The 53,209-nt window shown below is 73.9% G+C and carries 47 protein-coding genes and 1 pseudogene; 14 read left to right on the forward strand and 34 right to left on the reverse strand.

Annotated features, from left to right (window positions below):
* The 4 genes and pseudogenes from ACVUH9_RS20705 to ACVUH9_RS20720 all read right to left on the reverse strand — a co-directional run.
* Positions 1–1,703 (reverse strand): annotated as a pseudogene (locus tag ACVUH9_RS20705) (hypothetical protein); the annotation flags it as partial.
* Between the two features lie 497 nt (positions 1,704–2,200).
* Positions 2,201–3,352, reverse strand: a complete 1,152-nt coding sequence (locus ACVUH9_RS20710) for an Mrp/NBP35 family ATP-binding protein (RefSeq protein WP_475760446.1) — start codon at positions 3,350–3,352, stop codon at positions 2,201–2,203.
* A gap of 149 nt (positions 3,353–3,501) precedes the next feature.
* Entirely contained in the window at positions 3,502–4,521 is a 1,020-nt protein-coding gene (locus tag ACVUH9_RS20715; protein WP_475760448.1) for a hypothetical protein, read from the reverse strand.
* 501 nt (positions 4,522–5,022) lie between these two features.
* Complete coding sequence (locus ACVUH9_RS20720) at positions 5,023–5,889, reverse strand: inositol monophosphatase family protein (RefSeq protein WP_475760450.1); 867 nt, start codon at positions 5,887–5,889, stop codon at positions 5,023–5,025.
* Between the two features lie 22 nt (positions 5,890–5,911).
* Between ACVUH9_RS20720 and ACVUH9_RS20725 the strand changes: the two genes are divergently transcribed.
* Positions 5,912–9,328 carry an ATP-dependent helicase gene (locus ACVUH9_RS20725; protein ID WP_475760452.1) on the forward strand — a complete coding sequence of 1,139 codons (3,417 nt, stop codon included), beginning with the start codon at positions 5,912–5,914 and terminating at the stop codon, positions 9,326–9,328.
* A 176-nt stretch (positions 9,329–9,504) separates the two neighbouring features.
* On the opposite strand, the gene ACVUH9_RS20730 is transcribed toward ACVUH9_RS20725, so the two are convergent.
* Positions 9,505–10,677 (reverse strand): thiolase family protein, encoded by a 1,173-nt coding sequence (locus ACVUH9_RS20730; RefSeq protein WP_475760454.1) that lies wholly within the window; start codon positions 10,675–10,677, stop codon positions 9,505–9,507.
* A 67-nt stretch (positions 10,678–10,744) separates the two neighbouring features.
* Between ACVUH9_RS20730 and ACVUH9_RS20735 the strand changes: the two genes are divergently transcribed.
* Positions 10,745–11,212 (forward strand): winged helix-turn-helix transcriptional regulator, encoded by a 468-nt coding sequence (locus tag ACVUH9_RS20735; RefSeq protein WP_475760456.1) that lies wholly within the window; start codon positions 10,745–10,747, stop codon positions 11,210–11,212.
* A 13-nt stretch (positions 11,213–11,225) separates the two neighbouring features.
* Here ACVUH9_RS20735 and ACVUH9_RS20740 read toward each other — a convergent pair whose 3' ends face one another.
* Entirely contained in the window at positions 11,226–12,167 is a 942-nt protein-coding gene (locus ACVUH9_RS20740) for a PAC2 family protein (RefSeq protein ID WP_475760458.1), read from the reverse strand.
* A gap of 26 nt (positions 12,168–12,193) precedes the next feature.
* On the opposite strand from ACVUH9_RS20740, the gene ACVUH9_RS20745 reads away from it, so the two are divergent.
* The gene (locus ACVUH9_RS20745) at positions 12,194–13,075 is read left to right on the forward strand and encodes an HD domain-containing protein (RefSeq protein WP_475760460.1); all 882 of its coding nucleotides are present in this window, start codon (positions 12,194–12,196) and stop codon (positions 13,073–13,075) included.
* 546 nt (positions 13,076–13,621) lie between these two features.
* Here the strand turns inward: ACVUH9_RS20745 and ACVUH9_RS20750 are convergent.
* A complete protein-coding gene (locus ACVUH9_RS20750; RefSeq protein WP_475760462.1) occupies positions 13,622–14,494 on the reverse strand; it encodes an AraC family transcriptional regulator in 873 nt (290 codons plus the stop codon).
* A 34-nt stretch (positions 14,495–14,528) separates the two neighbouring features.
* Between ACVUH9_RS20750 and ACVUH9_RS20755 the strand changes: the two genes are divergently transcribed.
* Together ACVUH9_RS20755 and ACVUH9_RS20760 are read left to right on the forward strand one after the other, a co-directional pair.
* The gene (locus ACVUH9_RS20755; RefSeq protein ID WP_475760464.1) at positions 14,529–15,233 is read left to right on the forward strand and encodes an antibiotic biosynthesis monooxygenase; all 705 of its coding nucleotides are present in this window, start codon (positions 14,529–14,531) and stop codon (positions 15,231–15,233) included.
* Positions 15,234–15,243: 10 nt separating this feature from the next.
* Positions 15,244–16,407 (forward strand): winged helix DNA-binding domain-containing protein, encoded by a 1,164-nt coding sequence (locus ACVUH9_RS20760; RefSeq protein WP_475760466.1) that lies wholly within the window; start codon positions 15,244–15,246, stop codon positions 16,405–16,407.
* A gap of 9 nt (positions 16,408–16,416) precedes the next feature.
* Here the strand turns inward: ACVUH9_RS20760 and ACVUH9_RS20765 are convergent, their stop codons facing one another.
* The 3 genes from ACVUH9_RS20765 to ACVUH9_RS20775 all read right to left on the reverse strand — a co-directional run bounded on the left by ACVUH9_RS20765 (position 16,417) and on the right by ACVUH9_RS20775 (position 17,935).
* Positions 16,417–16,797 carry a HepT-like ribonuclease domain-containing protein gene (locus ACVUH9_RS20765; RefSeq protein WP_475760467.1) on the reverse strand — a complete coding sequence of 127 codons (381 nt, stop codon included), beginning with the start codon at positions 16,795–16,797 and terminating at the stop codon, positions 16,417–16,419.
* Positions 16,742–17,053, reverse strand: coding sequence for a nucleotidyltransferase family protein (locus tag ACVUH9_RS20770; RefSeq protein ID WP_475760469.1), 312 nt, complete (start codon positions 17,051–17,053; stop codon positions 16,742–16,744). The genes ACVUH9_RS20765 and ACVUH9_RS20770 overlap by 56 nt, the downstream gene beginning before the upstream one ends.
* 96 nt (positions 17,054–17,149) lie before the next feature.
* Positions 17,150–17,935 (reverse strand): sulfite exporter TauE/SafE family protein, encoded by a 786-nt coding sequence (locus tag ACVUH9_RS20775; RefSeq protein ID WP_475760471.1) that lies wholly within the window; start codon positions 17,933–17,935, stop codon positions 17,150–17,152.
* Positions 17,936–17,945: 10 nt separating this feature from the next.
* On the opposite strand from ACVUH9_RS20775, the gene otsB reads away from it, so the two are divergent.
* The 5 genes from otsB to trxA all read left to right on the forward strand — a co-directional run bounded on the left by otsB (position 17,946) and on the right by trxA (position 21,799).
* A complete protein-coding gene (gene otsB / locus ACVUH9_RS20780; protein WP_475760473.1) occupies positions 17,946–18,755 on the forward strand; it encodes a trehalose-phosphatase in 810 nt (269 codons plus the stop codon).
* Positions 18,752–19,282 carry a hypothetical protein gene (locus tag ACVUH9_RS20785; protein ID WP_475760475.1) on the forward strand — a complete coding sequence of 177 codons (531 nt, stop codon included), beginning with the start codon at positions 18,752–18,754 and terminating at the stop codon, positions 19,280–19,282. The genes otsB and ACVUH9_RS20785 overlap by 4 nt, the downstream gene beginning before the upstream one ends.
* 5 nt (positions 19,283–19,287) lie before the next feature.
* Positions 19,288–20,328 (forward strand): glycosyltransferase, encoded by a 1,041-nt coding sequence (locus ACVUH9_RS20790; RefSeq protein ID WP_475760477.1) that lies wholly within the window; start codon positions 19,288–19,290, stop codon positions 20,326–20,328.
* Positions 20,329–20,438: 110 nt separating this feature from the next.
* Positions 20,439–21,248 (forward strand): polyprenol monophosphomannose synthase, encoded by an 810-nt coding sequence (locus ACVUH9_RS20795; protein ID WP_475760479.1) that lies wholly within the window; start codon positions 20,439–20,441, stop codon positions 21,246–21,248.
* Between the two features lie 227 nt (positions 21,249–21,475).
* On the forward strand, positions 21,476–21,799 hold the full coding sequence (gene trxA / locus ACVUH9_RS20800; RefSeq protein WP_475760482.1) for a thioredoxin: 324 nt from the start codon (positions 21,476–21,478) through the stop codon (positions 21,797–21,799).
* A gap of 125 nt (positions 21,800–21,924) precedes the next feature.
* Here the strand turns inward: trxA and hypF are convergent, their stop codons facing one another.
* Genes hypF through ACVUH9_RS20870 form a run of 14 tightly spaced genes read right to left on the reverse strand, consistent with a single transcriptional unit; the run spans position 21,925 to position 35,920 of the window.
* A complete protein-coding gene (hypF, locus tag ACVUH9_RS20805) occupies positions 21,925–24,372 on the reverse strand; it encodes a carbamoyltransferase HypF (RefSeq protein ID WP_475760484.1) in 2,448 nt (815 codons plus the stop codon).
* Complete coding sequence (locus tag ACVUH9_RS20810) at positions 24,369–25,553, reverse strand: SIS domain-containing protein (protein WP_475760486.1); 1,185 nt, start codon at positions 25,551–25,553, stop codon at positions 24,369–24,371. Before ACVUH9_RS20810 ends, hypF begins: the two co-directional genes overlap by 4 nt.
* Positions 25,550–26,227: a hydrogenase nickel incorporation protein HypB gene (hypB, locus tag ACVUH9_RS20815; RefSeq protein WP_475760541.1), complete on the reverse strand. Its 678-nt coding sequence runs from the start codon at positions 26,225–26,227 to the stop codon at positions 25,550–25,552. Before hypB ends, ACVUH9_RS20810 begins: the two co-directional genes overlap by 4 nt.
* Positions 26,224–26,574 carry a hydrogenase maturation nickel metallochaperone HypA gene (gene hypA / locus ACVUH9_RS20820; RefSeq protein ID WP_475760488.1) on the reverse strand — a complete coding sequence of 117 codons (351 nt, stop codon included), beginning with the start codon at positions 26,572–26,574 and terminating at the stop codon, positions 26,224–26,226. The genes hypB and hypA overlap by 4 nt, the downstream gene beginning before the upstream one ends.
* Positions 26,574–27,104 carry a hydrogenase maturation protease gene (locus ACVUH9_RS20825; protein WP_475760490.1) on the reverse strand — a complete coding sequence of 177 codons (531 nt, stop codon included), beginning with the start codon at positions 27,102–27,104 and terminating at the stop codon, positions 26,574–26,576. Before ACVUH9_RS20825 ends, hypA begins: the two co-directional genes overlap by 1 nt.
* The gene (locus ACVUH9_RS20830; RefSeq protein WP_475760492.1) at positions 27,101–28,306 is read right to left on the reverse strand and encodes a hypothetical protein; all 1,206 of its coding nucleotides are present in this window, start codon (positions 28,304–28,306) and stop codon (positions 27,101–27,103) included. The genes ACVUH9_RS20825 and ACVUH9_RS20830 overlap by 4 nt, the downstream gene beginning before the upstream one ends.
* Positions 28,303–28,965, reverse strand: coding sequence for a DUF6084 family protein (locus tag ACVUH9_RS20835; protein ID WP_475760494.1), 663 nt, complete (start codon positions 28,963–28,965; stop codon positions 28,303–28,305). Before ACVUH9_RS20835 ends, ACVUH9_RS20830 begins: the two co-directional genes overlap by 4 nt.
* Positions 28,962–30,332, reverse strand: coding sequence for a DUF5947 family protein (locus ACVUH9_RS20840; protein WP_475760496.1), 1,371 nt, complete (start codon positions 30,330–30,332; stop codon positions 28,962–28,964). The genes ACVUH9_RS20835 and ACVUH9_RS20840 overlap by 4 nt, the downstream gene beginning before the upstream one ends.
* A complete protein-coding gene (locus ACVUH9_RS20845; protein WP_475760498.1) occupies positions 30,332–32,113 on the reverse strand; it encodes a nickel-dependent hydrogenase large subunit in 1,782 nt (593 codons plus the stop codon). Before ACVUH9_RS20845 ends, ACVUH9_RS20840 begins: the two co-directional genes overlap by 1 nt.
* A gap of 9 nt (positions 32,114–32,122) precedes the next feature.
* Positions 32,123–33,184, reverse strand: coding sequence for an NADH-quinone oxidoreductase subunit B family protein (locus tag ACVUH9_RS20850; protein WP_475760500.1), 1,062 nt, complete (start codon positions 33,182–33,184; stop codon positions 32,123–32,125).
* 12 nt (positions 33,185–33,196) lie between these two features.
* Positions 33,197–34,288: a hydrogenase expression/formation protein HypE gene (gene hypE, locus ACVUH9_RS20855; RefSeq protein WP_475760502.1), complete on the reverse strand. Its 1,092-nt coding sequence runs from the start codon at positions 34,286–34,288 to the stop codon at positions 33,197–33,199.
* The gene (hypD, locus tag ACVUH9_RS20860; RefSeq protein ID WP_475760504.1) at positions 34,285–35,400 is read right to left on the reverse strand and encodes a hydrogenase formation protein HypD; all 1,116 of its coding nucleotides are present in this window, start codon (positions 35,398–35,400) and stop codon (positions 34,285–34,287) included. The genes hypE and hypD overlap by 4 nt, the downstream gene beginning before the upstream one ends.
* Positions 35,397–35,645 carry a HypC/HybG/HupF family hydrogenase formation chaperone gene (locus ACVUH9_RS20865; protein WP_475760506.1) on the reverse strand — a complete coding sequence of 83 codons (249 nt, stop codon included), beginning with the start codon at positions 35,643–35,645 and terminating at the stop codon, positions 35,397–35,399. The genes hypD and ACVUH9_RS20865 overlap by 4 nt, the downstream gene beginning before the upstream one ends.
* Positions 35,642–35,920, reverse strand: a complete 279-nt coding sequence (locus ACVUH9_RS20870; protein ID WP_475760508.1) for a HypC/HybG/HupF family hydrogenase formation chaperone — start codon at positions 35,918–35,920, stop codon at positions 35,642–35,644. The genes ACVUH9_RS20865 and ACVUH9_RS20870 overlap by 4 nt, the downstream gene beginning before the upstream one ends.
* Positions 35,921–36,019: 99 nt before the next feature.
* Here ACVUH9_RS20870 and ACVUH9_RS20875 point away from each other — a divergent pair, with 99 nt between their 5' ends.
* Positions 36,020–36,745 carry a GntR family transcriptional regulator gene (locus ACVUH9_RS20875; protein WP_475760510.1) on the forward strand — a complete coding sequence of 242 codons (726 nt, stop codon included), beginning with the start codon at positions 36,020–36,022 and terminating at the stop codon, positions 36,743–36,745.
* Here ACVUH9_RS20875 and ACVUH9_RS20880 read toward each other — a convergent pair.
* From ACVUH9_RS20880 to ileS, 7 genes are all read right to left on the reverse strand, one after another.
* Positions 36,742–38,682: a YhgE/Pip family protein gene (locus ACVUH9_RS20880; protein ID WP_475760512.1), complete on the reverse strand. Its 1,941-nt coding sequence runs from the start codon at positions 38,680–38,682 to the stop codon at positions 36,742–36,744. The two genes, ACVUH9_RS20875 and ACVUH9_RS20880, sit on opposite strands and share 4 nt — an antisense overlap.
* On the reverse strand, positions 38,679–39,650 hold the full coding sequence (locus ACVUH9_RS20885; RefSeq protein WP_475760514.1) for a hypothetical protein: 972 nt from the start codon (positions 39,648–39,650) through the stop codon (positions 38,679–38,681). Before ACVUH9_RS20885 ends, ACVUH9_RS20880 begins: the two co-directional genes overlap by 4 nt.
* A gap of 100 nt (positions 39,651–39,750) precedes the next feature.
* Positions 39,751–41,034 carry a hypothetical protein gene (locus tag ACVUH9_RS20890; protein WP_475760516.1) on the reverse strand — a complete coding sequence of 428 codons (1,284 nt, stop codon included), beginning with the start codon at positions 41,032–41,034 and terminating at the stop codon, positions 39,751–39,753.
* Positions 41,031–41,879, reverse strand: coding sequence for a hypothetical protein (locus ACVUH9_RS20895; protein ID WP_475760518.1), 849 nt, complete (start codon positions 41,877–41,879; stop codon positions 41,031–41,033). Before ACVUH9_RS20895 ends, ACVUH9_RS20890 begins: the two co-directional genes overlap by 4 nt.
* Positions 41,876–42,478: a signal peptidase I gene (locus ACVUH9_RS20900; RefSeq protein WP_475760520.1), complete on the reverse strand. Its 603-nt coding sequence runs from the start codon at positions 42,476–42,478 to the stop codon at positions 41,876–41,878. Before ACVUH9_RS20900 ends, ACVUH9_RS20895 begins: the two co-directional genes overlap by 4 nt.
* Positions 42,479–42,523: 45 nt before the next feature.
* The gene (locus ACVUH9_RS20905; RefSeq protein WP_475760522.1) at positions 42,524–43,165 is read right to left on the reverse strand and encodes a hypothetical protein; all 642 of its coding nucleotides are present in this window, start codon (positions 43,163–43,165) and stop codon (positions 42,524–42,526) included.
* Positions 43,166–43,430: 265 nt separating this feature from the next.
* Positions 43,431–46,775: an isoleucine--tRNA ligase gene (gene ileS, locus ACVUH9_RS20910; protein WP_475760524.1), complete on the reverse strand. Its 3,345-nt coding sequence runs from the start codon at positions 46,773–46,775 to the stop codon at positions 43,431–43,433.
* Positions 46,776–46,990: 215 nt separating this feature from the next.
* On the opposite strand from ileS, the gene ACVUH9_RS20915 reads away from it, so the two are divergent.
* Entirely contained in the window at positions 46,991–47,584 is a 594-nt protein-coding gene (locus tag ACVUH9_RS20915; RefSeq protein ID WP_475760526.1) for a hypothetical protein, read from the forward strand.
* 27 nt (positions 47,585–47,611) lie between these two features.
* Here the strand turns inward: ACVUH9_RS20915 and ACVUH9_RS20920 are convergent, their stop codons facing one another.
* Positions 47,612–48,535, reverse strand: a complete 924-nt coding sequence (locus tag ACVUH9_RS20920; protein WP_475760528.1) for a MerR family DNA-binding transcriptional regulator — start codon at positions 48,533–48,535, stop codon at positions 47,612–47,614.
* Positions 48,536–48,651: 116 nt separating this feature from the next.
* Positions 48,652–49,323: a metal-dependent transcriptional regulator gene (locus tag ACVUH9_RS20925; protein ID WP_475760530.1), complete on the reverse strand. Its 672-nt coding sequence runs from the start codon at positions 49,321–49,323 to the stop codon at positions 48,652–48,654.
* A 185-nt stretch (positions 49,324–49,508) separates the two neighbouring features.
* Here ACVUH9_RS20925 and ACVUH9_RS20930 point away from each other — a divergent pair, with 185 nt between their 5' ends.
* Positions 49,509–50,306, forward strand: coding sequence for a polyphosphate kinase 2 family protein (locus tag ACVUH9_RS20930; protein ID WP_475760532.1), 798 nt, complete (start codon positions 49,509–49,511; stop codon positions 50,304–50,306).
* Positions 50,307–50,401: 95 nt separating this feature from the next.
* Here the strand turns inward: ACVUH9_RS20930 and ACVUH9_RS20935 are convergent, their stop codons facing one another.
* The gene (locus tag ACVUH9_RS20935) at positions 50,402–51,736 is read right to left on the reverse strand and encodes an MATE family efflux transporter (protein ID WP_475760535.1); all 1,335 of its coding nucleotides are present in this window, start codon (positions 51,734–51,736) and stop codon (positions 50,402–50,404) included.
* Positions 51,737–51,865: 129 nt separating this feature from the next.
* Here ACVUH9_RS20935 and ACVUH9_RS20940 point away from each other — a divergent pair, with 129 nt between their 5' ends.
* The gene (locus tag ACVUH9_RS20940) at positions 51,866–53,185 is read left to right on the forward strand and encodes a class II fumarate hydratase (RefSeq protein WP_475760538.1); all 1,320 of its coding nucleotides are present in this window, start codon (positions 51,866–51,868) and stop codon (positions 53,183–53,185) included.
* The last annotated feature ends 24 nt before the right edge of the window (positions 53,186–53,209 follow it).

Genomic DNA, 53,209 nt, shown 5'->3' on the forward strand with positions numbered 1-53,209 from the left:
AGCGGCGAGAACGCACCCGCCTGGAGCGACGCCGGAGCGACGCCGAAGCCGGGGGTGAAGCCGCCGTCACCGCAGCCGGCGGTCAGCAGCGCGCTGTTCACCGTCACCGGCGCGGTGCCGGAGAAGGGCGTGAACGTCGTCTGCCCGTTCGACGTGCCACAGATCGGCGACGAGGCGATGACGGACTTGGCGCCACCGTCGAAGTCGAGCTTCAGCTGCGAGAACGGCAGCTCGGGGTTGTCCTTGAAGGTGGTGGTCAGCTGGCCGGTGTTCGGGTCGGCGTCGACGTTGCCCTTCAGGCGGATCGAGATCCCACGGCCCTCGGCCGTGAGGAACAGGCGGTAGCGCTGACCGGGCAGCGGCTGGCCGACGTAGACCGAGCCCTCGAGCGGCTCGTCGAGCAGCGGCGAGGTGACGGTGACCTTGCCGACCTTCGAGGCCGACGGGCAGGCGACCGGTGCGTCGGTGCCCTGACCGAGCTGGTCGCTGGTGCAGCTGTCGAGGCCGGTGGCCGCCGACGGGCTGATCGACATGCCCGGGGGCAGCGTCAGCTTCACGTCCTTGACGTGGGCGGTGGCGAGCTCGTCGCCGTCCTCCGACTGCGGCACGTTCAGTGCGACCGACAGCGGGGCCGGAGCGTCACCCTGGAGCGAGCTGGGACCGAACGTCGTGGTCGGCGCGAACGGGACGTCCTCGCAGCCGTCGGCGCCGACCGGGGTCGTGTCGCTGGAGGTCGCGACCTTGCCCAGCGTCGACGTGACGCGGATCCTCGTCGTCTGCGGCCCGCTGCAGGAGGTCGGGTTGTTCAGGAACGCCGCGGTCTTGTTGGTCGCCTCCAGACCGCCTTCGGAGTCGAAGTCCGTCTGCAGACCCTCGACGCCCAGCGTCAGCAGGACCATGCCGGAGAGGCCGCGCTCGGCGTCGTGGAGCGGGTCGCCGGGAACGCCCCAGAGGCTCAACTTGGACTTGACCATGAGCGGGTTCGTCGGCAGGTTCTTGATCTCGATGAAGAGACCGTTGTCCGACGGACGGGTCCCGCCGACCATGTCGACCCGGTCGAGGTTGCCGTCCATCATGTTGGACAGGGTCACCTGGCGCGGATTGATCGCGAAACGCGCGACCTGGTCCTTGCCGCGGGCCATGTTGTAGACCGGCACGACCGCCTCGACCGTGTTGCGGCCGGTGAAGATCGTGCCGCGGACGATCATCCGCTGGATGCCGACCTGCGAGTCGATCGGGCAACCGCTGCCCGGCGGACCCTTGCGGATCACGTGCCAGGGATCGACCTCCTCCGCCCCGATGATCGAGAGGTTGTCGAGCTGCTCGTCGGTGCAGGTCGGGATCGCCGTCGGGTTGGCGACGAGTCCGGCGGGGACGTCGAGGCGGATGTCCTTGGCGTAGCCGTAGGTCTCGCCGTCGAACGACGTGAAGATGGGGTTCTGGATGCTCCCGGAGCGGACGACGTACGGCTCGTTGTTGAAGCCGAACTCGGCCGTGGCGAAGTCTGGGTGGCCGCCGGCCTGGGTGTAGAGCGAGGCCCGGTTGGCGTTGCTGCCGTCGGCGGTCTTGAAGACCCCGGCGTTGAACGACTGGAACCCGAACCTGGTGTCGGGCAGGGGCGGCGGCGCCGGCATCGAGTCGGCGGCCGAGGCGGGCCCGGCGGCGAGCAGGGACGGCAGGCCCAGGCCTAGCGTGATGAGCACGGCGCGCGAGGTGCGAGCCGACCTCGAGCGCCGATTGGTGGTGAAACCCACGGGGATCTTCCCTTCAGTGTTCGATGACACAGACGTCAGCGAGGCGCCAGGCTAGACGATCTACACTCGTCGTGTCTAACTGGCGTCCGACCATACGTCGGGTAGGTTCCGACCGTCGGTAGCAGTCTACGGCGCAGACCCCGGGTTCCCAGGGAGGATGCGGGTTTCCGCCGGGTGGATACCGTGCGCTGTTCGCCTCGGAGGGACGTTCGGGCACCGGGCGGTGGTCGCCAGCCCCGGTTCGTTCCTGAGTCCGCCGCGGGCGGTGTGCTCCGACGGGCCCGTGGTTGGGGGCGGAGGGGGCCGCGGTGGGTCGCCGTCCGTCGGGTGGTGTGGGAGGCCTGAGGCCCGACGGGAGACCCGCGCCGAGCGGCCCGAAGTCCCACGGGGCTCCGGGGGCCTGGCCTCGAAGGCGCGGCCGGCGGGGTCGCCGGCCGCGGGTGCCGCTAGGCCATCGGGAGTGAGGCGCCCTTGGGCTGGTGCTGCATCACGGGCAGCTCGGAGGAGAGCTCCTGGAGGACCGGCGGCAGGCCGGGGGTGGCGGCGATCAGGCCGCGGGCGATCTGGTAGACGGCCTGGGCCGCGGGATCGTCGGGATCGACACTGACCAGCGGCACGCCCGCGTCGGCCTGCTCGCGCAGCGGCATCGTCAGCGGGACCTTGCCGAAGAGGGGCACGTCGAGCTCGCTGGCCAGCTCCTGGCCGCCGCCCTCGCCGAAGATCGAGAACCGCTCGCCGCCGGGGGTCGTGAAGCCGGACATGTTCTCGACCACGCCGAGCACGTCGAGCGAGACCTTGGTCGCCATCTCGGCCGCGCGTCGGGCGACCTTCTGGGCCGCCGGCTGGGGCGTCGTGACGAGCAGGAACTGCGACTGCGGCAGCAGCTGGGCCAGCGTCATCGAGACGTCGCCGGTGCCCGGCGGCAGGTCGATCAGCAGGTAGTCGAGGTTGCCCCACTCGACGTCCTCGATGAACTGGTTGAGCGCCTTGTGGAGCATCGGTCCGCGCCAGACGACGGCGCTGTCCTCGGGCACGAAGAACCCGATCGACATGACCTTCACGCCCTGGGCCTCGAGCGGCAGGATCTTGCGCTCGGCCGAGACCGGCGGGCGCTCGGCGCCGAGGCCGAACATCCGCGGGATCGAGTAGCCCCAGACGTCCGCGTCGAGCACGCCGACCGACTTGCCCTCGGCGGCGAGGGCGGCGGCCAGGTTGACGGTCAGGCTCGACTTGCCGACCCCGCCCTTGCCGGAGCCGACGCAGATCACGTTGGCGATCGTCGACATCGTGCTGCCGGTTCCGTCGGGCAGGGCGCCCTTGATGCCGAGCTTCTTCTGGAGGGCGGTCTTCTCCTCCGGGGAGAGCACGTCGAACTCGACGCCGCACTCCTCGACGCCGAGGCCGCGGAGGGCCTTGCGGACGGCGACGACGAAGTGGTTGCGCAGCGGGCAGCCGTTCGTCGTCAGCGAGATCATCACGTCGACGCGGTCTTCGCCGATCGTGATCTCGCGGACCATGCCGAGCTCGACGACGTCCTTGCGGAGCTCAGGGTCGATCACCGACTCGAGGGCGTGGAGGATCTCCTCGCGGGTAGGCATCCACCAATTGTCGCACGCTGGCGTCCCCGGTCTCGCGCGGGTGCGGACCGCGGTCCGGAACGGGTTGGGAGGGGGTCTCCCGGGTTCCGGGTCCGGCGTCGATCGTGCTGGTGGTCCGTCCCGCCGGAGACCGGCGGGACGGACGGCTGCTAGACCAGCGAGAGGACGCGGGCGCGGGCCTGGTCCGCCGCGGCGGTGACGCGCGTCTGGGCCTGGCCCACGCGCGTCTCGACCTGGCCGCGGAGCCTCGGCAGCTCGCCGCGCAGATCGCTGACCTTCGGCAGGTCGGCGACGGTCGGCAGCGCGTTGATCCGCGCCTCGGCCTGGGCACGGCGCTCGCGCAGCTCGCGCTCGACCTGCGTGCGCGTGCGCTTGGCGTCGCGCTCCAGGCCCTTGCGTGCCTGGGCGCCGCGCTTCTCGAACGTCTTCAGCTGCGTGCCGATCTGCTTGCGCCGCTCCTGGGCCTGCTTGATCGCGGCGTCGCGGCGGGTCTGGATCTGGGTCGCGGCGGCGTCGCGGGCCTCGAGCACCGCGCCGACCTGGATCAGGACGGCCTTCTCGGTCAGGGCCTGAGCGCGGTCGCGGACCTGGGCGGCCTGCTTGGCCGCGGCGTCGACGTTGCGCGGAGCGCGGCTGGTGGCCTGGCTGACGGCGTCGCGGGCGGCGCGGGTGGCGGCGGCGACGGGCGACGTGGTCGCCTTGGCCGTCGTCTTCGGCGTCGTCTTCCTGGCGCCGGTCGACTTGGCGGCGGGCTTGCGCGTGGCCGCCTTCTTCGCGGCGGTCTTGGCCGTGGTCTTCTTCGCGCCGGCCTTGGCGGCGGCGGTCTTCGCGGCCGGGCGGGAGGCGGTGGCCTTGGCCGTGGTGGCCTTGGCGGCGGGCTTGCGCGCCGGGGCCTTGCGGGAGGCGGCGGGCTTGGCGGTGCCGGTCCCGGTGCGCTTGGCGGCGGGCTTCGCGGCCGTCTTCGGCGCGGCGGCCTTGGTGGCGGCCGGCTTCGCGGCGGCCGGCTTGGCCGGCTGGGCCGGGGCGGCCTTCGGCGCAGCGGCAGCGGGCTTCGCCGCAGCGGGCGTTGCGCCGGCGGCCGCCGGCGGGGCCGGGGTGGAGGGCTTGGCGGCGGCCGCAGCGGCGGCCGGGGTCGTCGTCGACTTCGGGGTGTTGGGCGTCTCGGCCATGCGCTTGTCCTTGGAGGTGCTTAGTTCTAAGTTCACCCGAAATGTAGCGGCGAACACCTGTTCTTACAACCCCCGGGCTCGGTGGTTACAGACGGCGTAGACGGCCGAGCCGCGCTACGGGACCGGCTGAGCGGCGGCTGCGCTCTGCTCCGAGTCGCTGGCTCCCGACCACAACGGCCCCGCGCAACCGGGCCCGCAACCGGGCCCGTGTCACGCGCCGGCGGCCCGAGATGTCGATCGTCCGCGGGCCGATATGTGCGGACCGCATCGACGATGGGGTCCGCTACATCAGCTCCAGGAAGAAGCCCGGCTCGATTCCGCGCGGCTGGAACGGGTGCGGCTCGTTTCCGCGCGGCTGGAAGCGTGCGGCTCGTTTCCACGCGGCTGGAACGCGTGCGACTTGTTTCCACGCGGCCGGAGGGTGTCCGGCCCGATCCCAGCCCGGCCGTGCGGCGCGTGCCCAACCCCCGCACCCCGCCGGGGTCGTGCGGCGGGTCCGGATCAGGTGTGCGGCAGCGTGGCGACGCGCGCCAGGCCGGCGGCGCTGCGGGCGGCGACGACCGGGGCGCGGGCGACCAGGTCGAGCGGCGCCTCGAGCGGAGTGGCGAGATCGCCGAAGGCGACGGTGCCGCCGGACTCGCGGACCACGAGCTGGCCGGCCGCGGCGTCGACCGCGCGACAGCGCCAGAGCGAGGCCATCGCGTCGACCCGTCCGCCGGCGACCTGGCAGAGCGCGATCGCGATCGCGCCGGTCGCCCGCAGGCGGTGGACGTGCTCGAGCAGGGCGTCGCCGGAAGCGAGCACGTGCGCCGGGTGAGCGGACTCGATCGCCACCAGCTCGAGCTTGCCCTCCGTCGTCAGCCGCTCGGTCGGGGCGGCCGCGATCGGGTGGCCGTCCAGCCACGCGCCGGTGCCGCGGATCGCCGTCCAGCGCTCGTCCGGGCCGAGATCGGCGACCAGGCCGCAGACGACGTCGGCCATCGTCCCCCGGTTCGCCACGTCGGGGCCGACCGCGAGCGCGATCGAGACGGCGTGGTTGGGCATCCCGCGCTTGGCGTTCATCGAGCCGTCGATCGGGTCGATCACCACCAGCGCGTCCGGTGAGCCATAGTCGACGATCCCGCGCTCCTCCGAGAGCGCGGTGAAGCGCGCGCCGTCGGCGTGCAGCCGGTCGAGCTCGGCGAAGACGATCGCCTCAGCCTCGGCGTCGATCACGAGCGTGCGGTCGCCGCCCTCGCCGCGGTCGCCCGTCTCCTTCAGGCGCTCGTCGTTCGAGGTCACGGTCGAGAGGTGGTCGCGGACCCCGTCGGCCGCCCGCTCGAACGCGGCCAGCCACGTCTCGGGGGCGGGAATCAGGGAGGCGGACATCGGGGACCTATCCTACGGAGAGGTGATCGAACCGCTCGACGGCCTCTCCGACGCACAGGTCCGAGCCGCCACCCACGGCGGCCGATCGGCCCTGCCCGCGTTCGCCGCCAGCCGCACGTCGGCACCCGCGACGGCGGGACCGAGCGGCGGAGGCGCGACGGGCGGCGGGGCGCCCGCGGGCGTGGTGACGGGCGGCGGCTCGCCGCTGCTGGTCGGCGGCGCCGCGGGAACCGGCAAGAGCGTCGCCCTGGCCGCCCGTGCCGCCTGGCTCGCCACCGCCGCCGGCCTCGACCCGACCCGGATCGTGCTGCTGGTCGCGACCCCCGCCGCCGCCTCGCGGACCCGCCGCCGGCTGGAGGAGCGGATGGGGCCGGTCGCGGCCGACGTCGCGGTCACGACCCTGCCCGACCTCTGCCACCGGCTGCTGCGCGACGTCGCGACCGAGGCCGGGATCGACCCGTTCGTCGTTCCGGCGACCCGCACCGAGCGAGTCGCGCTGCTGCTCGAGCACCGCGAGGAGCTGGGGCTCCGCCACCACGACGGCGGACCCGCACCGATCCCGCTGCTGGCCGGCGCGGTCGCCCGGATCGACCGGCTGAAGGAGTCGCTGGTCGACGTCGAGACCCTGACCGCCTGGGCCGCCGCGCTGCCCGACGCGGACCCGCGGGCGCTGCGGGAGCGGGAGTTCGGCTCGCTGCTGCGGCTCCACGACCGGGTCCTGCGTGAGCGCGGCCTGATCGACCACGGCGACCTGATGCTGCGGCTGGTCCGCCTGCTGGAGGGGCCGGAGCAGGTGCCGGAGGCCTCCGCCTCGAGCGTCGCCGAGGCGGTCGCCGGGGTCCGCAGCCGGGTCACCGCCCGGGTCAGCCACCTGCTGGTCGACGACGTCCAGGATCTGCCGACCGCCGGGATGCGGGTCCTGCGGGCGCTGGTCGCGGCCGGCACCGGGCTCAGCGTCGCCGGCGACGACGACCAGGCGACCCGCCGGTTGCGGGCCGCCGCGAGCAAGAACCTCCGCGACCTCGCCACCGCCCACCCGGACCTGGTGACGGTCACGCTCGAGCGCTCGTGGCGCTGCCCCGAGCAGATCCTGCGCGCGGCCGAGGCCGTCGTCGAGCCGGTCGCCGACCGCCTCACCCACCGCTGGCACGCTCCCTCCGGCGGGCAGGTGCGGTTCTGGCGGGCGACCTCGGAACGGGCCCAGGCCCAGGTCGCGGCGGGCGAGGTCGAGCGGCTGGTCCGCGACGGCGCGCGGCCGGAGCGGATCGCGGTCCTGGTGACGTCGGTCCGGCGCGAGGGCGGCCCCGTGATCGCCGCGCTCGAGGAGCGGGCGGTGCCCTGTCGGCTCGGCGGTGCCGGAGCCTTCCTGGAGCGGGTCGAGGTCCGTGACGTGCTGGCCTGGCTGCGGCTGCTGATCGACCCGTCCGACGCCCCCGCCGTCAGCCGGGCGCTGGCGCGGCCGCCGATCGGCCTCCGCCCCGCCGACCTCGCGCGCTGCCTGCAGCTCGCCCGGCGCCGGCGGATGGACCTGGTCGGCGCGCTCGGCTCCTCGATGGAGTCGCCGCAGATGGCGCCGGAGGCCCGCGACCGGGTCGCCTCGTTCCTGCGGCTCTACCGCTCCGCCAACCGCGCGCTCGACGTGACCCCGCCCGACCAGTTCGTCTACCGCCTGGTCGAGCACCTCGGCCTGCGGCGGCAGCAGCTGTTCGGGACCAGCGGCGACGTCGTCGAGCGGCTCCGCGACCTGGCTCGGGTCGGCCAGCTCGCCGAGCGCTACGTGCGGATCGCCCCGCAGGCGACGGCCCGCGACTTCGCGCGCTGGATGGTGACCCTGGCCGAGGCCGGTGGCGATCCCGACGGCAAGGTCGAGGCGGTCCCGTTCGCCGCCGGTGGCGCCGGGCCGGACGCGGAGGGGCCGGCCGAGGACACCGCCGGGACCGACGCCGACGTGGCGTTGCCGGCGGTCCGGGTGCTGCCGATCGAGGCCGCCGCCGAGCTCGAGCTGGATCACGTGCTCGTGCTCGGCCTCCAGTCCAGCCGGGTCGGGGGGACGGGCTCGTTCGCCGGCCGCCGGCTCGTCGACCCGCTCCCCGACGAGCTGCTGGCCGAGGACGGGATCGGCGACGACGACGGCCCCGCCGGTCCGGCCGAGACCGGTCTCGGCCCCTCGCGGCCGGAGGTCGACGAGGCCCGCCGGGCGTTGCACGTCGCGATGACCCGCGCCCGCGAGAGCGTCGTCCTCGCCTTCCCCGCCCGCGCGACCAGTGGCGCCGCCCGCGAGCCGTCGTCGCTGGTCGAGGACGCCCGCCGCGCCCTCGGCGGCGAGTGGGAGGAGTACGAGGAGCAGCTGTTCGGCCCCGACGACACCCTCCACGCGACGTTCCGGACGCTCCGCGACCAGCTGCTGCGCGATGTCGCCACGATCGGGGCGCGGCTCGGCGACCTGCGGATGGACACCGACCTCGACGTCGCCCACGGCGTCACCCGCTACCTCGAGCTGATGAAGGTCGCGGCGCTGATCAACCGCCCCGACGGCCAGGAGGTCTCGGCCGCGATGCCGGCGATCGACGCCGCGATCCGCCAGGCGGCGACCGCCCAGCAGAAGGAGATCCTGCTCTCGAGCCCGCTCGACGAGGAGGTCCTCGCGGCCGCCAACCAGACCGCCGAGCGGGCCGCGGCCGGCCGCGGCGAGCCGTCGCTGGAGCCGTTCCTCCCGCTCCGCGGCGACGGCGTGGTCCTGTCCGCCGGCGACCTCTTCGTCTACGGCTCGTGCCCGCTGCGCTACAAGTTCAACCGGGTCCTGCGGATCCCCCAGCAGCCGACGGTCGCGCAGCGGTTCGGGATCGTCGTCCACCAGGTGCTGGAGCGCTGGCACGCGCGCGGCGGCACCGAGCTGGCCGAGCTGCAGGAGCTGCTCCAGGCCGGCTGGCGGCGCTCGGGGCTGATCGGGGTGGCCGACGAGGCGCGGCTCTGGAACCGCGCCCAGGACGCGATGGCCCGCTACCACGCACGGACCCTCGCCGAGGACTCGCAGACGATCTGGCTCGAGCGCGGGTTCGAGTTCCGGCTCGGCGAGCACACCCTCCGCGGGCGGGTCGATCGCGTCGACCGGCACCCCGACGGGATGTACGAGCTGGTCGACTACAAGACCGGCCGGCCGCGGACGGCCGAGCAGCTGCGCGACGACGTCCAGCTCCAGCTCTACGCCGTCGCGGCCGTCGACGCCTGGGGGCTCGAGGCTCCGCGCCAGAGCTACCACTACGTGCTCGACGACGAGAAGGTGCCGCTCGAGGCGGAGGGCGAGGAGCGCGACAAGATCGCCGCCACCGTCGACCGCGTCGGCGCGGCGATCCTCGCCCAGGACTTCGAGCCGACCCCGTCGTACGAGGCCTGCTCGATGTGCGACTACCGGCTCACCTGTCCGGCCGCCGAAACCTAAGCGGGTCGTCTGAGGCGGCCGTGGACGCGGCGCATCTCGGCACGCGCGACGCTCGGCAGTGCGGGTGCACAGCTCTCGCATCGCGCGCGCCGACCTGCTTGGTCCACGACCACCTCAGACGGACCCGCGCGGCCTGGTTGTTCGCCCAGACCGACCCGCGCCGCCTTGTGGTTCGTCTAGATCCGTTGGATCAGGGTGCCGGTTCCGGTACCGCCTGCCGTGCACATGGTCACGAGGCCGAGCTCGCGGTCGGAGCGCTCGAGCTCGTGGACGAGGGTCGTGATCAGGCGGGCGCCGGACGAGCCGAGCGGGTGGCCGAGCGCGAGCGCGCCGCCGTTGACGTTGACGCGCTCGATGTCCGGCTGCAGCTCGCGCTGCCAGGCGAGCACCACCGGGGCGAACGCCTCGTTGACCTCGAACCGGTCGACGTCGGCGACGGTCAGGCCGTTGCGAGCCAGCAGCTTCTGGGTCGCGGGGATCGGGCCGGTCAGCATGATCACCGGGTCGACGCCGACCGAGACCTGGTCGGCGACCCGGGCGCGCGGGCGGAGCCCCAGCTCGTCGGCCTTCTCCCGGCTCATCAGCAGCACGGCGGCGGCACCGTCGGAGATCTGCGACGAGGTCGCGGCCGTCACGCGGCCGTCGGGCCGGAACGCCGGCTTGAGCTTGGCGAGGACCTCCAACGTCGTCCCGGGGCGGATCCCCTGGTCCGTGGTGTGGGTCTGCCCGCCGACCGTCATCGGCACGATCTCGGCGTCGAAGTGGCCGGCCGCGGTCGCCTGCGCGGCCAGCGCCTGCGAGCGGACGCCGAGCGCGTCGAGCTCTTCGCGGGGGATCTGCCACTGCTCGGCCATCACCTCCGCGCTGAGGCCCTGGGGGACGAGCGCGTAGCGCTCGAGCAGGGCGGGCGGGAACGGCGTGCCGAACTCGTCCGGGTGCGCGACGTCGGCGCCCATCGGCAGGTGGCCCATGTGCTCGACCCCGCCGGCGATCACCACGTCGGCGGTGCCGTCGGCGATCTGGGAGGCCGCGAACCCGAGCGCCTGCTGGGCGGACCCGCACTGCTGGTGGACGGTGACCGCAGGGACGGTGACCGGCAGGCCCTCCTGGAGCCAGGCGTTGCGGGCGATGTTCTGGCTCTGCTCGCCGACCTGGACGACGCAGCCGGCGATCACCTCGTCGACCAGCGCCGGGTCGATCCCGGTCCGCTCGATCAGGGCGCGGTAGCTCGCGCCGAGCAGGACGTTGGGGTGGACGTCGGCGTAGTAGCCGACGTCCGGCCGCCCGCGGCCGATCGGGGTGCGGGCGGCTTCGACGATGACGACGTCGCGACCGATGGGCTGGCGCATGGCGGATCCGATCCTGTCGTTGGTGGGTTTGCTTTTCAAACCCACTCGTGGACGGTACGCTAGCACGGTGAGTTCGAGAGACAAACCGACTCCGCGGCTGTGCACGATCGCCGACGCGCTGGAGCTGTTCGGCGACCGCTGGTCGCTGCTCGTCGTCCGCGAGCTGCTGTTCGGCGTCCGCCGGTTCAGCGAGCTGCGCGCGAACACCGGCGTCCCGCGCGACGTGCTGACCGCGCGGCTACGGAAGCTCGAGGCCAACGGGCTGCTGGAGCGGCGGCCCTACCAGGAGCGGCCGGTCCGCCACGAGTACCGCCTGACCCCCGCCGGTCGCGACCTGCGGCCGGTCCTGATGACGCTCCGCGAGTGGGGCAACCGCTACGCCATCGATGGTCCGCCCACCCCGCCGGCGGTCCGCTTCGAGCACTCGTGCGGGGCCGAGCTGCACGTCGAGGTCGCGTGCGCGGCCTGCGGCGAGACCGTCGAGGACGGCTCGCTGCGGGTGCTGTCGTCGGGGCTGGTGGAGGAGCCGGCGTAGGCCGACCCGGCCCCTACAGCTCCTCGTCGTCCTCGGGCTCGTCGTGCTCGCGGAGGAACTCCATGAAGTCGTCCGCGATCACGTCGCCGCTGGGCAGCTCGCCGAGGTCGAGCCGGATCTGGCTCTCGGTGATCCCGCTCAGGTCCTCGTCGTGCTCGCTGTCGCCGATCACGTCGCGGAGGTCGGCCATCTGCTCCAGCCGCTCCAGCAGCTCGCGCCGCTCGGGATCGCGCTCGACGGCCTCCGTCACCTGCTGCTCGTAGCGCTCGGCCGCGGCCCGCAAGCGGGCGGTCGGGACCGGGACCGTCGTCAGCTGCTCGACGGCCTCGACCAGGGCCAGCGTCGCCTTCGGGCTCGGGACCCCGGCGACGTAGTGGGGCACGTGGGCGAGCAGCGTCGCGGCGTCGAGGCCCTGGCGCTGGGCCTCGACGTGGATCACGCCGGTCAGCCCGGTCGGACCCTCGTAGTCGGGCAGCATCGCCCCGATCGGCTCGAGCAGATCGGGATCGGTCGCGATCCCGGTCACCGGCACCGATCGCGTGTGCGGCACGTCGGAGAGCAACGCGCCGAGCGTGACCACGAACGTCGCCCCGAGGCTGCGGGCGGTCTCGACCAGCGTCTCGCTCAGCGAACGCCAGCGGAGCGCCGGCTCCGGACCGGTCACGAGGATCAGGTCACGGGAGGCGGTCGGGACCACCGCCGCGCGCAGCTCGACGGTCGGCCAGTCGATCTCGGTCGCGACGCCGTCACGGACGGTGATGTGGGGCCGATAGGACTGCATCGTGTACAGCAGCTCGGGGTCGACCGTCGCACAGCGCTGAGCGCCGAGCCGCCGCGAGATCACGCCCACGGCGGAGCTCGCGGCGTCGCCCGCGTCGGTCCATCCGGTGAACGCACAGACCAGGGCAGGGTCTCGAAGCCCGACCGGCCGGTCGTCCCAACGCAGGGGGATCATCCGGTCCACGGTACAAGATGCTTCCTGTGCCATCCGCCTCCGAGGTGACCATCGCCGCGCTCGGCCCCGGCGATCGCCTGGCCGGCGTCTTCGCCTGCGTCCGCAAGGATCGCCTCGCCGGCCGCTCCGGGCCCTACCTCGCCGTCGACCTTCGCGACCGCACCGGGACGATGCCGGCGCGGATCTTCAAGGACGTCGATCGCTGGGAGGGCGCCTTCGATCGGGGTGACGTCGTCCAGGTCTCCGGCTCGGTCGACCGCTACCGCGACGAGCTCGTCGCCGAGCTGACCGCCGTCCGCCGCGTCGACCCGGCGAGCGTCGATCCCGCCCGCTTCCTGCCCGTCGCCTATCGCGACCTCGACGAGCTCGACGGGTTCCTCGAGGGGCTGGCCGGGGAGGTCGGCGACCCCGGCTTCGGCGGGCTCCTGCGTGAGCTGCTCGCCGACGAGGCGCTGCGGCGCGCCTGGCGGCTGGCGCCATGCTCGATCGGCGGCCACCACGCCTACCTCGGGGGCCTGCTCGAGCACACCGTGGCGGTCGGGGCGATCGCGGTCGAGGCCTGCGTCCACCACCCGGGCCTCAACCGCGACCTGCTGCTGACGGCCTGCCTGGTCCACGACCTCGGCCGGACCCGCGAGTTCACCTACGGGGCCGAGATCGGCCGGACCGAGATCGGCGAGATGCTCGGGCACATCGAGCTCGGGCTGCGGATCATGTCCGAGCCGGCCCGCCGCGCCGGGCTCGACGAGCAGCGCTGGTCGCACCTCGCCCATTGCGTGCTGACCCACCATGGGCCCGAGCGCGCGGGCGGGCGCTTCCGCTCCGCCGAGGCGGCCACGCTCCAGCGGCTGAACGCCTTGGACGCGACGATCAAGCAGTCGCTCGAGCACGGCATGGGCCACGGCTGAGGGCGGTCACGTCTGAGGCGGCCGTATGCCGTCGCATCTCGCCACCTGGTTCGCTCGGCAGTGCTGGCGCACAGCTCTCGCGGGCTGGGTGGGATCCGGTTGATGACCTGCTCGGCCTACGACCACCTCAGACGCAACCGCCGCGGGCTTGCTCGGTCCACGAACACCCCACATCCACCCGCTGCGTTGCGGAAGGCCGACTCGGGAGTGCGGGTGCACCGCTCTTGCTTCCCGGCGGCGACCTGCTCGGCCAGCTCGGACGCGACCGCGGCGGGCGGCGGGCGGCGGGCCCTGGGGTCATCTTGCGTCGCGTCTCGAGGCTGGGGTCATCTTGCGTCGCTATCCGACGCGCATCGACCCCGGGATCAGGAGCCGACGCGCATCGACCCCGCGACCCCGCGACCCCGCGACCCCGCGACCCCGCGACCCCGCGACCCCGCGACCCCGCGACACCGAGCCGACGCGCCCTGACCCCAGAACGCGGACCGGGGGCGGGCGGGCGGCGTCGTCGCGAGGCCGGCTCGCGGCCGCGTCGCGGGTCGTCGGTCAGTGGCCGCAGGCGCGGGCGTAGGCGGCGGGGGTGCAGCCGATCGTGGCGCGGAAGTCGTTGGTGAGGTGGGCCTGGTCGACGTAGCCGAGGTCGGCCGCGAGGCCGCTCAGGTCCTGCGCGCCCTCGGCCGCCAGACGCTCGGTCGCCTCGTGCATCCGGTAGCGGCGCAGGACCCACTTCGGCCCGACGCCGATCTGCTCGCGGAAGATCCGCTGCAAGGTCCGCTCGGCGATCCCGTGGTCGCGGGCGATCGCGGCGACCCGCACCTCGGGGCCGCGGCGGAGCATGTCGCGGGCGACCGCCAGGGCGAGCGTGAAGCCCGGGTCGTGGTCCGGGATCCGCGGCGCGAGGAACCGCTCGACCGCGGCGATCACCGCGTCGACGTCGGGGGCCGCGGCCAGGATCTCCGCCTCGAGTGCGCGGCCGTCGGGACCGAGCGCCTGCTCGAGCGTCGCCGCCTGGTCGCGGAGCTCCGGCATCGGGATCCGGCTGAAGGCGGCGAACGCGCCAGGACGGAACTTGGTCCCGATCGCGGCGCCCTGCCCGCTCAGCCGCCGGGCGTCGCGGGCGACCGGGATCCCGTGCACGCGCACGATCCCGGAGTAGGCGACGAGGTTCACGCACGGGTGCGGCAGCACCTCCTGGACGTGGTCGTCGCGGCCGCGGAGGTCCCAGCGGGTGATCCAGTGCCGCTCGACGCGATCGGCGACGGCCGCCGACGGGATCCGCCGCTCGAGCGTGAAGGCCTGGCCGAGCTGGTCGGGCCGGAGCACGCCGGCGGTGCTGGTGGTCGCGCCGTCGGGGGCCCGCCCGGAGGCACCGTCGGACGCCCGCTCGGACGTGGCGTCCGACGTGACGGCTTTCTCCAAGACAGCGGGCGCGCTGGGTGTCACGCTCTGCAGCATGACGACCGTCGCACGCCACATGGAGTTCACCGCCAAGCCGGGCGAGGGCGAGGCGTTGGCGGCCGAGCTGCTGGCCGCCGCCAAGGGGCTCCAGGGCACTCCTGGCTGCGAGCAGTACGTGGTCAGCCGGGTCGCGGACGCGCCGGACCGGGTCTGCGTCGACGAGCGCTGGCGCTCGCAGGAGCTGCTCGACGCGGCGGTCCCCGCGAAGGACGATCCGGCCGTGGCCAAGGTCCTGGCCCTGCTCGACCCGGCGACCCCGCCGCGCCGAACCGAGCTGGTCCCGGTCGGGGGCGTCGGGATGCTGGGCGCGCCGAAGGCCGGATACACGCACCGCAACCTGCTCGACGTCGAGGACATGGCGCCGAAGTTCGGCCTGGCCGCCATGGGCGAGGCCCGCTTCCCGCGCGAGGACTTCGCGCTGGAGCAGCTCGGGCTCGGGCACTACCGGCTCCCGGCGAACGTGCGGCAGCCGTTCGGGCACCGCCACGGCGAGGCCGAGGAGCTGTACCTGGTCGTCTCCGGCGGCGGACGGATCCGGATCGAGGACGAGATCCGGGAGCTCGCCGCGCACGACCTCGTGCGCGTCGGTCCCGAGCTGACCCGCTGCTTCGAGGCAGGCCCCGACGGCCTCGAGCTGCTGGCGGTCGGCGCGCGGCACCCCGGCGACGGCGAGATCATCCAGGGCTGGTGGCAGGACTGAGAGAGCCGACGTGAGCGGCCCGGCGATCGGCGCGGCCCAGCGACGGGCCCGGCTGGCGCACCGCCACCGCCTGCTCCCGGGGATGCGAGTGACGAGCCCGGAGGCGGTGGCGGAGGCGCTGCTCGTGCTGCACGCCTCCGATCCGGCGAGCGTCTTCCTCGCGGTCGCCGCGCGGACGACGCCCGAGGTCGGTCCGGCGGCGATCGAGGACGCGCTCTACGCGCGCCGGACGCTGGCCCGGATGCACGGGATGCGGCGCACGATCTTCGTGGTGCCGGACGAGCTGGCCGCGGTCGTGTCGGCGTCGACGACCCGCAAGATCGCGGTCCGCGAGCGCAAGCTGCTGCGGGACTTCGTGGCGACCGGCGGCTTCGACGACGCCTGGCTCGAGCGGGTCGAGCGCGAGGTGGTCGCCGCCCTGGCCGAGCTCGGGGAGGCCAGCGCGGCCGAGCTCGGCGCGGCGGTCCCCGACTTCCGGACCCAGATCACGGTCTCGGCGGGCAAGCCGTACGAGGCCAAGCAGGGCGTCGGGTCGCGGCTGCTGATGGTGCTCGGGATGGAGGACCGGGTCGTGCGGCGCCGGCCGCTGGGGAGCTGGACCGCCGGCCAGTACCGCTGGTCTGCGGGCGACGAGCGGCCCGTGGTCGCGGTCGCGGACGCCCAGGTCGAGCTGGTCCGGCGGTGGCTGGCCGCCTTCGGGCCGGCGACCGAGGAGGACCTGATCTGGTGGACGGGCTGGACCGCCGGGGACGTGCGGAAGGCGCTCGCGGCCTGCGCGACGGTCACGGTCGACCTGGGCGGCGCGGTCGGGATCCTGCTGGCCGACGACCTCGAGCCGGTCGCCGAGCCCGAGCCGTGGGCGGCGCTGCTGCCGGCGCTGGACCCGACGACGATGGGCTACAAACACCGTGACTGGTACCTGCCGGCGGAGCACCGCCCGGCGCTCTTCGACCGCACCGGCAACGTCGGTCCGACGGTCTGGTGGGACGGCCGGGTCGTCGGCGGCTGGGCGGTCCGGCCCGACGGGGCGATCGCCTGGCGCGGGCTCGAGCCGCTCGGGGAGGACGCGACGCGGGCGATCGAGGCCGAGGCCGAGCGGCTCCGCGCCTGGCTCGGCGGGCGGATCGTGAAGCCGCGCTTCCGGACCCCGCTGGAGCGCGAGCTGAGCGCCTGACGGCGACGCTCAGGCGTCGAGGAGCCGTTGAACGGCACCCTGCAGGGGAGGAAGGCGATGTTCCACGACCTCCCACACCAGCTCGAGATCGACGCCGAAGTACGCGTGGATCAGCTTGTCCCGCATTCCCGCGATCTGCTTCCACGGGATGTCCGGTTCCGCGGAACGAGCTGCTGCGGGAAGGGCCTTGACCGCCTCACCGATGATCTCGAGGTTGCGGATCACCGCGTCCTGGGTCTTGCCGTCGTCTACGAACGCCTGTCGGCCATCGTCGGTGTACTCCGTGATCCTGCTGATGGCGTCGAGGATGTGCGGAGGACGATTCCGGAATCCTTCACAGCCGCACGGCTTCGCTATCGATCCGCTCGCGCAGCAGCCCGTGTACGGCACCTTCGCTTAGGACGTCGACGCGTCTTCCGAGGACCTCTTCGAGGTCCTGGTTCAGCGCGATCAGGTCCAGCAAGCTTCGCCCGGAGTCCATCTCGACGAGGAGGTCGATGTCGCTCGCGGGCGTCGCGGTGTTGGGTGCGACGGAGCCGAACACCCGAACGTTCCGGGCGCCGTGGACGGCCGCCCGTCGCAAGATCTCCGCCCGGCGGTCGCGGAGACGCGCGACATCGAAGATGTCTTCGCGACGGTCAGGCATGCAGCGCATGCTAGCGGCCGTGGTGCGTCGCTCCAACCCGACCAGGGTGACCGCCAGCCGCGCTGCACCACTGGAGCAACGGGCCGGCGACGCTCGTCAGTCGTGCGCGCGGAGGCCGCGCCGCGCGAGGTTCTGGGCGACGAAGAGGATCAGCAGGGCGAACGCGACCTGGAGCACCCGGCCCGGCAGCGCATGGGCGAGCACGACCCCGAGCAGGGCGCCCGGGATCGCCAGCGTGCCCATCGTCAGGGCGATCCGCAGGTCGAGGTTGCCGTAGCGGTGCTGGCTCCAGGCGCCGACCAGCGAGACGGGCACGATCGCCAGCAGCGACGTCGCCTCGGCCTGGACCTGCCCGAGCCCGAGCACGTAGACCAGGCCCGGCACGAAGAGGGTCCCGCCGCCGACGCCGAGCAGCCCGGAGACGACCCCCGCCGCGACGCCGAAGAGCCCGGCGAGCAGGATGTGGCCGAGATCGCGCGTGACGGTCCCGCTCGGCTCGGCGTCGCCGGTCCCGACCGCCATCGAGATCGCGACCGCGACCAGCAGCACGGCGAACAGCAACGAGACCCGGCGGGCGGGGATCCGCTGCTGGAGCGCGGTCCCGGCGAGCACGCCGGCGAGCGCCGGCACGCCGACGACCAGTCCCTCGATCAGGTGCACCGTGCCGTACGCGCCGTGGGTGACGGTCGCGGCTGCGGCGATCAGCACGATCGCCGCCAGCGAGGTCGCCGTCGCCTGCCGCTCGCCCATCTTGAGCAGCAGGATCAGCAGCGGGACCATCACGACGCCGCCGCCGACCCCGAAGAGGCCACTGAAGAGGCCGGCGAGGGTTCCGATGCCGGCGATCACGAGGGTCCGGCGACGACGGTCCACGGAGGGCATACTAGGTCGGGTGAACGACGACCGGCTCGACGACCTGGTCGCGCCCCTGCGTGCTGCGCCGGAGCGCTCCGCCGTGTTGCTCGACGTCGACGGGACGCTGGCGCCGATCACCCGGCACGCTTCGGAGACAGCCGTCCCCGCGGTCACGAAGCAGCTGCTCGCGGCGCTCGCGGCCCGCTACGGGCTGGTCGCCTGCGTCAGCGGTCGACGGGCCGCCGACGCCCGCGAGATCGTTGGCCTCGACGAGCTCTCGTACGTCGGCAACCACGGCGCCGAGCTGCTCCGCCGCGGCACCTCGGGGGTCGAGATGCGCCCGGAGGTGGCCGAGTGGGAGCCGCGGGTGCGGGCGCTCGCCGAACGGCTGCTGGACGAACGGTCGGCCGCGACCGCCGCGGGGATCTGGCGCGAGGACAAGGGGCCGATCCAGGCGCTTCACTGGCGGGGCGCGGCCGACGAGGCCGAGGCCGAGCGGATCGCCGGCGAGCTGGGCATGGCCGCGGTCGTCGCCGGGCTGGCCCTCCACGGGGGCCGGATGGTGCTCGAGCTGCGGCCGCCCGTCGCCTTCGACAAGGGGGCCGCGATCCGCTGGCTGCTCGGTGACGGCGCCTACCGCGGCGGGCTCTACGCGGGCGACGACCACACCGACGTCGACGCGTTCGTCGGATTGCGCGAACTGCGCGAGGCCGGGATCATCGAGACGGCCGTGTGCGTCGCCGCGCGCGACGACGAGTCCCCGGCCGTCGTCGCCGAGGCCGCCGACCTGGTGGTCGCCGGTCCCGACGGAGTCCGCGATCTGCTGCAGGAGCTGCTGCGCCCATGACCTTTCGCCAACTGCTCCACTCGACCGTCCTGCTCTCCGGCGGGTCCGCGTCCGTGCTGGCCCTGCTGGTGGTGCTCGACGCGAGCGCCAGCGGGGAGGTGGTGCCAGTCCTGGTCTCCGGCGTCTGGTGGGCGGTCGCGATGGTGATCGGCGTCAACCTCGGTCGCCACGACGAGACCAACCCGCAGATCGCGCGGGTCCTCGCCGACGCGCGCTCGGTCGAGCAGATCCCGGAGCCGCGGCCGATCCGCACGCTGCTCAACCGGCTCTGGCCGCTGTTCGTGGTGACGGTGCTGTCGGGGGCGGCGGTCTTCGTCGTGCCGCCGGTCGCGGGCGTCGCGACCGGGTTCCTGCTGATCTGGGCGCTCGCCTGGCGCAAGCAGGAGCACGCGGTCCAGGCGATCGAGGAGCGCGACGGCGTCGAGTTCCGGGTCGAGAAGACGAGCATGGTCGCGCCGCTGAAGCTGATCCGGCTGCCCGGCCTGCGCCGCGATCGCCCTGAGCACAAGCGCCGCGCCGGCGTCTGATCCCGGTGTCGCCGACCGTGACGCGGAACGCCGCGCTCCCCGCCGACCTGCTGTTCGTCTCGCTCGGCTCGACCCCTGGGCTGCGGGCGGTCGACGACGCGCTCGCGGCCTCGATCGAGCGTGCCGGGGCCCGGATCGTCGTCGTCCGTCCGTCCGCGCCCCGCGCGGTCCGGACGATGGCCCTGACCGACCTGACCTGGGCCGTGGTGGCCCGGCGGGCGGCTCAGGACGGCCTCCGGGCCCACCGGCCGCGCGCCGTCCTCTACGGCAGCGTCGGGGCGGCGCTGCTGTGGCCGCAGCCGGGCGCGATCCGGATCGACGCGGCGATGGCCGCCAACCGGCCCGGCCGCCACGGGGTCTGGCAGCGCCCGCGCGAGCGGCTGCTGCTGCGCCGCTGCCCGTTGCTGGTGCCACAGTCGGCGGAGGCGCTGGCCGAGGTCCCGCGGCCGCGGCCGCCGGCGATCGTCGTCCCGCCGCCGATCGAGCTGGGGCCGCCGCCGGTCGCCTGGGCCGAGCGTGACGTCGCGGCCGTCGCCTACGCCTCGGATCCGCACAAGAAGGGCCTCGATCGGGTGCTCGCGGCCTGGGACCGGGCACGCCGCGACGGTGAGCAGCTGGTGGTCTGCGGCGCTCCGCCCGGGGCGGTCCCGGTCCGCGAGGGAGTCCGTGACGCGGGGGTCCTCGACCGGGCGGCGTTCCAGGCCCTGCTGCGGCGGGCGCGGACGTTCGTCTGCGCCCCGCGGCGGGAGGACCACGGGCTGGTCCAGCTCGAGGCGCTGGCGGCGGGCTGCCGGCTGGTCACGACCACGGCGCCCGGCGCGTACGTGGCGCTGGGCCTGCTGCGGGCGACGGCCCCGCGGCTGGTCGTCGACCGTCCCGACGACCCGGAGCAGCTGGCGACGGCGATCCGGACCGGGCTCGACGCGGCCCGCACCGCGACCGACGACGACGCGACCCGGGTGCGGGCGCTGCTGGCCGAGCGGTTCGCCGCCGAGCAGGTCGACCGGGTCGTCCGCGACGAGCTGCTGCCGGCCCTGCTCGGCTGAGCCCGACACGCGCGGCCGGGCGCGTGCCGGCCGGCCGGCGGGTGCGGGCGCAGGGGTCGGCCGAGCACCCCAACGCCTGCTCGGCCGGCACCCTCTAGCGTGTGGGGGCGATGGCGGCGGTTGCCCACGTCCCCTGGTTGGTCATTCCCACGTACGACGAGGCGGAGAACGTCGAGACGGTGGTCGCCCGATCCCGCGAGACGCTCGCTGCCGCGTGTCCAGACGGCTTCCGGATCCTGATCGTCGACGATCGCTCGCCGGACGGCACCGGCGAGATCGCCGATCGGCTGGCGGCGGAGCACCCCGACGAGGTCCAGGTCCTGCACCGCGACCGGCCGATGGGGCTCGGGCCGGCCTACCTGGCCGGCTTCGACGTCGCGCTCTCCGCGGGGGCGACCCACGTGATGGAGATGGACGCCGACCTCTCCCACGACCCGCGCGACCTGGCGCGGCTGCTCGACGCGGTCCGGGGCGGGGCCGACCTGGCGCTCGGCTCGCGCTACGTCGACGGCGGTGGCGTCACCGACTGGGGCCTGCTGCGACGGATCATCTCGCGCGGGGGGTCGTGGTACGCCCGCCGCACGCTGGGCCTGAAGGTCCGCGACCTGACCGGCGGCTTCAAGTGCTTCCGGGCCGAGGCGCTGCGGACGATCGAGCTGTCGACGGTCCGCTCGGTCGGATACGCGTTCCAGGTCGAGCTGACCTGGCGGGCCGTCCGGGCGGGGCTGACGGTGGTCGAGGTCCCGATCGTCTTCCGCGACCGGACCGCGGGCAGCTCGAAGATGCACTTCGGGATCGCCCGCGAGGCGATCACGCTCGTGCCCGCGCTGCGGCGCTCGGGCTGGACGCCGCCGGCGCGCCCGATCGCGCCCGCCGAGGCGACCGAGACCGCACCGGTCGAGACGCCCGCCGGCCAGTAGCGGGCGGTCGGGTCGCCGCAGGACGGGCGGGAGCCGCCGGTCGGCCGCGATCGTCGCCGCCGGAGCCGATCCGCTGGCGGTGGCTCACCCGGGTCGGTAGCCTCGGCGTCCCTCTTGTCCCGGGACGGTCACGGAGCCGGCCTTGGCAGGGGTCACTTCATTTTGTATAGTGGTGGAGAGCGCTGGCCCAGCGCCCCGCGTCAGCGACGTTCGTACGAGGAGCAGCAATGGCATCCGTCCCCGAGGTCACCGACACCAACTTCCAGGCCGAGGTCATCGAGCACGACCAGGCGACCCTGGTCGACTTCTGGGCCCCCTGGTGCGGCCCGTGCCGCGCGGTGAGCCCCGTGCTGGAGGAGATCGACGGTGAGCGTGAGGACGTCCGCGTCGTCAAGCTCAACACCGACGACAACCAGCAGACGGCCGCCAAGTACGGGATCATGTCGATCCCGACGATGATCGTCTTCAAGAACGGTCAGCCGGCCGGTCAGATCGTGGGCGCCATGCCCAAGCCGCGCCTCAACGCGGAGATCGACCGCATCCTCGGCTGAGGACTTCACCCCCGGCGGGTCTCACCCGCCGCAGCAGGACCTGACGGGCCGCGGAATCCGCGGCCCGTCGTACGTCCGGAGCCGGGTCGGGCCGACGCACCCGGGGCGGTCGGCGGGGCAGCGGCTCACCCGACCGTGGCGGCCGCGATCGCGGCCTGGCCGAAGCTGATCGCACCGTCGTTGGCCGGCAGTCGCTCGGGGACGAGCACGCGGAGGCCGGCATCCGCGAGCGCGGCGACGGTCCGCTCCAGCAGCAGCCGGTTCTGGAAGACGCCGCCGCTCAGCACGACGATCTCGGTCGCGTGGGCCCCGGCGAGCTGGGCGCAGACGAGCGCGGTGGCCCGGGCGACGGAGCGGTGGAAGCGGGCGGAGACGGTCGCCGGCCCGACGCCGCGGGCGACGTCGGCGGCAACGGCCCGGATCAGCGGCCGGGCGTCGAGCGTGCCGTCGGCCGCGACAGGCAGCGGGTAGGCCCCGCGCTCGCCGGGGTCGGCGAGCGCCTCCAGCTCGATCGCGGCCTGGCCCTCGTAGCGGCAGACCGCCCGGACCCCGCAGAGCGCGGCGACGGCGTCGAACAGCCGGCCCATGCTCGTGGTCGGCGGCGAGGCGAAGCCGCGGGCGGCCATCGCGCAGACGGTCCGCCAGTCGGCGAGCGCGACGGTCCCGACCAACACGGCGGGCAGGGCGGGCATCGGCGTGTCGCCCTCCGGCGCGGCCGGTCCACCGCCCGACGGCGCATCCCGCCGCCCGACTCGGTCTGGGGGCGCGGCGTCGCCGGGAGCCGGGGCGTCGCCGGCCGCGACCAGCCAGGCGGCCGCCATCCGCCACGGCTGCCGGGCCGCGCGATCGCCGCCCGGCAGCGCGACCGGATCCAGGTGCCCCGCTCGGGTGGCGGTGCGGAGGTCGCCGACCAGCAGCTCGCCGCCCCAGACGGCGCCGTCGTGGCCGAGGCCCGAGCCGTCGAAGATCGCCCCCACCGCCCGCTGGTCGGGCGCGCAGCCGTGCTCGGCGAGGACCGCGGCCAGGTGCGCATGGTGGTGCTGGACGGCGAGCAGGTCGACGCCCTCGCGGTCGAGCGCGTAGGCGGTCGAGGCGTAGTCGGGGTGGAGGTCGTGGACGAGCAGCTCCGGGGCCACGGCGAAGAGGGCCTCGAAGTGGGCGATCCCCGCGACGAACGACCGGCGGGTGGCGGGATCGTCGAGGTCGCCGACGTGGTGCGAGACCCAGGCGCCGTCGCCCTTGGCGACGCAGAACGTGCTCTTGAGGTGCGCGCCGCAGGCCAGCAACGGCCGCGACGTCGGGACCGGCAGCGCCAGCCGCTCGGGAACCAGCCCGCGGGAACGTCGCAGGACGGTCCGGCGTCCCGCGGCCACGCGGGTCACCGAGTCGTCGGTCCGCATGTGGATCGGCCGGTCGTGGACGAGCAGCGCGTCGGCGATCCCGGCCAACCGCTCGCGGGCGTCCTCGTCGCGGTAGGCGATCGGTTCGTCGGAGCGGTTGCCGCTGGTCATCACCAACGGGCTCCCGACGTCGGCGAGCAGCAGGTGGTGGAGCGGGCTGTAGGGCAGCAGCACCCCGAGCTCGTGGCGGGCCGGAGCGACGGCGGTGGCGACGTCCGCGCCGTCGCGGCGGGGTGCGAGCACGATCGGCCGGGCCGCGCTCGTCAGCAGGGCCTCCTCCTCCGGGCCGAGCACCGCCAGCGCGTGGGCCGCGCCCAGGTCGGCGGCCATCACCGCGAACGGCTTGTCCTCGCGGTGCTTGCGCGCCCGCAGCGTCGCCACCGCCCGCTCGTCGTCGGCGCGGCAGGCGAGGTGGTAGCCGCCGAGGCCCTTGACGGCGACGATCGCGCCCGTCCGCAGCAGTGCCGCGGCCACCGCGATCGCGTCCGATTCGGGCGGCACGGGCCGGCCGTCGCGGGAGTCGACGCGGTCGCGAGCGGGGCGCGGTGCCGCGGCGACCTGGTTCCCGTCGTCGAGCCGGACCAGCCGCGTCCGTGGCCCGCACTCCGGGCAGGCGTTGGGCTGGGCGTGGAAGCGGCGATCCGCCGGATCGTCGTACTCGGCCTGGCAGCGCGGGCACATCCGGAAGCCCGCCATCGTCGTCCGCGGCCGGTCGTACGGGATCCCGCGGACGATCGTGAAGCGCGGCCCGCAGTCGGTGCAGTTGACGAACGGGTAGCGGTAGCGGCGGTCGCTCGGGTCGCGCAGCTCGGCGAGGCAGGCGTCGCAGGTGGCGCCGTCGGCTGAGACCAGCGCCTGCGGCTCGCCGCCGCCGTCGGAGGCGGCGATCGTGAAGGTGGCGGCCGGAGTCCGCGCCGGCTCCCGCTCGGCGACGGCGACCGCGGTCACCCGCGCCAGCGGTGGGGCCAGCCGCGGCAGGTCGGCGATCAGCCGCGCGACCGCCGCCGGGTCGCCCTCGACGTCGACGAGCACGCCGCGGGTGTCGTTGCGCACCGAGCCGGTCAGCGCCAGCTCGCGGGCGCGGCGCAGCACGAACGGGCGGAAGCCGACGCCCTGGACGACGCCGGAGACGCGGATCTCCGCGTGGCGGCGGGCGGCGGGCGGCGCGCTCACGTCCCGATCGCCCCGACGAACGCGTGGAGGACCGTCGCCTGCGCCTCCTGGATCCGCGGGATGTGCTCGCTGGGGGCGACGATCACGTGGTCGGCGAGCGACTCGGCCAGGATCCGGCCGCCGTCGTAGCCGACCAGCGCGACGGCGAGCACGTCGCGGCGGTGGCACTGCTCGAGCGCGGCGAGCACGTTCGCCGAGCCGCCGCTGGTCGAGAGCGCGATCAGCGCGTCGCCCGGCTTCGCGTAGGCGATGATCTGGCGGGCGAAGACGGCGTCGTGGCCGACGTCGTTGGCGATCGCGGTCAGGATCGCCGGGTCCTCGGTCAGGTCCAGCGCCCGCTGCGGCGCCAGCCCGGAGGCCGCGGGCGGATGCCGGAGGTCGGCGACCACGTCCATCGCGTCGGTCGCCGAGCCGCCGTTGCCGAGCGCGAACAGGGTCCCGCCGGCCCGCAGCCGCTCGCGCAGGCCGCGTCCGGCGGCGACGATCTCGCGCCCGCCCTCGGCCAGCGTCCGGGTCCGCAGCGCGTTGATGTCGGCCGCCTTGGCCCGGGCAGACGCGCGCACGTCGGTGAGCACGCTGTCGAGGTCGCTCTCCTGCTCGGCGAGGAACGGGTAGAGGAAGCTCGACGCGCCGCTGTCGTGCTGGGTGCCGCCGGTCCGCCCCGCGAGCAGCCCGCGGTGCTCGAAGAACACGTGGACCAGCTCCCAGAGCACGTGGTAGAGCGTCTCGACCAGCTCCTGGGCGACGAACGGATCGGGCGTGGGCGGCGGCAGCTCGTGCTCGGCCCCGACCGCCGCGAACGCGATCGTGAGGCAGCCGCCGGTCCGTGCGGCGGCGATCGCGGCGACCACGTCCGGTCCCTCCCCGAAGGCGATCGCGATGTCGTCGGGGGTCGCGAGCAGCGCGACGTCGGCCGGATCGAGCCCGAGCGCGGGCAGCGCCCGCTTGCCGACGATCACCGGGTGGACGAACTCGACGGCGATGTGGCGTACGTCCGAGCGGTCGGCCGGACCGGCCCCGAACGCGAGCAGCCGCCCGCCACGGGCGAACCGCTCGGCCATCCGGTGGCAGAGCACCGCGACGTGCTCGGCCTCGGCCTCGAAGTAGCTGGTGTTGGCGGCGATCCGGGCGCGCAGCAGCGGATCGAGCTGCGCCGCCGCCGGGTCCGCCGCGTTGGTCATGTCGTCGCCACCGCCGGGCGGTCGGGCAGCTGCGCGAGCCACGCGCGGAAGCGGTCGACGCCCTCGCCGGTCCGGGCGCTGGTCGGCAGCGACGCGACCCCCGGATGGACGCCGTCGAGGTGGTAGAGGAAGTGGTCCATGTCGAAGTCGACGTGCTCCAGCAGGTCGATCTTGTTGATCACCACCAGCTCGCAGGCGCGGAACATCAGCGGGTACTTGAGCGGCTTGTCGTCGCCCTCGGCGACCGAGGCGACCATGACCCGCACGTCCTCGCCGATCCGGAACTCGGCCGGGCAGACGAGGTTGCCGACGTTCTCGACGATCAGCACGTCGATCTCGTCGAGCGGCAGCGCGGGGAGCGCCGAGCGGACCATGTTGGCGTCGAGGTGGCACTCGCCGCCGAAGCCGTTGTCGGTGTTCAGCTGGACCACCGGGATGTGGTGGTGGGCGAGCCGGTCGGCGTCGAGCGAGCCGGCCACGTCACCCTCGAGCACGCCGATCCGGGGGCCGTCGGGCCAGCCCGCCAGCGCCCGCTCCAGCAGCGTCGTCTTGCCCGACCCGGGGGCGCTCATCAGGTTGACGACCGTCACCCCGTGGCGGTCGAAGTCGGCGCGGTTGGCGCGCGCGATCGTGTTGTTGGCGTCGAGGGCGTCCTCGACGATCCGGACCTTCATGCGGTGCACGGGGACTCCTCCACCTCGATCGACGCGACTTCCAGCTCGTCGCCGGTGCGCACGGCGACGTCCACGCTCCCGCACTCCGGGCAGCGGAACGACGGCGCTTCGACGTCCCACGCGTGCGCGCAGGCGCGGCACCCGAGCCGGGCGGGGACCAGCTCGAGCTCGAGCCGCGCGTCCTCGACGAGGGTCTCTCGCGAGACGATCCCGAAGTAGAACCGCAGCGACTCGGGCACCACCTGGCGCAGCCGGCCCGCGCGGACGCTGACCAGCGAGACGCGGCGCCCGCTGGCGTGACGGATCGCCGTGTCGACGACGGCGCTGGCGATCGACAGCTCGTGCATCAGGCCCGCCCGTAGGCCGCGTCGTCCTGGAGCTCGGCGACCGTCTCGAGCACGACGCCGACCGCCGCGTCGACGGCCGCCTCGACCTGCGGGGTCAGGCCGAACCCGGGCTCGTCGGTCTCGCCCGGCTCGCAGGCGATCACCAGCACCCTGCCCGGCCAGCCCCCGACCGCGCTGACGAACCGCAGGACGGTGTGCGGGTTCATGTCGTGCGGGTCGATGTTCTCGCCGTCCCGCAGCGACCCGGCGAAGTCGGCCCGCTCGGACTCCATCACGTAGAGCGTGCCCGGGGCCCCGCCCTGGCGGCTGGCGTCGAGCAGGACGAGCGCGTCGTAGCCGCGGATCAGCTCGTAGGCGAGGTCGAGGCCGTTGGTGCCGAAGTCCATCACCGTGACGCCCTCGGGCACGCCGTGGGTCTCCAGCCGTCGCGCGCACGCGCCGCCGAAGGCGTCGTCCTGCAGCCAGGCGTTGCCGACCCCGGCGACCAGGATCTGCTTGGCGGGGACCGCGGGCTGCGCGTTGCTGCTCATCCGACCACTTCCACTTCGTCGGTCTTGAAGTACAGGTAGCGGCCGATCTCGCGCATCAGCGCCTGGCCGGGGTCGTCGTCGACGGTCACGCAGAGGTGGACGTGGTCGTCGTAGTCGACGTAGATCCGCTCGATCGTCGCCGTCCGGCCGGTGAGCAGGTGGTCCTGCGCGTGGTGGGCGGCCGGGGGCGCGTCGGGCTCGGGGGCGGGACGGGCCGTGCCGACGAGCAGGCGGACGTGGTCGCCGCGCCGCACGATCGTCCCGTCGGCGAGCCGCGCCTGCTGCTCGCCGCGGATCTCCGCGTCGGCCTCGGTGCCGAAGGCGGGCGTGCCGGCACCGGCTCCAGGGGCCGCCGCCGGATCGCCGACCGTGATCCGGCCGCGCAGCGACGCGAGGTCCTGCGGGGCCGACGCGATCGCCCGCTCGAGCATCGTCCGCAGCGCCGGGTCGTGCTCCTGGATCTCGCGTCGCTCGTCGTCGGAGAGCGCCAGCAGGTGCAGCCGCAGCGCCTCCTCGATCTCGGTCGAGTCGAACAGCGAGCCGTGGGACTCGGGGGCGATCCGGGGGTGGTCGGGCAGCACGATCGCCGCCCCGAGCAGCACGTCGTCGGCGTCGGAGGCGAGGACCGGGAAGGTGTTGACGGCGACGCAGGTCATCACCGCGCCGGTGGCGTGGGCCGGGGGTGCGCTGGGCGACGCGAAGCGCCCGTCGGTGACGGTCGCGACGACGTGGGTCGAGAGCAGGCTGTGGACCAGCGCGTCGCCGCGGGCGAGCCCGTCGGGGACCGCGGTCGTGTTGTGGACGCAGGTGGTGATCCGCACCAACCCGCCGGCGAGCGCCTGGGCGTTCATCGCGACCCGGCCCCGCAGCCCGTCGAAGTCGAAGGTGACGCCGACGCGGCCGGCCTCGAGCGCCTCGAGCGAGGTCGCGGGCAGGTCGACCCGGCGGGCGACCGCCTCGTGGCGGACCCCGCTGGCCTGGAGGAATCGGACGCTGAGGGCCAGCGTCGCCCCCGCTCCGGCCTCGACGATCCCGGGCATCCGCAGGTGGTCGAAGGTCGTCGGCGTCGGGACCGCGTAGACCGGCGGGTAGACGATCCCGAACGGCGTCGGCGTCGCGTTCTTGGTCGCCCCGGGGGTGTAGGGGTAGAGCGCGTAGCCCTCGTAGAGCAGCGTGTCGACGAGCTCCTCGACCTCGCTCACGGCGATCCCTCCCCGGCGAGCAGGCCGCTGACGGTCTGGTCGAAGTCGTGGTCGCCGCGCGCGGACCGGCGGGCGATCAGGTCGTCGAGCGTCGCCTGCGTCAGCCGCACCCAGCCGCCCTCGGGGTAGAAGGCGCGGATCGCCTGTCGCCAGCGCTCGACCGGCATCAGCCACTGGGCGGAGCAGCTCCACGGGACCTGGGCGACCTGCAGCCGGTCCTCGTCGCCGGCGTAGAGCACCATCCCGGTGAAGTGGAACGAGAGCGGGACCAGGCCGTCGGGCAGCGAGTAGAAGTACTTGACGGCGGCCAGCTCGAGGTCGTAGCTGCACGGCAGCGTCAGATCGAACGAGCGGGCGCCGGTGAAGCCGGGGACGAGCACGTCGACCTGCGCCCAGCGGAAGCTGTGGGTCGTCGCCGCCCACCGCTCGGGGGCGCCGAAGAGGTCGATCAGCCGCGCGCGGGTCTCGTCGTCGTAGGTCCGCCGGGCCGGGTCGATCTGGACCTGGGCGGTCAGCGCTAGCGCGTGGACCGGGCGGCCCTCCGGGTCGGAGACGTGCAGCGCGAAGGCGAGCGTCGGTGCGGCCGCGTGCGGGACCGGCGTGACGTCGAGCACCCGGAAGACCGGGTCGGTCGAGACGCGCTCGGCGGCGACACTCATGCCGCCACCGCCATCGTCCGCAGGCCGGCGAAGAACTCGGCGACGGTCGCCGTCAGCTCCGGTCCCCCGGAGATCCCCGACCACCGCGACTTGATCATCCCGACCAGCCGGTAGCACTCGTCGAGCGGGGCGATCGCGTACTGGTGCGGGCCGTCCGGGCCGGCGAGGCGGTTGACGATCAGCGCCTCGGCGTCGGGCACCAGGCCGTCGAGGACCGGGTTGTCGGTCACCATCCGAGCCCACGCGAGCGTGTCGAGCTCGGACTCCGTGACCCCGGCCGGCGACGGGTAGAGGATCACGACCTCGTCGGTCAGGCCGCTGCGGAGCATGAACGCGAGCCCGATCGGGATCTGGAAGCCCGCCCAGACGTCGTCGTCGAGCACGAAGTCCTCCAGCCACAGCGTCCGTCCGCCGGTCGGGCGGTAGCGGGCGTCGCCGGAGTGCGACGACCAGCAGGTCTCGCAGACGCAGACGATCCGCCGCTGCTCGAGGTCGAGCAGATGCCGGTGGTCCTCGGCCAGGCCGACCGGGCAGAGCTCGCAGTGGCCGTCGTCGCCGTGGGTCGCGTCGGCCTTGGCCGTCGCGCCGGCGGGGACCGCGACCTTGACCTCGCCGTCCCCGCGCAGCAGCGGGACCGGCTCCAGCTGGAGGTCGCCGTCGCGCTCGCGTCCGGCCCGCGGCAGGTCGTACTGCCGCCCGCAGCTGGCGCAGGTCAGCGTGCCGCCGACGAGCATCCCGCCGGAGAGTGGGGCCGGGCAGCCAGCGCAGCGGTCGCGGTAGGCGAGCAGGGTGCCGGCGACGTTGGCCAGCAGCAGGTCCGGGGCGTGGGCGACGTGGGCCCCGCGGGCGATCTGGTCGGCGTCGGCCAGCACCAGCCACTCGCGCTGCTCGGCGCCGGTCGAGCGCGGGGTCAGGTGGACGGGCTCGGCGACGCCCTCGACCTCGAGCCCGCGCAGGTCCGGCGCGGCCGCGGCCAGCGCCTCCTCGATCGCCAGCTCGAGCGTCGCGGCCGACGCCCCGCAGCCGTGGCAGCTGCCCGTCAGCCGCAGCCGTGCCACGCCCGCCTCCAGCGCGACCAGCTCGACGTCGCCGTCGTGCGACTCGAGGTAGGGGCGGACCTCCTCGAGCGCCTCCAGCACGCGCTGCTCCAACGGCACCGGGTAGAGCCCGTGCAGCAGCAGCACGCTGGCCACGACCGGGTCCTCGGCGAGCGTGGCCCGCTGGCGGTCGTCGAGCACGGCGTCGATCCGGCGCAGGCCGTCGTCGTACATCTCGAGCAGCTCGTCGACGTGCGCCCGCAGCTCCGCGACCTCCTCCGCGACCTCCTCCGCGACGTCCTCAGCGACCTCCTCGGCGGGATCGGGCATCAGGCCATCCCGGTCGGCGTGTGCACCACCTTGCGGACCTTGCCGCGGCCGTACATGTGCACGCCACACGGCAGGCACGGGTCGAACGAGTGGACCGCGCGCATGATGTCCACCCCCTTGAAGCCCTCCGGTCCGTTCTCCTCGAAGATCGGCGTGTTCTCGACGGCGTCCTCGTAGGGCCCCGGCGTGCCGTAGCTGTCACGCGGGCTCGCGTTCCAGGGGGTCGGCGGGTACGGCTGGTAGTTGGCGATCTTGCCCTCGCGGATCACCATGTGGTGCGAGAGCACCCCGCGCGCGGCCTCGTGGAAGCCGACGCTGATCGCCTCCTCCGGCACGGTGAAGTCGCCCCAGCTCTTGGTCCGCCCCGCGCGGACCTCGGCCTGCGCCATCTCGAGGCAGTGGAGGGCGACGAGCGCCGAGTAGGCCTGGTGGTAGGTCCGGGCCCGCTGTCGCTCGATCGCGTTCGACCACGGCGGGATCTTCCACTCGAGCTCGGTCTCGGGCAGGAACCCGGTCTTCGGCAGGACCATCTTCAGCGACTCGCCGGTCGCCTTGAGGTAGCCGATGTCGAGCAGGCCGGCCTTCGCCGTCACCCACTGGCGGGCGAACGGGCCGCCGCCGGTGTCGTTGGCGACGTAGCGGTCGTTGCGCGCGTCGTACATCCGCGGCGAGGCGACCCACGAGTACTTGTCGCCGAAGTCGCGGGCCTGCGGCTTGGGCAGCGTGACCTTGTTCCACGGGTGGCGCGGGTCGACCGGGTTGCCGAGCGGGTCCTGGGTGACGAACGGCGCCTGCTTGCCGGCCCAGTCGTCGAAGTACGAGGAGCCGAGCAGGATCCGGATCGCGAGGTTGATCTCGACCAGGTCGGTGGTGATCAGCTCGCCGTCGAAGACCAGACCGGGGGTGACGAACCGGTGCCGGCCCCACTCGGTCATGTTGCGGTAGTTGTAGTCGACGTGCTGGGGGTCGTCGAACGCGCCCCAGCAGATCAGGTCGGTCTTCCGCAGGCCGACCTGCTCGTAGCCGGGCAGCGCCTCGTAGAAGAAGTCGTAGAGGTCGTCGTGCATCGGCACCGTGCGCTTGCAGTAGTCGACGTACCGCATCAGCCGCACGTAGTACTCCGTCAGCGTCTGCTGGGTGATGTCGGCGCTGCAGCCGCCCGGCAGGATCGTCGAGGGGTGCGTGTGGCGGCCGCCGAACAGGCAGTACATCTCGCGCGTGTAGCGGGCGACCTGGAGCGTCTCGAGGTAGAAGTCGCCGGTGAACGCGTTGAGCGCGCGCATGATGTCGGCGATCGTCTTGTAGCCGTGGATCTCGTGGTGCGGCGCGGGCGTCTGCTCGGCCTTCGCCAGGACCGTGGGGTTGGTCTCCTTGACCATCTGCTCGGAGTAGTCGACGTTGGCCATGCAGTCGTTGTAGATCGCGTGGTCGAACATGAAGTCCGCCGACTCGGCCAGGTTGAACGCGTAGTCGCCGAGCTTCGGCGGCTTGACCCCGTAGGCCATGTTCTGGTTCAGGCACGAGCAGGTGCAGTGGTTGTCGCCGCAGATCCCGCAGATCCGGCTGGTGATGAAGTGGGCGTCGCGCGGGTCGATCCCCTTCATGAAGATGTCGAAGCCGCGGAAGATCATCGACGTCGACCAGCACTTGAGGACCTGCTGGTTGGTGAAGTCGATCTCCGTGTGGATGCCCAGCGACCCGACGATCCTCGTGATCGGGTCCCACGACATCTGCTTGACGACGACCTTCTGCTGGTTGCCGGGCTTCTCGGTGGTGGCCATGGGGTCTCCTCACCAACGCTTCTGGTAGCCGGTCGTGAGCTCGGGACGGTTGTGCCGCCACTCGGGCTCCTTGTCGTACTTGCGCTTGATGTTGAGGTTGCGGCCCCAGCGCAGGAGCGGGCCGTAGCTGAACTTCGCGACCCCCGAGGAGAGGCGACCCATCGGGTCCTCCTCCATGAACGGCATGTACTTGTCGGGGAAGCCGGGCATCGTGCAGGCCATGCAGATGCCGCCGACGTTGGGGCAACCGCCCATCCCGCTCTGCCAGCCGCGCAGCGGCACGTTGCACTTGACGACCGGGCCCTTGCAGCCGAGCTTGACCAGGCAGCGGTGGTCGGAGCCGTACTCGGTGGCGAAGTTGCCGGACTCGTAGAAGGCGGCGCGGTTGCAGCTCTCGTGGGTGGTCCGTCCGAACAGCGAGACCGGGCGCCCCGCCTCGTCGAGCTCCGGGACCGGGCCGGCCCCCGCGAGCGCGAAGGCCAGGTGGACCAGCATCTCGGTGGTGTTGTCCGGCTGGGCCGGGCAGCCGGGGATGTTGACGACCGGGATCCCGGCCTTCGACCGCCACTTCCAGCCGAGGTAGTCGCGGACGCCCATCGCGCCGGTCGGGTTGTTCCGCATCGCGGGGATCCCGCCGTAGGTCGCGCAGGTCCCGACCGCGACGACCGCCGCCGCCTTCGGGGCCAGCCGGTCGACCCACTCGTTGGTGGTGATCGGCTGCCCGGTCGAGCGGTTGACGCCGAAGCCCGTCCAGTAGCCGGCGCCGCTGAGCTGCTCGTTGCCGAGCGAGCCCTCGACGATCAGCACGAACGGGTCGAGCTTGCCCTCCTCGGCGTCGTACCACGCCTGGACGTAGTCCTCGCCGTACTCGTAGGCGAGCACCTGGTTGTGGACCACGACCTTGGGCATCCCCGGGATCGCCCCGGTGATGATGTCCTCGAGGCTCGGGTTGGTGGCCGAGGTCATCGCCACCGAGTCGCCCTCGCAGGAGAGCCCGACGGTCATCCACAGCACGTGCGCCGTGACCGCCTCCGTCTCCGCCTGCTTGGGGGTGAATTCGACCGTTCCCATCACCGTCTCCTCTCAACAGATCCGCGGCAGCGGATCGCCGACCAGTTGGTCCATGACCCGCCTGCCGCCGAACGAGGTCTCCACGAGCACCATCCCGGGAGGCTCCGTGCGGACCTCCCCGATCACCGCCGCCTGCGCTCCGCCCGGCGCGGTTCGCAGCGCGGCGAGCGCCGCGTCGGCCGCCTCCGGGGCGACCGCCGCCACCAGCACGCCCTCGTTGGCGACGTGCATCGGGTCGATCCCGAGCAGCTCCGCGGCGCCGACGACGGCCGGGTGCACGGGGACCTGGGCCTCGCGGACGAGCATCGCCACGCCGGAGGCACGGGCCAGCTCGTTGAGGACCGAGGCGACGCCACCGCGGGTCGCGTCGCGCAGGCAGCGCAGCTGCGGGCCGGCGGCGTCGAGCAGGGCGTCGACGGCCGGCCAGAGGCAGCGGGTGTCGGAGCGGATGTCGGCTCCGAGCTCGAACTCCCCGCGCGCCAGCATGATCGCCGTCCCGTGCTCGCCGATCGGCCCGGAGACGAGCAAGGCGTCTCCGGGCCGCAGGCCGTCGGGCGAGAGCGTCGCGCGGGGGTCGTTCGCGCCGATCCCGGTGGTGCAGATGTAGAGCTGGTCGCAGGCGCCGCGCTCGACGACCTTGGTGTCGCCGGAGATGATCCGGACCTCCGCGGCCTCGGCGGTACGGGCGATCGCCTCGACCTCGGCGGCCAGCACCTCGCGGGTCAGGCCCTCCTCGAGGATCAGCGAGAGCGTCAGCGCGACCGGCCGGGCGCCGGCCATCGCGAGGTCGTTGAGCGTCCCGTTGACCGCCAGCTCGCCGATCGAGCCCCCGGGGAAGCGCAGCGGCTTGACCACGAAGCTGTCGGTCGTCATCGCGATCCGGGTGCCGTCGATCGTGACGTCGCCAGCGTCGGCCAGGCGGTCCAGCTCGGGCGACGCGAAGGCCGGCACCAGCAGGCCCTCGATCAGGGCTCCGGTCGCCTTGCCGCCGGCGCCGTGGGCCATCGTTATCCGCTCGTCGCGGAACTTCGGGCGCTTGGCCCGGGCGGTCGCGATGATCCCGAGGATCCGCGACTCGCGGTCGGCGGCGGCGTCGACGCTCATACGACCTGCCGTTCGCGGGCGAAGCGCCCGTAGTTGTAGTAGGCGGCGCAGGCCCCTTCGGAGGAGACCATGCAGGTCCCGATCGGCCGTTCCGGCGTGCATGCGGTCCCGAAGACCTTGCACTCGTAAGGCTTGATCACGCCCTTCAGGACCTCGCCGCACTGGCAGGCCTTGGGGTCGGCGACGCGCACGCCGGGCACGCTGTAGCGCCGCTCGGCGTCGAGGTCGGCGTAGGCGTCGGAGAGCCGCAACCCGCTGTGGGAGATGAAGCCGAGGCCCCGCCACTCGAAGTGCGGACGGAGCGTGAAGACCTCGGCCATGATCTCGAGCGCCCGCAGGTTGCCCTCGTAGGGGACGATCCGCTTGTACTGGTTCTCGACCTCGCAGCGGCCGTCGGCCAGCTGGGTCAGCAGCATCAGGACCGACTGGAGGATGTCGACCGGCTCGAAGCCGCTGACCACCACCGGCCTGCCGTAGTCGGCGGGGATGAACTCCAGGGGTCGGGCGCCGACGACGGTCGAGACGTGACCCGGCCCGACGAAGCCGTCGAGCCGCAGGTCGGGCGAGTCGAGCAGCGCCCGCAGCGGCGGCACGATCGTGACGTGGTTGCAGAAGCAGCTGAAGTTGTCGACGCCCTCGGCCCGCGCCCGCTTGAGCGTGAGGGCGGTCGAGGGGGCCGTCGTCTCGAAGCCGATCGCGAAGAAGACGACCTCGCGGTCGGGGGTGGCCTTGGCGATCCGCAGCGCGTCGAGCGGCGAGTAGACCATCCGCACGTCGGCGCCGGCGGCCTTGGCGTCGAGCAGGGTCCCGTCCGATCCGGGCACGCGCATCATGTCGCCGAAGCAGGTGAAGATCACGCCGGGCTCGTGGGCCATCGCAATCGCGTCGTCGACGCGGCCCATCGGGATCACGCAGACGGGGCAGCCGGGCCCGTGGACGAGCTCGACGTTGCTCGGCAGCAGGTCGTCGACCCCGTACTTGTAGATCGAGTGGGTGTGGCCGCCGCAGACCTCCATCAGCTTCACGTGGCGGCCGGGCTCGACCGCGTGCCGGATCTCGCTGGCCAGCCGCTGGCCGAGCTCGGCGTCGCGGAACTCGTCGACGAACCTCACGCGATCGCCTCGCTCGCCCGGGTCAGGGCGGTGCCGGCGTGGACGAGCAGCCGGTCACCGACGGCGACCGGCGCGACGAGCGCGGTCTCGACGCTCTGGCGGGTGCCGTCGTCGGCGCGGCAGAGCGCGAGCCCGCGGGCCGGGTCGAGGGTGACCACGACCATCGGCAGCCCGTCGTCGCCGCAGGTCACGCAGTGGTGCGCGGCGTGGGTCGCCGCCGGGCAGGCGGCGTCGTCGGCGGTCATTCGATCACGCTCGACTTCAGCTCCTCGAGCTCCTGCTCGAAGTCGCGTCCCATCCCGCGCAGCAGGCTGAGGGTCGCCTCGGCCTCGGCCTCGTTGACCTTCGAGAGCGCGAAGCCGACGTGGATCAGGACCCATTCGCCGGGCGCGACGCTGACGCCGTCGGCGTCCAGCAGCGCCACGTTGACCGTCCGCTGCACGCCGGCCACGTCGACCCGGGCGAGGCGTTGGGCCTCGTCGACGATCTCGATCACCCTCCCCGGAATGGCCAGGCACACGGTGGCAGCTCCTTCGATCGAACAAACGGTCTACGGGGTCTACTCGCACTGATCGCGGCTGGCAAGGGATCACATGCCGGTGGTCTACTGGCATTCCAGATGCCTGTTCCTGATGCACGTCAGGCGGTACGACGGGAGCTGCTGCGCGACGGGGCCTACGCGACCCTGCGCGACGCGATCGTCGACGGCACGCTCGCCCCCGGCGAGCAGCTGCACGACGCGGAGCTGTGCCGCTGGCTCGGCCTCAGTCGGACGCCGGTCCGCGAGGCGCTGAGCCGGCTCGGCGAGGACGGCCTGGTCGAGGCGCTGCCGCAGCGGTACACCCGGGTCACGACCTTCGACGCGCGCGACGCGGAGCAGACCTTCCCGCTGCTGGCGGTCCTCCACGGCCTCGCCACCGAGTTGGCGGTCCCGCGGCTGCGACCAGCGGACCTGGCCGCGCTCAACGGGGCCCAGAACGCCTACCTGCGGGCGCTGCGGGCAGGAGAGTGCGCCCAGGCGTTCGACGCCGACGACCGCTTCCACCAGGTCTTCGTCGAGCGGGCGGCCAACCCGCAGGTCGAGCAGGCGCTCGCGCGGCTGCTGCCGGCGTTGCAGCGGATGGAGCAGCGGGCGCTCGGGCGGCCTCCGGGGCGGACCGCCGCCGCCCAGCACCGCGCGATCATCGAGCGGGCGAGCGCCGGCAACGCGGCCGGCGCGGCGACCGCGGCGCGGGCGAACTGGCTGACGCTCGGCGGGTTGGTCCAGCGGGAGCTGAGCGAGACGGGGGCCGGCGCGGCCAACGACCCGCCCGCCCCCGCCAGCGGTGAGGAGCCCGTCGGCTAGAGCTCGACCCGCGGCTTCAGCTCGTCCATCGTCCAGACCCGGCGGCGGCGCACCAGCAGCGAGGTCAGGGCGAGCGCCACCAGGCAGAACCCGAGCAGGACGATCACGGCCCGTACGGCGTGGCCCGCCTGCCCGCCCGAGATCGTCACCCGTAGGGCGTCGACGACGTAGGTCATCGGCAGCAGCGGGTGCAGCGTCTGGAAGATCCCGGGGGTGGTCTGGATCGGGTACAGCCCGCCGGCCGAGCCGAGCTGGGCCATCAGCAGCACCAGCGCGACCGCGTCGCCCGGCGCGCCGAGCCAGGTCCGCAGCAGCTGGATGATCGCGGCGAAGGTCCCGACGGTCAGGACCAGGACGCCGATCGTCGCGAACGGCTTGACCGCGTCGAGGCCGAGCCCGAGCTCGACGGCGAGGTACAGCAGCAGCCCGCCGATCGCGCCGAGCGCCGCCGCCGGCAGCCAGCCGGCGAGCGCGGTCGTCGTCGCCCGCGTGCCGGCGGTCAGCAGCCGGGGGTTGACCGGACGCAGCAGGAAGAAGACGAAGATGCTGAAGACCCAGAGCCCGATCGGGAAGAAGAACGGCGCCAGCCCGCGGCCGTAGATCACCGCCGCGTTCTGCTCGATCGTCTTGATCTCGACCGGCGAGCCGAGCACCTTCGCCGTCTGGGCCCGCTGGCGGGCGTCGGGCGACGGGACCTGCCGCAGGGTCGCCTTCAGCCGCCGCTCGATCTTGACGATCCCCTCGTTGACCTCGGCGGTCGCCGAGACCAGCAGGCGGGCGCCGGGCAGCGCGCCGTTGACGGCCTGGTCGATCGCGTCGAGCCCGGTGCTGGCGCTGCGGGCGGCCTGGGCGAGGTCGGCGGTGCCGCCGTTGCCCCGCAGCTCGCGGGCGGTCTGGCCGCTGCGGGCTTGGAGCCCACGGGCGCGGGCCGTCAGCCGATCGGTCGTCGCGGCGACCTGGTGGACGACGTCGTTGGTCTGCGCTGCCTGCGCGCGGATGGTGCGCGCCTGCTCGCGGAGCAGCCGGAACGCCCGGCCGTCGGCGATCTCGGGCGGAAGCTCGCGGGCCAGGCGGCGGAGCGCACGGTCGATCTCGCGGGTGCGGGCGGCGAAGCGCTCGGCGGGGCCGACGGCGAGGTTGGCCGTGCCCTGGGCGGCCTCGGCGGTGTCGACCAGCGAGGCGGTCAGCGGGGCGATCGCGCCGGCCGCGGCCGAGCCGAGCGCGTCGGCGGTCCGGGCGAGGCTGGTCAGCCCCTGCTCGAGCTGGCGACCGGCCGTGGCCAGCGACGCCGTGCCGCTGCCGAGCGGGGTGATCCCGTCGAGCAGGTCGTTGGCCCCGGTCGCGATCCGCTCGGTGCCGCGGTGGACCTGCTCGACGGCCCGGAGCGCCTCGACCAGCTGCTTGCGGAGGGTGCCGACGTCGCCGAGCACGCTCTCGGTGTAGGCCGTGACCGCGGCCGTGTTGATCTGCCGCTGGATCTCGGCCTGGGCCGACGAGGCGAGCCGGCTGACGATGAAGCCGTTGGCGTCGTCGAGGCGCAGCTGGAGCTGCGCCTGCTGCGGCTGCTCGCCGACCGGGCTGGCCAGCCGCTGGCTGAAGTTGCTGGGGACGGTGATCGAGAACAGGTAGCGGCCGTCGACGATCCCCTTCGCCGCGTCCCGCGCGGTCACGAAGTGCCAGTCGAACGAGCGTTCCTGCTTCAGCTGATCGACGAACTGCTGGCCGCCGTCGACGGTCTGGCCCTCGACCTCGACCGGCCGGTCCTCGTTGACGACGGCGACCGGGACCTTGTCGAGATGCCCGAACGGATCCCAGCTCGACCACAGGTAGACCCCGCCGTAGAGCACCGGCACGAGCGCGATCCCGAGCAGGGCCAGCCGCGGCAGCCCGCGACGGAAGCGCCAGAGCTCGAGCCACGCGAGCCGGAGGGCGGTCATCCGCGCGGCTCCGGCTCCGGGCGGTCGTCGTCGGGAGGGCGGTCCGCGGCCGGCGCGCCGTCGGCGGGGCCAGCCGGCGGCTCGTGCTCGGCGTACGGGGCGGGAGCGTCGTCGGAGGCCGGGGCCGGCTCCGCGTTGGCCGTGGCGGAACGATCGTCGTCGGTGGGGCGCTGGCGGCCCACCCGGTCCACGACCCGGCGGTGCTCACTCGGGTGGGGCAGCGCGATCGCGACGTGCTCGACGTCGTCCGGCGGCTCCAGCGCGGAGACGACGACGGTCGGGCCGGCGTCGGCGACGGCGTCGAGCACGCGCCAGGCCCGGCGGAGGTCGGCGCGGGGCAGCCCCTCCTCGATGTCGTCGACGAGCACCAACGGGCGGTGCTCGGCGACGGCGTGGGCGACCGTGATCAGCAGGGCCTCGAGCGGGTGGAGATCGCCGAGCAGGGCCGAGCGCTCGGGCTCGATCTCCAGCAGCGCGTAGGCGGCGGCGAGCCGTGCCGGGCTGCAGCGGCCGGCGGACGCCATCTCCGCCTCCTGCTCGAGGTCGCGGATCCGCAGGCCCTCGTCGGGCTCGACGCCCGGCAGCACCCGGGCGACGGTCGACAGCGCCCGCAGCGGGGCCAGGCCGTCGCTGGCGAGCGCCTCGCCGACCCGCAGCTCGCCGGCGGTCAGCCGGAAGCGCCCACCGAGCGCCAGCAGCAGCGAGCTGCGCCCGGAGCCGCCCGGGCCGTGGACGACGGCGAGCCCGCCGGCGGGGACGTCGAGGTCGACCTGCATGAAGATCGGTCCCCGGGGACCACGCGCGGCCAGACCCCGCCCGAGCAGGTCGACCCCGATCGGCGGGTGCTCGCCGGGCTCGTTGGCCGCCGCGGTCCGCGGCCAGCGGGGCAGGAGCCGGCGCGGTAGCGAGCCGGCGCGACCGGCTGCGCGGGAGTCCGGGGAGGACCCGCGCTCCGCGGATGGGTTCACGGCCGCACCATCGGCTCCACGGTACCGGGCCCCCGGAGCCGGCTGCGAATCGTTGGGTGGTCCGGGCGTCTCCGCGCTGACCACGGGTGACCGGCGCCGCTCACCGGCACCGGTCGCCGGGCAGCGCGACGGGGGTCCGGAAGCGGCGTGGGCCGCCGTCCGAGACCGCGCCGGAGACGACGGTCCGTCGGTCGCAGAGCCGGGCCCGGACCGCCCGCACGCGCGCCGGATCGAAGCGCAGACGCACGCTCACCACCCCGACCCGGTCGGGCAGGTCGCGGAGGCCGAGCCGGCGCCCGTCGAACCGGATCGCCGGGAGGCGCGACGACCCGCTCTGGCCGCCGGGGCCGAACGCGCCGGTGCGGACGGTCCGGCGGCCGTCCGCGTCGACCAGGCGCACGCCGACCCTGCCGCCTCGGGGCCGTCCGAGCGCGGCCGGCAGCAGCGTGCTCGCCCCGCGCAGCGGCTTCGAGCCGTCGATCCGCAGGTCGAGCGTGGGCCCGGTGCCGAGGAACGCGCGGACCCGGATCCGGCAGGGCCGGGTCGGGACGACGAGCACCGCCCGCAGGCGCCCGCTGCGGATCGCGATCCGCGGGTCGCGGGCGAGCAGCCGCAGCGGGACCGGGGCGACCCAGCGCCGGGTGCCCGAACGGCGGAGCGGGACCAGCGCCTCCCCGACCCGGACCTCCGGGCGCCGGCCGTCCGGCGGGCGGAGGTAGACCGCGAGCGGGCGGACCAGCGTCACCGGCAGGTCGGCGGGGGTGCGGACCCCGAGGGCCGCGCCGTCGCCGGTCGCCGTCGTCCCGACCGGCCCGCGGGAGCGCCGTTCCCGGCAGTCCGGGATCGGAGGGATCGGCGGCCCGGGCGGCGGCGCCGGAGCCGGCCGGTCGGCGAAGACGCCGGTCAGCCGCAGCCGCATGCTCGTGCGCCCGGCGGCGGGGCCGGGGCCCAGCGCGATCGTCGCCTGGTAGGTGACCGCGGTCCCGTCGGGGACGGCGATCGGGTCGGGAAGCGGGGCGTCCCCCGGGAGGCCGTCGAGCGGCCCGGAGCAGATGCTCCGCTCGGGGACGAAGCCGCCGCAGCCGTTGCCCGGGCCGTCGGGCGCGACCCCACGGACGACCTCGATCGCGACCGCCGAGGTCAGCGATCCGGTCGCCCGGCCGTCGAAGCCGATCGCGGTCAGCGCACCGCCGCGTGGCCGCAGACGGGTGCAGCGGGTGACGGTCGACCCCGGGGTCAGGTGGACGTCGTCGAACAGCAGTCCGCGCTCGTCGCGGGTCAGGCTCGGCGCGGGCTGATCGGCGGCCCAGGTGACCCCGACGGCGGCGACGATCGCGAGCACCACCAGGGCGGCGGCCGAGAGGACGACGCGTCGGTCGCTCATGGGTTGGTGACGACCACGCTGGCCTGGGTGTCGACGCGGTTGACGGCGGAGGAGACGTTGAGCGCGACGGTCGTGGTGTGGACGACCTGGACGCGCAGGCGGTGGCCGACGTCGGCGCCGGTCACGGTGCGGGTGGCGTTGCCCGCCCCGGGGATCGTCGTGCAGCCGGCGGTGCCGACGGTCGGGTTGGCGGTGTTGCCGACGGCGCCGCAGCGCAGCCACTGGTAGGCGTTGCTGCTGCCGGAGATCACCGAGATCACGGTCCCGAGCAGGTCCTGGGCCTGCCAGGTGCCGGGGGTCGCGGTTGCGGTCGAGCCGACGGTGAAGCTGCCGGAGATCGTCGGCATCGCCGTGGCCACCGCGGTGAACGGGATCAGCCCGGCCAGCGCGCCGGGGCTCTGCAGCTCGGTCGGGATCGAGACCGCCGTCGCGGTCTTGGTCCCGTTGGTGACCGTCTCCTGCAGCACGTAGCGGTTGGCGGCCGCGCCGCCGGCCGGCACGCTGTAGGTGCTGGCGGTGGCGCCGCTGATCGCGGCGCAGCCGGTCAGGGTCAGCGAGCAGGAGAACCACTGGTAGGCGGAGGTCGCCGTCGACGAGAGCCCGGTCCAGGTCGCGGGGACCGCGGTGAGCACGGCGGTGTCGACCGCCGTGCCGTCGATGTGCGGGACCAGTCGGACCGTCGGCACGAGGTAGTCGGCCGACGCGGTCCCGGTCAGTTGGGTGCTGTCGGTCCAGGCGGCGATCGCGACCCCGGTGCCGACCGCGAGCGGCAGCGTCAGGCCGACGAGCACGGTCAGGCCACGACGACGGGCCGGGGCGGGCCGCAGGGGACGGGGGGCGGTCATCGGGTCGGCTCCGGGGCCTGGAGGCCGTCGTGCGCGGGATCGCGCCGGGGGCGTTCCGGCGCCCAGATCCACCACAGGACCACCAGCGCCCCGAGCAGGCTGATGCCGCCGACGAAGTACGGCCGTCCGTGGCCGGCGACCAGCAGCCCGAGCGCGCCGCCGAGCGGCGGCAGCGTGGCCTCGTGGCGCCCGACCGTGCCGGAGGCGGGGATCAGCCAGGTCTCGGCGCCGCGGTTGGCGTCACCACGGGTCGTGACCCGCAGGCGCCCGCCGGGAGCGGGTTGGACCGACCGCACCCGGTGGGTGATCGTGCCGGTCAGCCCGGGCCGGTGGTAGGTGACGATCTGCCCGGGGCGCAGCGCTGAGGCGGGCTCGGGCGAGACGATCACGACCTGGCCGGGCACGATCGCGGGGCGCATCGAGCCGGTCAGGACGGTCAACGCCTGCCAGCCGCACAGCTTGAGCGCGAGCAGCGCCACGGCGAGCAGCGCGGCGACGAGCAGCGCGGCCGCCCGCAGCACGCGGAGCAGCACGCGCAGCGCTCCCCGCGGCGGGGGCACCACCGCGGGAGCGAGCACCGTTGCCGGGGGAATCGACACGGCCGGGACCGAGACGCTGGGGGCGGGCTGTCGTCGGGTCGCCGCTCAGGTGCCGACCGAGCCGGTCCAGAGCAGCTTGAAGCTCGCCGTTCCGCCCTGGCTGGCCGCCACGGCGGTCGGCAGGGCGACCGTCAGCTTGTAGATCACCTTGTTGCCCGGGCTGAGGCTGAACGTGTCCGTCAGGCTGGCGATGCCCGTGACCGAGAACGGGCCGACGGTCGCATCCGGGGTCGGGACCGACGTGCAGGTGCTCGTGCGCGTCATCGCGATCGTGCCGCCGGCGGGGCCGTCGACGGTCGTGTAGTCCTCGTTGGCCGCGGCGACGCGGGCGAGCGTCACCCGCAGGTCCCCGGCGAGCGACGTGTTCGCGGCGCTGGCGACGGTGGTCGAGGACGAGGCGAGGGCGACCGATTGGGCCTGCGTGTTGCCGGCGGCCGGGGCCGCGACCACGAAGCAGACGCTCGGTGCGTCGCCTGGGAGCAGGCCCGTGACGCTGAACGAGCGGACGTCGGAGCCCTTGTCGTTGAGCTGGATCGTGCCGGCCGAGGCGGTCCCGTCGAGCTCGGTGGTGTCGGTGAAGGCCGAGTACGTGCCGTAGCCACCGGCGACGCCGATCACGGTCAGGACGCCGACGGTGGCGATGATCCGGCGGCGACGGGACGATCGCTGCTGGGGGGTGGGTTCCATGGGAATCCTCCTGGGACGGAGCCGCCACGACCGGACGCGGACGGACCCGTTGGGTGGGACGACGTCCGACGCGCCGTCGGACCGTGGGGGCACCTTACGCTCGCCCCAAGGGCCGTGGACAGCGTACGCGCATCTGGTATATGGCCGCCCGTTCGCGTCGCCGCAAGCGACGATCGGGACTGCGGCTGACCGCCGGACTCATATATTCGTCCAGTCCGCTTCCGGTGTCCCGCGGGGCACCGGAAGCGGACCGTCCCGCGCGGCTCTAGGCCCGCGCGACCCCGACCCGCAGCGGCAGCTGCTCGATCTCGGCGTGGTGCGGATCGGCGCTGGCCGCCCGCGGGTCCCCGTACTCGACCGCGACGGTCAGGGTCTCGCCGGTCACGTAGTCGACGTGCGCGCGGACCGCGTTCAGCAGCTCGTCGGCGCCATCCAGCGTCAGCGAGATCCGGTCGGTGATCTCCAGCCCGGCCGCCTTGCGGGCACCCTGGATCGCGTGGACGACCTCGCGGGCCAGGCCCTCGCGGCGGAGGTCGTCGTCGATCGCCAGCTCGAGCGCGACCGCGTGGCTGCCGTCGCGTTCGAGCTGGTAGCCGGCCAGCGGCTCCATCCGCAGGATCAGGTCGTCCTCGGTCAGCTCGTGCTCGACGCCCTCGACGTTGATCCCGACGCTGCCGCCGGCGCGGACCGCGGCGGCGGCGCGGACCGGGTCGAGGCCGGCGACGGCCGCCGCGACCTGCGGCATCGCCTTGCCGAAGCGACGCCCGAGCGGGCGGTAGTTGGGCTTGATCTCGTACGAGCCGAGCTCGTCGGCGTCGTCGACGAACCGCAGCTCGTGGACGTTGAGCTCGTCGCGGACGATCGACGCCAGCCGCTCGATCGCCTCGCGCTCGCGGTCGGCGGCGACCACCACCGCCTCGTGCAGCGGCTGGCGGATCTTGAGCTTCGACTGGCCACGCGCCCCGAGCCCGAGCTGGACGGTCTCGCGGGCGATGCTCATCGCCTGCTCCAGCTCCTCGTCGCGGGGGCCGGCCTCCGGCCAGTCGGTCAGGTGGACCGAGCCCTTGCTGCCGTCGAGGTTGTCGTAGATCTCGTCGGCGACGAACGGGGTGAACGGGGCCAGCAGCTGGGCGACGACGACCAGGCACTCGCGGAGGGTCGCCAGCGCGGCCGGGTCGCCCTCCCAGAACCGCCGCCGCGAGCGGCGCACGTACCAGTTGGAGAGATCGTCGACGAAGGCGGCGATCGCGCGCCCCGCGAAGGTCGCGTCGAAGTCCTCGAGGCGGTCGGTGACCTCCTCGACCGTCGCGGCCAGGCGCGAGCGGATCCAGCGGTCCATCAACGCCCCGGGGTCCTCCTGGCCGTCGGTCTGGCTGACGGCCGCGGCGTCGCGGCTGGTGCCGCTGGCCGACGCGTTCTCGTACATGACGAGGAAGCCGTAGGTGTTCCAGAGCGTGCGCAGGAACAGCCGCACGCCCTCGCCGATCGCCTCGGTCGAGAAGCGGTAGCCGTCCCACGGCTGCTTGCTGGTGAAGAAGTACCAGCGGAAGGCGTCGGCGCCGAAGCGGTCGAGGACCGACGCCGGGTCGACGATGTTGCCCTTCGACTTCGACATCTTCTGGCCCTCGGCGTCGAGGATCAGGCCGAGGCAGACCACGTCGCGGTAGGGCGGGAGGGCGTCCGGGGCCTCGCCGGGCACGCCGGCGCTGATCGCGGTCGCGCGGACCGTCCCGTCCGGGGTCGGCCCGTCCTGCTGCTGGAGCAGGACCGAGATCGCCATCAGCGAGTAGAACCAGCCGCGGGTCTGGTCCTGGGCCTCGCAGATGTAGTCGGCCGGCCAGCTGCGCTCGTTGGCCGGCAGGTCGCGGGTCTCGGTCAGCGTCTTGTGGTGCTGGGCGAACGGCATCGAGCCCGAGTCGAACCAGACGTCGATCACCTCGGGAACCCGACGCATCGTGCCGCCGTCGCAGTCCGGGCGGTCGCAGGCGAAGGTCAGGTCGTCGACGTAGGGCCGGTGCGGATCCTGCAGCTCCTCGTCCTCGCCGGTGAGCTGCTGCAGCTCGGCGAACGAGCCGACGCAGTGGAGGTGGTCGCAGCCCTCCGCGTCGCAGCGCCAGACGGGCAGCGGGGTGCCCCAGTAGCGCTCGCGGGAGAGCGCCCAGTCGACGTTGCCCTCCAGCCACTTGCCGAAGCGCCCGTGCTTGATGTGGTCCGGGTGCCAGCTGACCTGCTCGTTGGCCGCGACCAGCTGGTCGCGGATCTTCGAGGTCGCGATGTACCACGACGGCTTCGCGTAGTAGAGCAGCGCGGTCCCGCAGCGCCAGCAGTGCGGGTAGGAGTGCTCGTACTCGCGGGCGAGCCAGAGCGCACCGGATGCGCGCAGGTCCTCGACCAGCTCGGGGTCGGTCTCCTTGACCTGGCGGCCGGCGTAGCCGCGGATCCGCTCGTCGTAGGCGCCGTCGAGCCCGACCGGGTTGACGACGGTCAGCCCGGCGGCGATCCCGAGCGCGTAGTCGTCGGCGCCGAAGGCCAGCGCGGTGTGGACGACGCCGGTGCCGTCCTCGGCGGTCACGAAGTCGGCCTCGAGCACGGTGTTGCCGCGCGGGCCCCACTCCTCGGGCGCGATGAAGTCGAACGGCGGCGTGTAGCGCGCCCCGGCGAGCTGGGCCCCGGTCAGCGTCTCGAGGATCTCGACCGTGGTCCCGTTGGGGACCGGCTTGCCCTCGCCGCCGGTCTTGGTCGTCGGGACGACCCGCTCGAGCAGCGCCTTGGCGACGACGACGATCTCGCCGTCGACCGGGGTCGAGGTCCTCTGGCCGTCGACGGGGCGGCCGCTGACCCGGGCCCGCACGTACTCCAGCTCGGGGTGGACGGCGAGCGCGGCGTTGGCGGGCAGCGTCCACGGCGTCGTCGTCCAGGCGAGCAGCGCGTCGCCGGGCTGGAGCGGCGATCCGGCGGGGTCGACGACCGGGAAGCGCACGAACGCCGACTGGTCGAGGATGTCCTTGTAGCCCTGGGCGACCTCGTGGCTCGAGAGCGCGGTGCCGCAGCGGGGGCAGTAGGGGACGACCCGGTGGCCCTCGTACAGCAGGTCCTTGTCGGCGATCGCCCGGATCGCGCCCCAGACCTGCTCGATGTACTCCCGGTCGAGCGTGCGGTAGGCGTCGTCGAGGTCGACCCAGTAGCCGATCCGCTCGGTCAGCCGGTTCCAGTCGTCCAGGTACTCGAAGACCGAGTCGCGGCAGCGCTGGTTGAACTCGGCGATCCCGTAGGCCTCGATCTCCGCCTTCGAGCTGAGGCCGAGCTGCTTCTCGACGCCGATCTCGACCGGCAGCCCGTGGCAGTCCCAGCCGCCCTTGCGCTCGACGAGCCGCCCGCGCATCGTCTGGAACCGCGGGAAGATGTCCTTGAACGCGCGCGACAGCACGTGGTGGCTGCCGGGCTTGCCGTTGGCGGTCGGCGGACCCTCGTAGAAGACCCAGGGCTCGGCGCCCGCATCGCGCCGTTGCCGGAGCGATTGGTGGAAGACGTCGCGCTCCCGCCACCGCTCCAGGATCTGCGTCTCCAGCGTGGGGAACGACTGGTTCGGATCGACGGGGCGGCGTGACATGGACATCCGATTGTAGGAACACGGCGTCGTCGCCCGTCCGGCGGTGGTCGCGCGGCGGTCCGTCGGTGGCCGGGGGCGGTGGCGGGCGCGTCGCGCGTGCGCCGTCGACGGTCACCGTCGAGCCGCCGTACGCAAATGCTTGCGCTCGGCCCCCGTCTCGCGAGAGGGTGGGGGCTCCCGGCAATCCCGCTGGGCCTTTCCCAACGGAGGCTTCCGTGTCGCCATCGACCGATCTCAACGCGCTCACCACACCACGCAGACTGTTGCTGGGCGGGGGGATCCTGCTCCTGCTCAACAGCTTCCTGCCGTGGTACCACGCGTCGATCTTCGGGGTCAGCGTCAACTTCACGGGCTGGCACCAGCTCGGGACGCTGGCCTGGATCGTCCTGATCGGCGTGCTGATCTGGGAGGGCCTGCGGATCGCCGGCGTCGCCCCGGTGACGGGCCGCCAGGCCGACCTCGCCAGCGCGGTCGGGGCGCTCGCGGTCGTGGTGATCGGCGCGATCTTCGTGATCCAGCGGCTGGCCGACGGCGGGCTCGGAATCGGCTTCTGGCTCGGGATCGTCCTGCTGGCGGTGGTCGGCTACGGCGCCTTCCAGCTGTTCCAGGCCAGCGGGGGCCAGGCGGCGCTGCGCGACGTCCAGCAGCAGGCGGCGGAACGCCGGGCGGCCCAGACCGCTCCGAGCCCCGCCACGCCGCCGGCCGCTGCGGCCCCGCCGCAGGATCCGCCCACGGCGTCGACGCCGGAGGCCACGTCGGACCTCGAGGACCCGCCGGCGCCGCTCGAGGACCCGCCGCCCGCGAGCTGAGGGTCGGCGCGGTCCGCGGGACGCCGCTCAGCGGCCGCGCCGCACGCGGAACGGCGGCTCGTCGTCGCCGTCGAGCAGCTGCAGCAGCCGCGAGCGGGCGACCAGCGGCGCGGGGTCGAGGCGCTCGACCCCGGTCGTCCGGGCCTCGACCAGGGGGCCGTGGAAGTCGAGCACCGGCAGCTCACCGCCGACGGCACGCTGGGCGGCGAAGACCAGCCGGCCGAGCCGATCGAGCGGGACGCTGCGGCCGCTCAGGACCAGCGCCGCGGGGCCGATCCGGCCGACGGCGCGGCCCAGCTCGGCGGCCTGGAGGTCAGCGCCGACGGTGATCGGCAGCACGCCGGCCCGGCGGAGGGCGAGGTCGAGCGCCTGGACCCGCAGCGCGTCGAGCGTCGTCGGGCCGGTCCCGTCGAGCAGGACGACGACGTGCGGCCGGTGGGCGGGCGGGGCGGTGCGGGTCGCGGCCGCCAGCCAGTGCGAGGCCCAGCGCCAGGCGAACGCGTACTCGACCGATCCTGGTTGGTCGCGGTCGAGCCCGTCGACGGCGGGCAGCAGCAGCTCGTCGACCGAGCGCTCCAGCGAGCGCAGGTGCAGCGACTCCTCGACGGTCCGGTCGGCCTCGGCCTCGTCGAACCGCCGCAGCGCCCGCCGCAGGCGGTCGACCGGCGACGTCTCGGCCCGGGTGCCTCCGCGCGACCGCCCGGAGGGTGCGTCGTAGCCGCCGCTCGCGCCGCTGGCGTTCTCGCGGCGGGCGATCGCGACCGCGGTCGCCGCGTCCGGGCTGCGGTCGATCGCGTCGCGCAGGGCCTCGATCTCACCGAGGTCGTACTGGCGGTGACCGCCGCCCGTCCGCTGGGGGGTCGGGAACCCGTAGCGCCGCTCCCACGCACGAAGCGTGCTGGCGGAGACGCCGAGCAGCTCCGAGGCAGCCGTGGTGCGGATCGCGGTCATGAGCGAGCGATCGTCGGTGACGCGGACCGAGACCGCAAGCGCGGCAACGTCCCGTGCGTGGCGGGGTCCGACGTCGCTCGCGCGAACGGGCCGCTCGTGCGCGGCCGGGGCGCGGCTCAGCCGGCGGTGGCGGCGGGCGTCGCCACGGTCACCCAGACGGTGACCGTCCCGGCGATCCGCTCGCTCAGCCGGTGCTCGCCGTCGGCCGACTCGAGCACGACCTCGTCGTCGCCGCGGGCGGTGACCGTCGCCCCGAGGCCGAGCCGCAGGCCGGCGGCGTGGAGGTCGCCGAGCACGTCCGGCTGCTCGTTCTCGAACCGCAGGACGGTGATCCGGTCGCCGATCGCGACCTCGGAGAGCCGGGCGCCGCAGCGGACGCGGTTGCCCGCGTCGAGCGGATGCCCGTGGGGGCAGGTCGTGGCCGGGGCGATCGCCTGCCGCATCCGCTCGAGCACGACCGGCCCGGCGGTGCGATCGATCCGCGCGGCCTCGTCGTGGACCTGGTGCCACGGGATCTGGAGGACGTCGGTCAGGAACCGCTCGACGATCCGGTGCCGGCTGGCGACCTCACGGGCGATCGAGAGGCCCTCGTCGGTGAACGAGATCCGCTTGCGCGCGTCGCGTTCGATCAGTCCGTCGCGCTCGAGCCGCTTGACCATCTCGTGGACGGTCGGGGCGGACAGCGTCAGCGAACGGGAGACGTTGGCGGCGGTCAGGGGCAGCCCGGCCTCGTGCAGATGCAGGAGAGCCTCCAGGTACTGCTGTTCGGTGACGGTGACTTCTGCCATGCGTTGATAGAAGAGTCTACAAACAGTACGGCGGTCGGACAGCGACCATCGACCCGTTCGGGAGCGAACCGCGGCGGCCCCGCACGCGACGGGCCGGCCGGCGCGAGCGCCCGGCCTCTCGACCGGCGGCACGGCAGGATCACGAATCCGCGAACCAACCCGAACCAACCATCTAGGCTGGCCCGATGGGCCGTCTCGACGATCTGGACATGCGCCTCAAGCTCTCGCGTGCTGAGGAGGCCGAACGGCTGACCGCGGCGCAGACCCGGCTGGCCCAGCTGCGACTGGCGCTGGGCGGCCTGACCGGGGCCGAGGGCGCGGCCGGCAAGCACCCGCTCGGGCCACCGCTGCTGATCGTGCTCGAGGGCTGGGACGCGGCCGGCAAGGGCGGCTCGATCAAGCGGCTGGTCGCCCCGCTCGATCCGCGTCACTACCGGGTGGTCCAGTTCGCGGCGCCGACCCCGGACGAGCTCCGCCACCACTGGCTGCACCGGTTCTGGCTGCCGCTGCCGGGCCGCGGAGGGATGGCCGTCTACGACCGCACCTGGTACGGCCGGGTGCTCGTCGAACGAGTCGAGAAGATCACGCCGAAGCGCGCCTGGCGCCGGGGCTACCGCGAGATCCGCGAGTTCGAGCGGCAGCTCGTCGACGATGGCACCCTGCTGATCAAGTTCTGGCTCCACATCAGCGCCAAGGAGCAGCTCGAGCGGTTCGAGCGGCGGCGGGACGATCCGCTGAAGGACTGGAAGCTGACCGACGAGGACTGGCGCAACCGCAAGAAGCGCCCGGCCTACCTCGACGCGATCGAGGAGATGGTCGCCAAGACCGACACCAAGCACGCGCCCTGGGAGCTGATCCCGGCCGAGAGCAAGCGCTGGACCCGAGTCGCGGTGCTCGAGACGGCCGTCCGCCGGATCGAGGAGCGCTGCGAGGCGGTCGGCTTCGCGCTCCCGGCCCCGCTCCACGTCGCCGACGACGAGTGACGGGCGACGCCCCGCCCGTCGGCCGGGAACGCGACGGCACGAGGTCCGTCCCCGGCGCGCAGCTCCCCTGACGCGGGAGTGGCGCGCGTCAGCTGCTACCAAGCTCCGGGGCGCGCCCAGCGGCGGCCGTGGAACCGCCACCAGGTCCCGGCCAGGCGCACGATCATGACCACGTTGATCCCGGCCCAGACCCCGGCGATCCCCCAGCCGAGCTCGTGGAACGCGACCATCACGGGGATCCCGACGATCGCCGCGGCGACCATCGCCCCGGCGAGGAACCGGGCGTCGCCGGCCCCGATCAGGATCCCGTCGAAGGCGAAGACGGCTGCCCCGATCGGGACCATCAGGCAGAGCAGCGGCCACATCGCGCGGGCGCGCTCGCGGACGTCGGCGGCGTCGGTGAAGACCCCGATGATCAGGTCCCGCGCGACGAGCAGGAGCAGCGCCGCGAGCAGCCCGAAGGCGACCGTCCAGAGGACCATCCGCCGCGAGGCCGCGAGCGCCTCGTCGGTCCGGCCGCCCCCGAGCGCACGGCCGATCAGCACCTGGCCCGCGATCGCGATCGCGTCGAGCACCAGCGCGAGGAAGAGGAACAGCTGCCAGCCGATCTGGTGGGCAGCCAACGAGGGCTCGCCGCTGCGGGCGGCGACGGCCGAGGCGACGCCGAACGACGCCAGCAGGGCGCCGGTCCGGACCAGCAGGAATCCGCCGGTCGCCCCGAGTCGGCGCAGCAGCGCGAGCGACGGGCGGCGGTCGACGGCGGCCGCGGTCGGGTCGTCCGGGTCGGGGACGCTGCCGCGCCAGAGCAGCCGGACGAACAGCAGCCCCATCGTCGCCTGGCCGACGAGGGTCGCGATCGCGCTGCCGTCGAGCCCGAGGTCGAATCCGTAGATCAGGATCGGGTTGAGGACGAGGTTGACCACGTTCCCCAGCAGCACGATCAGCAGTGGGGTGCGGAGGTCGCCGGTTCCGCGCAGCCAGCCCTGCGCGGCCAGGCTGAGCAGCGCCAGGGCGAGGCCGGGGGCGGCGATCCGCAGGTAGCGGGCGGCGTCGTCGGCGGTCTCGCCGCGCCCGCCGAGCAGCTCGATCCAGAGCGGTCCGAGCGCGACCACGACCAGCGCGCCGAGCAGCCCGACGACCAGGCCCAGCCAGAGCGACTGGGCGGCCAGCCGGCGCAGCTCGTCGCGGTGCCCGGCCCCGGAGAGACGGGCCACGGCGGCGGTCGTCGCGTAGGTGGCGACGACCCCGAGCCCGGCGACCGTGCCGAGGATCGAGGCGGCCAGCGCGAGCGCCGCCAGCGGCGCGGTCCCGAGGTGGCCGACCATCGCCGTGTCGACCAACAGGTAGGTCGGCTCGGCGGCCAGCGTGCCGAGGGCGGGCAACGCCAGCCGCAGGATCTCGCGGTCGTGAGGGGAGCGCCCGGGCAGCACGGAGCGGCGAGCGTAGCGGGGCGGCACAGCCCGTCGATCGGTCGAATCGCGGGACGCGGCGCGGAGGTGCCGGAGTAGTGTCCGCCTCCCGTCGCATCACCGCGTCACCCGAGAACCCGAGGGGTACCCATGGCTGAGACCTTGTACGGCAGCGAGACCCAGAAGGCCGTCGACAACTTCCCGATCTCCGGCGAGCGCGTGCCGATCCAGGTCGTGCGCTGGCAGGCCCGGATCAAGGGCGCAGCCGCCCAGGTCAACGCCGAGCTGGGCAAGCTCGACGCGGGGATCGCCGACAAGATCGCCGTCGCCGCCAAGGCGATCGTCGCCGGCGAGCACGATGACCAGTTCCCGATCGACGTCTTCCAGACCGGCTCGGGCACCTCGACGAACATGAACGTCAACGAGGTCATCTCGGCGCTGACCGGCGAGGCGGCGCACAAGAACGACCACGTCAACATGGGGCAGTCGTCGAACGACACCTTCCCCTCGGCCGTCCACCTGGCCGCGCTCGACGAGGCGACCAACCGCCTGCTGCCCGCCCTCGAGCAGCTGGAGGCGTCGCTCCAGGCCAAGGCCGACGAGTTCCGCGACGTGGTCAAGGCCGGCCGCACGCACTTGATGGACGCCGTGCCGGTCACGCTCGGCCAGGAGTTCTCCGGCTACGCGGCGCAGGTCCGGCTCGGCGCCAAGCGCGTCCGCCAGGCGCTCCCGCAGGTCGGTCAGATCCCGCTCGGCGGCACCGCCACCGGCACCGGCCTCAACACCCCGGCCGAGTTCGCTCCGGCCGTCCGCGCGAAGCTGATCGCCGACTCCGGCCTCGAGCTGATCGCCGCTCCGGAGGATCCCTTCGAGGCCCAGGGCAACCGCGACGCGCTGGTCGAGCTGTCCGGCGCGCTGAAGGTCGTCGCGGTCTCGCTGACCAAGATCGCCCAGGACATCGCCCTGATGGGCTCCGGCCCCCGCGTCGGCATCGGCGAGCTGTTCCTGCCCGAGCTGCAGAAGGGCTCGTCGATCATGCCGGGCAAGGTCAACCCGGTCCTGCCCGAGGTCGTGATCCAGGTCTCGGCCCAGGTGATCGGCAACGACACCGCGATCACGATCGGCGGCATGCAGGGCCAGTTCGAGCTGAACGTCCGCGTCCCGCTGATCGCCCGCAACCTGCTCCAGTCGATCCAGCTGCTCTCGACCGCCTCGGTCGCGTTCGCGGAGAAGTGCATCGACGGCGTCCGGGCCAACACCCGCGGGACCGACGCGTCGGCCGCCGGCACGCTGGCCACGGCGACCGCCCTCAACGAGGCGATCGGCTACGACCTCGCGACCACGATCGTCAAGAAGGCGACCGACTCCGGCGAGCCGCTGCGCGACGTGGCGCTGGCCGAAGGCGTCGACGCCGAGCTGTACGACAAGACGATCGACCTGCGCAAGATCGCGCGCGGCAACCAGTCCTAGGGCGGCGCCTGGCGTCCGTGGACG

The organism is Patulibacter ginsengiterrae, from assembly GCF_056269115.1.

Bases quoted from the DNA above. Each gene is read 5' to 3' on its own strand.
- ACVUH9_RS20710 (WP_475760446.1), bottom strand. From the start codon at position 3,352: ATGCCTACCCGCGAGGAGATCCTCCACGCCCTCGAGTCGGTGATCGAC.
- ACVUH9_RS20715 (WP_475760448.1), bottom strand. From the start codon at position 4,521: ATGGCCGAGACGCCCAACACCCCGAAGTCGACGACGACCCCGGCCGCC.
- ACVUH9_RS20720 (WP_475760450.1), bottom strand. From the start codon at position 5,889: ATGTCCGCCTCCCTGATTCCCGCCCCCGAGACGTGGCTGGCCGCGTTC.
- ACVUH9_RS20730 (WP_475760454.1), bottom strand. From the start codon at position 10,677: ATGCGCCAGCCCATCGGTCGCGACGTCGTCATCGTCGAAGCCGCCCGC.
- ACVUH9_RS20740 (WP_475760458.1), bottom strand. From the start codon at position 12,167: ATGATCCCCCTGCGTTGGGACGACCGGCCGGTCGGGCTTCGAGACCCT.
- ACVUH9_RS20755 (WP_475760464.1), top strand. From the start codon at position 14,529: ATGACGACCGTCGCACGCCACATGGAGTTCACCGCCAAGCCGGGCGAG.
- ACVUH9_RS20770 (WP_475760469.1), bottom strand. From the start codon at position 17,053: ATGCCTGACCGTCGCGAAGACATCTTCGATGTCGCGCGTCTCCGCGAC.
- ACVUH9_RS20775 (WP_475760471.1), bottom strand. From the start codon at position 17,935: ATGCCCTCCGTGGACCGTCGTCGCCGGACCCTCGTGATCGCCGGCATC.
- ACVUH9_RS20785 (WP_475760475.1), top strand. From the start codon at position 18,752: ATGACCTTTCGCCAACTGCTCCACTCGACCGTCCTGCTCTCCGGCGGG.
- ACVUH9_RS20795 (WP_475760479.1), top strand. From the start codon at position 20,439: ATGGCGGCGGTTGCCCACGTCCCCTGGTTGGTCATTCCCACGTACGAC.
- trxA (WP_475760482.1), top strand. From the start codon at position 21,476: ATGGCATCCGTCCCCGAGGTCACCGACACCAACTTCCAGGCCGAGGTC.
- ACVUH9_RS20810 (WP_475760486.1), bottom strand. From the start codon at position 25,553: ATGACCAACGCGGCGGACCCGGCGGCGGCGCAGCTCGATCCGCTGCTG.
- hypB (WP_475760541.1), bottom strand. From the start codon at position 26,227: ATGAAGGTCCGGATCGTCGAGGACGCCCTCGACGCCAACAACACGATC.
- hypA (WP_475760488.1), bottom strand. From the start codon at position 26,574: ATGCACGAGCTGTCGATCGCCAGCGCCGTCGTCGACACGGCGATCCGT.
- ACVUH9_RS20825 (WP_475760490.1), bottom strand. From the start codon at position 27,104: ATGAGCAGCAACGCGCAGCCCGCGGTCCCCGCCAAGCAGATCCTGGTC.
- ACVUH9_RS20835 (WP_475760494.1), bottom strand. From the start codon at position 28,965: ATGAGTGTCGCCGCCGAGCGCGTCTCGACCGACCCGGTCTTCCGGGTG.
- ACVUH9_RS20840 (WP_475760496.1), bottom strand. From the start codon at position 30,332: ATGCCCGATCCCGCCGAGGAGGTCGCTGAGGACGTCGCGGAGGAGGTC.
- ACVUH9_RS20845 (WP_475760498.1), bottom strand. From the start codon at position 32,113: ATGGCCACCACCGAGAAGCCCGGCAACCAGCAGAAGGTCGTCGTCAAG.
- ACVUH9_RS20850 (WP_475760500.1), bottom strand. From the start codon at position 33,184: ATGGGAACGGTCGAATTCACCCCCAAGCAGGCGGAGACGGAGGCGGTC.
- hypE (WP_475760502.1), bottom strand. From the start codon at position 34,288: ATGAGCGTCGACGCCGCCGCCGACCGCGAGTCGCGGATCCTCGGGATC.
- ACVUH9_RS20865 (WP_475760506.1), bottom strand. From the start codon at position 35,645: ATGACCGCCGACGACGCCGCCTGCCCGGCGGCGACCCACGCCGCGCAC.
- ACVUH9_RS20875 (WP_475760510.1), top strand. From the start codon at position 36,020: ATGCCTGTTCCTGATGCACGTCAGGCGGTACGACGGGAGCTGCTGCGC.
- ACVUH9_RS20880 (WP_475760512.1), bottom strand. From the start codon at position 38,682: ATGACCGCCCTCCGGCTCGCGTGGCTCGAGCTCTGGCGCTTCCGTCGC.
- ACVUH9_RS20890 (WP_475760516.1), bottom strand. From the start codon at position 41,034: ATGAGCGACCGACGCGTCGTCCTCTCGGCCGCCGCCCTGGTGGTGCTC.
- ACVUH9_RS20895 (WP_475760518.1), bottom strand. From the start codon at position 41,879: ATGACCGCCCCCCGTCCCCTGCGGCCCGCCCCGGCCCGTCGTCGTGGC.
- ACVUH9_RS20905 (WP_475760522.1), bottom strand. From the start codon at position 43,165: ATGGAACCCACCCCCCAGCAGCGATCGTCCCGTCGCCGCCGGATCATC.
- ileS (WP_475760524.1), bottom strand. From the start codon at position 46,775: ATGTCACGCCGCCCCGTCGATCCGAACCAGTCGTTCCCCACGCTGGAG.
- ACVUH9_RS20920 (WP_475760528.1), bottom strand. From the start codon at position 48,535: ATGACCGCGATCCGCACCACGGCTGCCTCGGAGCTGCTCGGCGTCTCC.
- ACVUH9_RS20925 (WP_475760530.1), bottom strand. From the start codon at position 49,323: ATGGCAGAAGTCACCGTCACCGAACAGCAGTACCTGGAGGCTCTCCTG.
- ACVUH9_RS20930 (WP_475760532.1), top strand. From the start codon at position 49,509: ATGGGCCGTCTCGACGATCTGGACATGCGCCTCAAGCTCTCGCGTGCT.
- ACVUH9_RS20940 (WP_475760538.1), top strand. From the start codon at position 51,866: ATGGCTGAGACCTTGTACGGCAGCGAGACCCAGAAGGCCGTCGACAAC.